The organism is Rhizobium sp. NLR8a (assembly GCF_019685235.1).
In the GTDB taxonomy this organism is placed as follows: Bacteria; Pseudomonadota; Alphaproteobacteria; order Rhizobiales; family Rhizobiaceae; genus Rhizobium.
Map to the genome: position 1 here is coordinate 1 of NZ_JABDWI010000005.1, position 57,671 is coordinate 57,671.

A 57,671-nucleotide genomic window follows, 5' to 3' on the forward strand; every position below is an offset into this window, starting at 1 on the left:
ATGGCGCGTCGCCCGCGGGAAATTGCCGCGGTGACGCTCGAGATCGGCAAAAACGCGGTAGCGGCCCTCGGCATGAAGCCCGTCCAGCTCGTTTTTGAAAAATGCTTCGAAATCCATCATATGCTCCAGTATCACGCGGCCGTTCTTGCCGATCGGACGTCCGCGCGTCAATGCTTACCCTTTGCTTTAACATCAACTGCGGCAAAAGGCCCAGATTTTTGAATGATTCCAGATAAAAAATATGGGCGCAATCATCCGCCAGTTTGATAGGGCGCAGCGCGATGGAAATCGCAAAACCACAGGCCCCGCGACGACACTCGTCCTGCAAAAAAATCGCGGCACTGGTGGACAACCCTTTCTTCCGACATAGTTTTCGGGCTAGCGTGCCAAAAAAACAATAGGGACGGCCTATGCCCATTGGGCGATAACCCAGGAGAAAGAGATGAAAAAAGCTGTCATACTCGCATTGATCGGCCTGTCAGTCGCAAGCTGCACGCCGACCCAGCAGGGTGCCGGTATTGGTGCTGCATCCGGCGCCGTCATTGGCGGCGCAGTGACCGGGAATGTCCGAGGTGCTGCGGTCGGAGCCGCCATCGGCGGCGTGTCGGGCGCCCTGATCGGCAGCGTCGCGGAACAGCCCGGCCAGTGCTACTATCGCGACCGCTACGGCCGCCGTTACATCGATGCTTGCCCGCGCTGAGGGCGCTGACAAACGGCAACACAGGAAATCCCGGCCACACATCCGGGATTTTTTGTACCGAATTAGCGCGTGGGCAATTTAAAATGGTACACCCTGCGCGATTTTGCCGCTAAGCTGTTCACGGCTGGGCAACGAAGCTTCATGTAGGCGTAACCAAAAGCAGCGGATGCGGATTAGAGGGACAAGTCCGAAAATAGGTTTTGCGTATCGGCGAACAGGCACCATGATGGTGGTCGCAGCGGCAGCTGCTTTCTCACCGGTCCTGATCGGCGATGCTTACGCCTTCAAGCTTTTCGGCATCACCATCTTCGGCAAGGAGGAGGATGAGAGCGAACAGGTGCCTGATCCGGTGCGCTATCACGTCGACCTCAAGGCCGACACCGCCGATCCGGATCTCAGGGAAGCGCTCGAAAACAGCTCCCGCCTTGTCAGCGACCAGAAACAGCCCGTCTCCGGCGATCTCGGCATCGTCGTCAAGGCGCGTGACGACCGCGAGCGACTGGTCGCTGCGCTCTATGAAAAGGCCCGGTATGGCGGAGTGGTGACGATCACCATCGACGGCAAAAATATCGACGACCTGCCGCCCAATCCGACATTCGACCGCTCCGGGCCGGTCCCCGTCACAGTCGATATAACACCAGGCCCTGTTTTCAAGGTCAGAGAGGTGCAGTTCGGCGGCGACGCCGCGGATCGCAATCCCGCCGACTACGACCTTGCCCCCGGCGCCGAGGCCGGCTCGCTCGCCATCATCAAGGCCGGCGACAGAATAGTCGAGCAGTTGAAAAGCGAAGGCCGGCCCTTCGCCAAATTGACCGAACGCAAGGTCGTAGCCGATCACAGGAGCGACACGGTCGACATCGTGCTTGCTGCCGAAGGCGGGCCTGTCGCCCCGATCGGCGATGTCGGGGTCACCGGCGAAAAAACCGTGCGGCCTGCGTTCATCCAGCGTTATTCCCGGCTGAACAAAGGGGACCCCTATTCGCCGGAAACGCTGAAGAAGGCCGGCGAGCGGCTGCGCGCCCTCGGCGTCTTTTCGAGCGTCACCATTCATGAGGGCGATGCGCTGGCGCCGGACGGCACGCTGCCGATGACGATCGAGGTGTCCGAAGGCAAGAGGCGCTATTTCGGCGTCGGCGCGCAATATTCCACCACCGACGGCCTCGGCATCCAGGGTTATTGGGGTCACCGCAACCTGTTCGGCGAAGCCGAGACGCTGAGGATCGAAGGCTCGGTCTCGCGGCTCGGTGAAACCACCGATGTCGGCAGCCTCGACTATTCGGCCGGCATCCTCTTCACCAAGCCCGGCGCCTTCTTCCCGGCCGCCACGCTGAAGGCCGGCATCATCGCCAAGACCCAGAATCCGGACGCTTATGATGCGACGCTCGTCACCGCCTCGCTCGGCCTTTCCTATGAACTGACCGAGAAGGACACGGTGTCGGCGAGCGGCGAAGTCAGCTGGGAGCGTGATGACGACGCATTCGGCACCAACGATTATCTGACCATCGCTCTGCCGCTTCAATATGATCGTGACGCACGCGACGATAAGTTCAATCCGACCGAAGGTTATCGCGCGACGGTGTCGGCAAAGCCCGGCTACGAGATCTTCAATGCCATCCCCTATGCGGCGTTCGAGGGTTCGATCTCCGGCTATCTTCCGTTCGGCGCCGAAGATCGCCTCGTGCTTGCAGGCAAGGTCGCCGCCGGCGTGCTGATCGGCGGCGGCGGGATCGAGGATATCCCTGCCACGCAACGCTTTTTCGCCGGCGGCGGCGGCTCGGTGCGCGGATACAGCTTTCAGGAAATCTCGCCTTACAACGACAACGGCGATGCCACCGGCGGCCGCTCCTATGTGACCGGGTCGCTGGAGGCCCGCTTCAGGATCACCGATACGATCGGCCTCGTGCCCTTCATCGATGTCGGCACCGTATCGGACAGCACCTTTCCGGGTTTTTCCGATATCCGCGCCGGCGCCGGCGCGGGAATACGATATGCCACACCTTTCGGGCCGCTGCGGCTTGATTTTGCCGTGCCGCTGAACAAGTACGAAGATGGCACAGATTATGGAATTTATGCCGGCATCGGCCAATCCTTCTAGGATTGCCGATTCGGGTTCCTTCCGATCTGTGGGCCGCATGAAAACGGGGTAGTCCGCGCCGATGCAAACGCTGGCAAAAATCATCAACTGGATCGTGCGGGTCACAGGCTTTGCTGTCGGCGCCATTTTGATTCTCGCTGTCGCGGCACTTGCGATCTTCGGCTTCACTTCCTTTGGCGCCCGCATCGTCACCGAAAGGATCGCCTCCACCCTTTCCAACCGCGACATGACGATCGAGGTGCGCGAACCGGAGGGGCTTTTGACCGGCGGGCTTCGCGCCGCCGAAATCTCCCTATCCGACACAAGGGGCGTTTTTGCGGAAATTCACGGCGTGGCGATTGACTGGAACCCGCTGGCGCTGCTGACGGGAACATTCCACGCCAAGCGTTTCCAGATCGAGACGATCAGCGTGCTGCGCAAGCCGGTGCGCACCCTGCCCTCCCGGCCCAACGCAGAAAATTCCGGCGGCTTCGCACTTCCGGTTAAGGTCGATGTCGACCATGTGGCCCTGCCCGATATCAAACTCGCCGAAGCTTTTGCGGGACGCGCCTTCGCGCTCGCCGCCGTAGGCAGCCTTACGGCGGATGGCGACGGCGGCGAAGCGATGGTCAATGTCAGCCGCCACGCAGTTCCGGATGCGCGGCTTAGCGCCGATATCGCCTACGCTCCGGCCGAAAACCGGCTGCGGCTGAAGGCGCAGCTTGCCGAGCCGAAGGGTGGGCTTTTGGCGGGCTTCCTCGGCCTGCCTGGCAATCCTGCCGTCAACATCAACCTCGACGGCCAGGGACCGATATCCGACTGGACAGGCAAAATGCAGGCTGCGCTCGACGGGCAACAGCGCGCTGCAATCGAGGGCCGACATGCGATTGGCGCAGACGGGCTGCACCATCTCGATCTCAAGGGTGGCGGTGACCTGAGCTCGCTTCTTCCCGCGGCATTCCGGCCTCTTTTCGCCGGCCAGACCAATATCGACCTTGCCGCCACCTTCGACGACCATGGCAAGATCGATATCCAGACAGGCAATATCGCCACCGGCAGCGTTGTCATCGCCGCATCGGGCGCGCTTGACCCGACCGGCAACAACAGCCTGAACGCCAATCTGCTCGGCACATCCGGCCCTGTCGATTTCCGCTGGCCGCTCGCCGAAGGCGAAGCGCGCTTCCTGATATCGGGTCTGAACCTTGCTCTAACAGGCGACGCGCAGACCGCCCGATTGAGCCTCAGCGGCTCGCTCGACAGCGCAACCCTGCCGCAGGCCGATATCGGCAACGTCAAGCTGACGGCAAAGAGCGACGCCTTCAATCTTGCCGCTCGTTCCGGCAGCGTTCAGCTGCGCCTCGTGGCCGGCGACGCAACCTTTGCCGAACCGAACCTCAACCGCGCAGTTCAAGGCCCTATCACGATCGCCGCGCCGCTCCAGATTTCGCCGGGAGACATCGGCTTCAATGGCACCACCGTCGAAAGCGCCAATATCAACGGCAGCCTCAACGGTTCCTATCGGCTGGGGGACCGAGCGCTGACCGGCAATGTCAAGCTGAGCGTCGAGCCGGCGGCCCTGCCGGCCGCGGCGGCGAGCAGGTTTGATCAGCCGATCACGCTCGAAAGCCAGGTGACCGGCACTATCCCGTCGAAATTCGCGCTGTCCAACCTCGTCCTGAAATCCGGCACGCTTGAAGCCGCCGGCAACGTCGCGCTCGACGGCTCGATGTTGAACGCCGATCTCTCAGGTCGGCTGCCCGATATCGGCAAGCTGATTGCGGGTGCGAGTGGCGGAGCAGGTTACGCGCTGAGAGTCGGAGGCGAACTGCCGGCGATCTCCATGACGGCCAATCTCAAGGCTCCCAGCCTTGAGATGGCCGATCGCATGCTCGCCAACCTCAATGTCGATCTGTCGGGTATCGCCGATCCCAAGGCGCCGCAGGGGAAATTTGCGGCCACCGGCACGATCGACGGACAGCCGATCGGCATCAGCGGCAACGTCCGTTCTGAAAACGGCAGGACGAGCATTCCCGCACTGACCGCCGATATCGGCGGCAACCGGCTAACCGGCAATCTGGAGCTCTCGCCCTCCTTTGCACCCTCGGGCGCGTTGACCTTCGATTTCCCCAAGATCGGCTTGCTGGCAGCGCTTGGCGGACAGAAAGCCGAAGGAGATCTCAAAGGGTCGCTCGGCATCGAGAGCGACGGCGGCAAGATCGCGCTCAAGCTTGTTGCGTCAGGCGCCTCGATCCGCCGCGATACGCTGGCGATCGTCAAGCCGGATATCGACCTCACGGTCAGCGATCTCAGCGCCCTTGCCGCAAACGGCACGGTCAGGGCCGAGGAACTGGCTGCCGGAGCGAACAAACTTGGCGGACTTTCTCTCAGCTTTACCAAACAGCAAGACCGCACCAAATTCGACCTCGATGCTGCCTATGGCGGCAATCCCGTGATGGCGGACGGTACGATTGAGATGGCCGCCGGCAATATCGGCTTCAACCTCGATCGACTCTCGGCAAGCCCCCGCAACATTCCGATCGAACTCGCTGCGCCGACGCGGGTCACGGTCACCGGCGGTGTCGCCAATCTGGACGGGCTGACGTTGAAGACCGGCGCCGGCTCGGTATCGGTTACCGGTTCGGCCGGCGAGACGCTGAAGCTCGATGCCGTCATCAAGGAGCTGCCGGCGTCACTCGTCGACGGTTTCGTGCCGAATCTTTCGACTGGCGGCACAATCTCGGGAACGATTGCCGTGACGGGAACGCCGGCAGCACCCATCGCCGATTTCAAACTCGACTGGAAGGATGCGACGACAGGGCAGCTTAAGGGCGCGGGCCTGACACCGCTCGGCATCACTGCCAGCGGTAAATTCGTCGACAAGAAGCTCGATTTCGACGCCACAATCGCCGGTGCCGACAGCCTGTTGCTCAAGGCCCGCGGCGACGTCGCGCTCGCTGATCCGACGGCGCCGGCGTTCGATATCAACGCCGATATCCTCAACCTGCCTGCGCAGGTCGCCAATGGTTTCGTTTCCGATCTCGCCGCCGAAGGCGCGATCACGGGAAAGGTGACCGCCTCCGGTTCCCTTAAGGCTCCAACCGCCAATTTCGACATCGCCTGGAAAAGCGCCGCGACGCGCCACACGAAGCGCGCCGGCCTCGCGGCTCTTGATGTGACCGCATCTGGCAAATTCGTGGACAACAAGCTCGATTTCGGCGCCGCAGCCATCGGCGCCGACAGGCTCTCGCTCAAGGCAAACGGCAACGTGGATATCGCCGGGACGACGATCGGTGACGTCAAGGTCGACGCAACACTGGACAATATCCCGGCAGCTATTGCCAACGGCTTCGTTCCCGATCTCGCAGCAGAAGGCACGCTCTCCGGAACGGTCGCGGCCAGCGGGCTGCTTGCAGCCCCGACCGCCGATTTCGATCTCCATTGGCTAAACGCCGCGACGAGCCACACGAAACGGGCCGGCCTCGCCGGTCTTGGCGTCACCGCGTCCGGAAAATTCACCGACAACAAGCTTGATTTCGACGCCGCGATTGCCGGCGCCAACAACCTCTCGCTGAAGGCGAACGGCAATGCCGCCGTTACCGGCACGACGATCAGCGCGGTCGCGGCCGATGCGACACTGTCAAATGTCCCGGCAAGCCTGGCAAACAGCTTCGTCGCCGATCTCGCTGCCGAAGGCACGGTCTCGGGGAGGCTCTCGGCTGCGGGCTCGCTTTCCGCCCCGACCGCCAATTTCGACCTCGATTGGAAAGACGCCGCGACGAGCCACACGAAGCGTGCCGGCCTTGCCGCTCTCGACATTACCGCATCGGGGAAATTTGCCGATAACAAGCTGGATTTCAACGCGGCCGCCGGTGGCGATCAAGGTCTCGCATTGAAGGCCATGGGCAACGTCGCTCTTGCTGGTACGACGATCGACAGTATGAAAGTCGATGCCGAAATCGTCAAACTCCCCGCCGCTCTCGCCAATGCCTTCGTCCCCGATCTTGCGGCCGGCGGCATGATATCCGGCACGCTCTCGGCAGCAGGAACACCCGCTGCACCCAAGGCCGATTTCAAGCTCGACTGGGCGGATGCCGCAACCAGCCACACCAGAAGCGCGCATCTTTCCGGCCTGGCGCTTGCCGCATCGGGACACCTCGTCGACAACAAGCTCGCCTTTAACGCCAATCTTGGCGGCAAGGACGGCCTCTCGCTGAATGCCGCGGGCAATGTGGCGATATCGGGCGCCTCGGTCCGCAACCTCGACGTCAAGGCCGATCTCGTCAATCTGCCAGCAGCCCTTGCCAACGGCTTTGTTCCGGGTCTTGCCGCGGAGGGCATGGTGTCGGGAACGGCATCCGCCTCAGGCGCGCTGCCAAGACCCGCCGTCGATTTCAAGCTCGACTGGAAGAACGCCGCCACCGCGCAGACCAGGAGCAGCGGCTTGTCGGGTTTGAGCGCCGTGGCCTCCGGCAAGTTCGCCAATGACAGGGTCGATTTCGATGCCAGCCTTGCCGGCAAGGAGGGCATGTTGGCCAAGGCGGCGGGTGGCTTGACGATCGCGGGAACGGCCATCCGCGACCTTTCGATCAATGCCGACATTCCGGCGCTGCCGGCAAATATCGCCAATGCCTTTGTTCCCGGCCTTGGTGCTGAAGGCACACTGTCGGCGAGCGCCCAGACATCGGGAACGCCGGCAGACCCGATCGTCGATTTCAAGCTCAACTGGAAAGATGCCGCGACCAGCCACACCAAGGCCGCCGGCCTCTCCCGGCTTGCCTTGGCGGCGACGGGAAAATATGCCGGCGACCGACTGGATTTCGATGCCGACCTCAGCGGCGGCGGCGGCATTTCGCTGAAGGCCGCCGGTAATTTGTCCATTGCAGGCACAACGATCCGATCGATCGACGTCACCGCGAACGCTGCCAATGTTCCGGCCGCCATCGCCAACGGCTTTGTTCCGGGCATCGGAGCCGAGGGTACCATCTCGGCGACGGCCAAAGCGACGGGCACGCTGTCCTCACCCGCCGTCGATTTCAAGGTCGACTGGAAGAATGCCGCGACGAGCCAGACGAAAGGCGCCGGTCTTTCGCCGTTCAGCATCGGGGCATCCGGCAAGCTTGCCGACAACAGGCTGACGGTCGACACCAGCCTGGCCGGCGACGCCGGCATGTCGCTGAAGGGCGGCGGCAGCGTGGTGATATCGGGCAACCGCGCCATCGACATGCGCTTCAACGGCAATGTTCCTTTCGCCGTGCTTGGCGCGCCGCTCGCACAGCAGGGCTTTGTCGCCGACGGCGTCGCCAACGTCGATCTTAAGATTGGCGGAACGGCCGCAGCACCCATCATCAACGGCACTGTCTCGACATCAGGGGCCAAGCTCGTCGACGTCAGGCGCAATCTTGCCATCAACAATGTCGCAGCCATCGTCACCTTCAATGGCAACCAGGCCGTCATCTCGCGCCTCAGCGGCAATCTTGGCGGCGGCGGCACGATTTCGGCAAGCGGCACCATCGGCATCCAGCCCGCCGGCGGCTTTCCCGCCGACATTTCGATCAAGCTCGACAAGGCCGTCTATGTCGACGGAACGCTCGTCGTCTCCACCGTCAACGGGGCAGTCGGCCTGCGCGGGCCGATCATGAGCGCGACGCTGAGCGGTAAGCTGCGGCTGGACAAGACCTCGATCACCGTCCCGGAGAGATTGCCGACCTCGCTGCGTGAAATCGACATCCGGCATAAGAATGCACCGCGAGCAGTGCTGGCGCAGCTGCGCGATGAAGGCAAGCAAAAGCCGGGCGAAAAGTCCTCCGTTATCACGCTCGACCTCGAAATCGATGCGCCCTCGCAGATCTTCGTGCGCGGCCGCGGCATCGATGCCGAGCTTGGAGGCCGCGTGACGATCCGCGGAACGGCGGCAGCACCCATCGTCACCGGCGGCTTTACGATGCGCCGCGGACGGCTGACCATTCTCAATCGCCGCCTCAATTTCTCCGACAAGAGCAAAATCACCTTTGCCGGCGACCTGACGCCAGCGCTCGACATGGAAGCGACCTCCACCTCCGGCACGACGACCCTGACGGTCGATGTCTCAGGCCTTGCCACCGATCCTTCGATCACCTTTTCCTCTTCGCCCCAGCTGCCGCAGGACGAGGTGCTGGCGCAGCTGATCTTCGGCCAGTCGATGTCGAAGCTGTCGCCGGTGCAGATCGCCCAGCTCGCCGACGCGGTCAGCCAGCTGGCCGGCAACCGCTCCACTTCGCTTTTCGAGGGTCTGCGCAACCAGCTCGGCGTTGACGATTTCGACGTCAGCACCGACGAGAAGGGCCAGACGAGTGTCAGCGTCGGCCGCTATCTCAACGACCGTACCTATTTCGAATTGCAGCAGGGCGGCTCGGCCGGCGCCAAGGCCATCATCAATCTCGATGTCGGCCGCGGTGTCAAATTGCGGGGAGCCGCCGGCGGCAATGGCGCCGGCGAAGCAGGCATCGTCTATGAACGGGAATATTGAAGCGGCTTAGAAACCCGTCTTGCTCGTTTTGAGAAGAATGTTGGTCTCGGTCGAATTGATGCCGTTGATCAACCTGATTCGACGCAGCGTCTCGTCAAAGGCGGCAAGATCGCGGTCCTCCAGCTCGGCGACGAAATCCCATTTGCCGTTGGTGCTGTGAAGCGCGCGCACCTGCGGCAGGCCCCTGAGCTGATCGGCCACCCTGTCGGCGAGCTTGCCGAGCACCTCGATCATGACGATAGCGCGCACGCCGGCGGATCGCGTCTCGTGACTGGTGCGGATGGTGAAGCCGACGATGGTGCCGCTGACGACCAGCCGGTCGATACGGGCGGCGACCGTTGCCCGCGATGCACCGGTCATCGCCGCCAGCGACGAGACGGACATGCGGGCATTGTGGCGAAGGGCACTCAGAAGTTCGGTATCGAGATCGTCCACGTCGAACACTTTGTCAAAATAGCTTTACCAATCTGCGCAATCATAATCCATTTCTGGCACTTTTCCATCTTTTTGCCGCCAGCCCTTTATCCCACTATCGGCCGAAACAGGCCTCAACACGGAGCCATCGAATGAATGCGCAATCGCGATCTGTCACCCTCATCGGCGCACCCTTGGAAGAAGGTTCGGGTCGCAGAGGCGCCGCCATGGGGCCGGCGGCGCTGCGGATTGCCGGCGTCGACCAGACCCTAATTGATCTCGGCCACGACGTCGCCGATATCGGCGATCTCTCCATCGTGCCCGCGATGGATCTGCCGAATCATCCGAAAGCCCACAATCTGAGGATCGTCGGTGCCTTCACCCGCGCATTGGAAAGCAGCGTCTATGACGTCGCCGCCGCCGGCCGCTTTCCGCTGATTCTCGGCGGCGATCACAGCCTGTCGATGGGCAGCGTCTCCGGCATGGCGCGTTATGCCGCCAGCAAGGAGCGCCCGCTCTTCGTGCTCTGGCTCGATGCCCATGCCGATTTCAACTCTCCGGCCACGTCGCCCTCCGGCAATATGCACGGCATGCCCGTTGCCTTCTTCTGCGGCGAGGCGGAGTTCGCCGAAATCCTCCCGAAGAACCGGCCCTTCGTCGACCCGAAGAATGTCTTCCAGGTCGGTATCCGTTCGGTCGATGCGCGCGAGCGCGAGGAAATCCATGAACACGGCGTCAACGTTTTCGATATGCGCGCCATCGACGAGCAGGGCATCGGCGCTATCATGCGGGAGATTCTCGCTGTTGTCGCCAAGGCCAACGGCCTGCTGCATGTCAGCCTCGATCTCGATTTCCTCGATCCCGACATCGCCCCCGGCGTCGGTACGACGGTGCCCGGCGGTGCGACCTTCCGCGAGGCGCATCTTGTCATGGAAATGCTTTCGGACAGCGGCCTCGTCTCGTCGCTCGATCTCGTCGAGCTCAATCCGTTTCTCGATGATCGCGGCAAAAGCGCCCGCATCCTGGTGGAACTGACGGCAAGCCTATTCGGCCGCCGCATCTTCGATCGTCCGACACGTGCCGCATAGACAAGGCTGAGGGAGAAGCGCCATGAACACTTCGGAAAAACTGATCGCCACGGAACAGCGGCTCGGCGCTCACAACTATAAGCCGCTCGACGTGGTGCTCACGCGCGGCGAAGGCGTGTATGTCTGGGATACCGACGGCAACCGTTATCTCGATTGCCTCTCGGCCTATTCTGCCGTCAATCAGGGCCATTGCCACCCGAAAATCCTAGCCGCCATGATCGAGCAGGCCGGCAGATTGACGCTCACCTCCCGCGCCTTCCGCAACGACCAACTCGCCCATCTCTACGAGGAGCTTGCCGCACTTACGGGCTCGCACAAGATCCTGCCGATGAATTCAGGCGCTGAAGCGGTGGAGACCGCCATCAAGGCGGTGCGCAAGTGGGGTTATGAGGTCAAGGGCGTACCTGAAGGCAAGGCGGAGATCATCGTCTGCGCCGACAATTTCCATGGTCGCACGCTGAGCATCATCAGTTTCTCCACAGATCCCGACGCCCGCACTGGCTTCGGCCCCTACACGCCTGGCTTCCGCATCATTCCCTTCGGCGATGCCGAGGCATTCAAGGCCGCGATCAACGGCAATACCGTGGCAGCCCTGATCGAGCCGATTCAGGGCGAAGCCGGCGTTATCATCCCGCCGGCCGGTTACTTTACCCGTATCCGGGAACTCTGCACTGATAACAACGTGACTCTGATCCTCGATGAGATCCAGACCGGTCTCGGCCGCACCGGCAAGCTGCTGGCCGAGGAGCACGAAAGCATAGAGGCCGATGTCACGCTGATCGGCAAGGCGCTTTCCGGCGGCTTCTATCCCGTATCCGCCGTCCTTTCCAATTCCGAGGTGCTGGGCGTGCTGAAGCCCGGCCAGCACGGCTCGACCTTCGGCGGCAATCCGCTCGCCTGCGCGGTGGCGCGCACGGCCCTCAAGGTGCTCGTGGAGGAAGGCATGATCGACAATGCCGCCGCGATGGGTGATTATTTCATCGAAGGCTTGAGGTCGATCCGCTCCAACATTGTCAGGGAGGTGCGCGGTCGTGGCCTGATGATGGCGATCGAGCTGGAGCCCGAAGCCGGCGGCGCGCGGCAATATTGCCATGCGCTGAAGGAGCGCGGCCTTCTCGCCAAGGACACCCATGACCACACGATCCGCCTCGCTCCGCCACTTGTTATAACGAGGGAGCAGGTCGATTGGGCCGTCTCGCGGATCGAAAAAACGATCGGCTGAAATAGATCGGGGCGGAAAAGCTTCACGCTTCCATTCCCGATTTAGATTTGGGCAACACTCTTCCGTTAATGTCGTTGCTAACCGTAACGATGCTTTGCCAAGTGCAAAGTCATCGCGTGGTGTGAAGGCAAAGCTCGTTGGCGCCAATGGTGGCGCACCCGCTTCTGCTTTGGCTTACGACAGTTGGGAAGAATTCTAATGGCCACGATCAATTCCACTAGCTTCAGCGGCGATACGCTCGAGATCATTGCCTTCCGCCTGCATGATCAGGAATTTTGCGTCAAGACTACGACCATTCGCGAAATCCGCGGCTGGGCGCCTTCGACGCCGATCCCGCATTCGCCGGCCGATGTCATCGGAGTCATGAACCTGCGCGGTTCGGTGATCCCGATCATTGATCTCGCCTATAAGCTCGGCATGAAGAGCACCGTTGCCAACGAACGCAGCGCCATCGTGGTCGCGGAAGTTCACAGCATGGTCATCGGCATGCTCGTCGACCGCGTCTCGGACATTCTCACCATCTCGTCGAGCCAGGTCCAGCCGGTGCCCGAGGTGACCGCCTCCTTCGACCGCGCTTTCTGCGAAGGCATCATCGCTTCGGAAAACGGCATGATCTGCTTCCTGAACCTCGCGAAGATGTTCAAGGAAAACGAGACGGATGAACTGGCCGCCTGATCTGCCAGAACAATGGGATATCGGAAAACCGCCGCTCTTGGCGGTTTTTTATTGCTTGCCATCGGAAATCTAGACTTGCTTGTCTGGTCGTGATCATCGTGCTCTTGGCGGCGGGCGGCGTTATTTTCCGGCGCGCAAAGGACGCTGTAACACTTCGAACTTCGTATATTTTAAATCGATTAGATTTCATGACGTATGCAGTGGCGCATGACCAGGCAGCTTGCTGCTGCCTCCCCTCCGGCAGATGCCACTTTGGATTACCGGACCTGGTTTGCCTCCGCCTCCGGCTTGCGGATCATGGGAGCGGCCTGAAGCACGAGTGCATCCAGACCGTTCTCCTCTTTCTCGAGAATTTCAAACAATTGCCGCCGCATGCGCGGCTCCCAGAATTTGTTGATGTGCGTGGCGACCCCTTGCGCGGCCTCGTTTTGCGGCTGGCTCTTGAAAAAGGTGGCGATCTGATTTGCCATATAGACAAGCTTGGTTTTGGTATCATGCGACATCGGCGATGCTTCCGGGCAAGATGCGGTGCGGGTGTGTGAAAATCTCGAAATCCTCGCCGCGCACCAGCGCGACCAGCGTCATGCCGGCCTCTTCGGCCGTGCGGATGGCAAGGGCTGTCGGCGCTGAAATGGCGATGAGCGCGGGGCTGCCGAGGATCGCCGCCTTCTGCACCATCTCGACCGACAGCCGGCTGGTGACGACGACCGCGCCGTTTCCGCCGCTTTCGTCGGCGCGGATGACGGCGCCGCAGAGTTTGTCCAGCGCGTTGTGGCGGCCAACATCTTCACGGACCGCAATGAGCCCGCCGCCGGGAAGATAGAATCCAGCGCCATGTACGGCCCGCGTCTGCCGATGCAGCGGCTGCGCCTCGTTCAGAAGCGAAACGGCCCGAACGATATCCGCGTGAGACAGCGTCAACGGCGATGTTGAGACGTTGGGCACCGGCCGCACTGCCTGTTCGATCGATTCGATGCCGCAGAGCCCGCAGCCGACCGGGCCGGCCATGCTGCGGCGGCGCGCCCGCAGCCGATCGGCGACGTCGTCGGCAAGGCTGACCTGCACGTCAACGCCCTGCTCGCCCTCGACGATCTCGATGGCGGATATCTCCGCCGGCTTGGCGATAATTCCTTCCGTCAGGCTGAAACCGACGGCGAAATCCTCAAGATCCGCGGGTGTCGCCATCATCACCGCATGCGAACTGCCGCCATAGGAAAAGGCGATCGGCACTTCCTCGGGCACCATGCGCGAACCGCTGTGCATGACGCCGTTGCGGCGGGCGGTTTCGGGAGCACGGGCGGTGGTGGCGAAAGTCATCACGGACGCCTCCTCTTCTCCCCTAGGAGAGGAAGGAGGATCTTGCCGACAACACCAAATCGCCCCTGCATCGTCACTCCGCCGCTTCGAGCTTGCCGGCGATGCGGCGCGATTGCCGCGCCTGCTCGTCATATTCGAGCTGCCAGTCGCTCGGCCCGTTCGACGGCGAGACCTGCACCGCCGTCACCTTGTATTCCGGGCAGTTGGTCGCCCAGTCGGAAAAGTCGGTGGTGACGACGTTGGCCTGCGTATTGGGGTGATGGAAGGTCGTATAGACGACGCCCGGCGCGACACGATCGGTGATCAGCGCCCGGAGCGTGGTGTCGCCGGAGCGGCTGGCGAGCTTCACCCAGTCGCCATCGCGGACGCCGCGCTGTTCGGCATCGTGCGGGTGGATCTCCAGCCGGTCTTCCGCGTGCCAGACGACATTCTCCGTCCGCCGGGTCTGCGCTCCCACATTATACTGGCTGAGAATGCGGCCAGTGGTGAGCAGCAGCGGGAAGCGCGGGCCGGTGCGTTCGTCGGTCGCCACATATTCAGTGCGGATGAACTTGCCCTTGCCGCGCACGAAACCGTTGACATGCATGATCGGCGACCCGAGCGGGTTCTTCTCGTCGCAGGGCCACTGCACCGAACCCATCTTGTCGAGGTAATCGTAGGAAACAAGCGCGAAACTCGGCGTCGTCGCGGCAATTTCATCCATGATCTCCGACGGATGGGCATAATTCCAGTCGAGTCCCATGGTATGGGCAAGCTTCTGCGTCACCTCCCAGTCGCCATAGCCATTGCGCGGCGTCATCACTTTGCGAACGCGGTTGATGCGCCGCTCGGCATTGGTGAAGGTGCCGTCTTTCTCGAGGAAGGTCGAGCCCGGCAGGAAGACATGGGCGTAGTTGGCAGTCTCGTTGAGGAACAGGTCCTGCACGACGACGCATTCCATCGCCGCCAGCCCGGCGGCGACATGTTTCGTATCGGGATCGGACTGGAGAATGTCCTCGCCCTGGACGTACAGGCCCTTGAACGAGCCGTCGACCGCCGCATCCAGCATGTTCGGAATGCGCAGACCCGGCTCGTCGCTGAGCTTCACACCCCATAGCTTCTCGAAGATATCGCGCGTCGCATCGTCGGAAATATGCCGGTAGCCGGGCAACTCGTGCGGGAAAGAGCCCATGTCGCAGGAGCCCTGCACATTGTTCTGGCCGCGCAGCGGATTTACGCCCACGCCCGGGCGGCCGATATTGCCGGTCGCCATCGCCAGGTTGGCGATCGCAATCACCGTGGTCGAACCCTGGCTGTGTTCGGTGACACCGAGGCCGTAATAGATCGCACCATTGCCGCCCTTGGCATAGAGCCTTGCCGCACCGCGCAGGTCCGCCGCCGGAACGCCGGTGAAAGCCTCCGTCTGTTCGGGACTATGCTGCGGCTCAGCGACGAAAGCCGCCCAGTCCTCGAATTCCGACCAGTCGCAGCGCTCGCGGATGAATGCCTCGTCGTAGAGCCCTTCGGTGACGATCACATGTGCCAGCGCCGTCATCACTGCGACATTGGTGCCCGGCTTCAGCGGCAGGTGGTAGGAAGCCTCGACATGTGGCGACCGGACGATATCGGTGCGGCGCGGATCGATGACGATGAGCTTCGCCCCCTGGCGCAGCCGCTTCTTCAGCCGCGACCCGAACACCGGATGGCCGTCCGTCGGGTTGGCGCCGATGATGACGACGACATCGGATTGTTCGACACTGTCGAAATTCTGCGTGCCGGCCGAGGTCCCGAATGTCTGGCCGAGACCGTAGCCGGTCGGCGAGTGGCAGACGCGGGCGCAGGTATCGACATTGTTGTTGCCGAAACCGGCGCGGACCAGCTTCTGCACCAGATAGGTTTCCTCATTGGTGCAGCGCGAGGAGGTGATGCCGCCGATCGCGTCGCGGCCATACTGATATTGGATGCGGCGGAACTCCGACGCCACATGCGCGAAGGCCTCGTCCCAGCTCACCTCCCGCCAGGGATCGCTGACCTTTTCGCGGATCATCGGGTTGAGGATGCGGTCTTTGTGAGTGGAATAACCGTAGGCGAAGCGGCCCTTGACGCACGAATGCCCGCGATTGGCCTGTCCGTCCTTCCACGGCACCATCCGCACCAGTTCCTCGCCGCGCATCTCCGCCTTGAAGGAGCAGCCGACGCCGCAATAGGCGCAGGTGGTGACGGCCGAATGCTCCGGCTGGCCGATCTCTATCACCGATTTCTCCGTCAGCGTCGCCGTCGGACAGGCCTGGACGCAGGCGCCGCAGGAAACGCATTCGGAATCCATGAAATTCTCATGCATGCCGGGTGACACGCGGGAACCGAAACCGCGCCCCTCGATCGTCAGCGCGAAAGTGCCCTGCACTTCCTCGCAGGCGCGTACGCAGAGCGAACAGACGATGCATTTCGAGGGATCATAGGTGAAATAGGGATTGGACTCGTCCTTCGGCATCCATTTCAGATTGATGTCGCCGTTGCTGCGCGCCTTGACGTGATTGTCGCCCTCATAGCCGTAGCGCACGTCGCGCAGGCCGACAGCGCCGGCCATATCCTGCAACTGGCAATCGCCATTGGCAGCGCAGGTGAGACAGTCGAGCGGATGATCGGAAATATAAAGCTCCATCACGCCGCGGCGGATATCCTTCAATCGTCCCGTCTGCGTGTGCACCACCATGTTTGCCGCCACCGGCGTCGTGCAGGAGGCTGGCGTGCCGGCGCGGCCCTCGATCTCGACGAGACAGAGCCGGCAGGAGCCGAAGGCATCGACCATGTCAGTAGCGCAGAGCTTCGGCACCTCGATACCGGCTTCCATCGATGCGCGCATGATGGAGGTGCCCTCCGGCACGCTGATCTGCTGCCCATCAATGGTGAGCCTCACCATGGTTTCGGATTTCGAAGCGGGAGTGCCGTAGTCGATTTCATGGATGAGAGACATGGTCGGCCTCCTGTACGGAAATGGAATTGAGCAAGTCACGGCATGCGACTGTAGCTTGGAAGATCATCACTCAGCCGCCTCCACGACCGGCGCCGGCGCGAAATCTTCCGGGAAATGCGTCATGGCGCTCACCACGGGATAGGGCGTGAAACCGCCGAGCGCACAGAGCGACCCGAATTTCATGGTATTGCAGAGATCGCCAAGCAGCACCCGGTTCTTCTCCGGCTCGATGCCGCGCGCGATTTTGTCGACCGTCTCGACGCCGCGGGTCGAACCGATGCGGCAGGGCGTGCATTTGCCGCAGCTTTCGACGGCACAGAATTCCATGGCGAAACGCGCCTGCTTCAGCATATCGGCCGTGTCGTCGAAGACAACGACGCCGGCGTGGCCGATGAGCCCGTCCTTGGCGGCGAAGGTTTCGTAGTCGAAAGGCGTATCGAACAGAGCCCGCGGGAAATAGGCGCCCAATGGTCCGCCGACCTGCACGGCCTTGACCGGTCGGCCGGTCCTCGTGCCGCCGCCGATCCTGTCGACGATCTCGCCGAGCGAAAGACCGAAGGCGGTCTCATAGAGGCCGCCATATCTGACATTGCCGGCGATCTGCAGCGGAATGGTGCCGCGCGAGCGGCCCATACCGAAATCGCGGTAGAAGGCGGCCCCCTTCTCCAGGATGACAGGCACCGAGGCAAGTGAGATCACATTGTTGATGACGGTCGGACAGTCGAACAAGCCCTTATGCGCCGGCAGCGGCGGCTTGGCGCGCACGATGCCGCGCTTGCCTTCCAGACTGTTCAAGAGAGCCGTTTCCTCACCGCAGACATAGGCGCCGGCGCCGGTGCGCACCTCGATATCGAAGGCGCGACCCGAACCAAGCACTGACGGCCCGAGAATGCCGGCCTGCCGGGCAATGCCGATGGCCTCGCTCATCACGGCGATCGCATGCGGATATTCCGAACGGGTATAGACGAACCCCTTCGTGGCGCCGGTCGCAAGCCCTGCAATCGCCATGCCCTCGATCAGCACGAAGGGATCGCCCTCCATGATCATCCTGTCGGCGAAGGTGCCGCTATCACCTTCGTCGGCGTTGCAGACGATATATTTGCGTTCGCCGCTGGCATCGAGAACCGTCTTCCACTTGATGCCCGTGGGAAAACCGGCACCGCCGCGTCCGCGCAGGCCGGAATCCGTGACTTCCTTGACGATTTCGACAGGCGTCATCAAAACGGCGCGGCGAAGGCCGGCAAGGCCGCCATGCGCCTCATAATCGCCAAGCGAAAGCGGGTCGGTGATGCCACAGCGGGCGAAGGTCAGGCGGGTCTGTTCCTTCAGGAAGGGGAGGTCTTCAACCCCCCCGAGACAGAGCGGGTGGCCGCCGCCGTTCATCATTCCGGCGTCAAACAGAGCAGGCACATCCCTTGCCTTCACCGGCCCGTAGCCGATGCGCCTGCCGGCGGCCTCGACCTCGACCAGCGGTTCCAGCCAGAACATTCCGCGCGAGCCGTTGCGCACGATCTCTGCATCGAAGCCGCGGGCGGCGATCTCCTGGGCAATCGCCTTTGCCACCTTTTCGGCCCCGAGCGCCAGCGCAGCGGCATCGCGCGGAACATAGATCTTGACTGTCATCGACGTGCCTCCGCAACGAGTTCCGCCACCAGCTGATCGTCGAGCCGGCCATAAACCTCGCCGTCGAGCATCGCCGACGGGGCGCAGGCACAAAGGCCGAGACAGTAGACCGGCTCCAGCGTCACGGCGCCGTCGAGCGTCGTCTGATGAAAATCGATGCCCAGCAGCGCCTTGACGCGTTCAGCCAACGCATCGCCGCCCGTCGACTGACAGGCCTCGGCGCGACAGAGCTTCAGCACGTGGCGGCCGGCGGGATGGTCGCGATAATCGTGATAGAATGTCATCACCCCGTGCACTTCGGCGCGCGAGAGGTTCAATTCCTCCGCAATCACAGGCAGGGCTTCCTGCGGCACATAACCGAATTCTCGCTGAACCTCGTGCAGAATGGGAAGCAGCGGTCCCTCAAGGAAGCGCAGGTCGGCGACGATGGTCCGTGTACGCGCTGCGATATCGCCTCCGGCGATATGAATGGTCATCAGGCAGCCCTCCCGGCGGCTTGCTCGTTTCGGGATGGCAGGCCTCCCCAGCCGAGCGCCATCGTGCAGACAACATCTCAGGGAAGCCGATGACGATCAATAAAGCTATCTCGTGGAATGATAGGTTTTTTCTATCAAAGCTCCTCATCCCGCACGAGCACTCTCGCTTCGTGCAATAGGGCCGAAACGAGCGGGGTGAAGGGCTCGCGATAAGGCGCGACAAGACCGACCAGATGATGCGCCTCAGGCTCGACGATCGGAATCATCCGGATTTCCACGGGAAAACCAAAGGATTTCGCGACGTTGCGCGGCATGATGCTCGCCCAGCGACCGGTCCTGACATGCGAGAACAGCACGATCATCGAATTGGATTCGAGCGTCGGATGCACCGTGGCGCCGGCTTCCGTCAGATGCCGGTTGATGATGCGGCGGTTCTGCATGTCAGCTGTCAATAGACAAAGCCGAAGATCGCCGACTTCCCGCCAAGTCACGTTGTCGCGATCGGAAAGCGGGCTGCCTGCGGCCGTGATCAGATTGTAGCGCTCGGCATAGAGGGGCACGGTCGTAACGCGGCCAAGCGGTTCATTTTCGAGGTAGGTGATGCCGGCCTCGATTTCGAGATTTTCCAGCATGCTCAGCACCTGCAGCGAGTTCCGCGAGACGATCGAGAAGGTCACTCCGGGATGTCGTTCCTGAAAGGGCGTAGTGATGCGCGAAAGCATGGCGAGCGCGGTCGGAATGGCAGCGAGGCGGATGTGGCCGGAAAGACCACGGCGGGCGGCGCGCATTTCCTCGCGCATGGTGCGGGCGTCGCCGACGATGCGCCGCGCCCATTCAAGCACCCGCTGCCCCTCCGGCGTCAGCCCTTGAAAACGCGAGCCGCGCTGCACCAGCATGACACCAAGCTGGTCTTCAAGCTGCCGGATGGCGGCCGAAAGTGTCGGTTGCGAGATCCCGCACTCCTCGGCGGCGCGGCCGAAATGCTTTTCGTTGGCAAGGGCGATGAAAAATTCCAGCTTGTCGATCATCCGGTCTCCCGATCCGGCGCGAAATCATCCGGATCAGCCTATCTTCGACGCAGCAACCGTGCTCCGCAAGGGCGGGTGCTAATTGTTTTCTGCAGGAAAAAGATCGAACAGCGATTCGAGGAAGGCAAGCACGCTCGTATTGCCGATACGGTAATAGACGAGCCTGCCCTGACGGCGCGTATTGACAAGGCCTTCGAGCCTCAAACGCGCGAGCTGCTGCGAGACCATCGCCTGCTGAATGCCGAGGATATTTTCGATTTCACCCACCGTCCGCTCCTCGGTCGCGAGTATGCAAAGAATTAGAAGTCGGGTCTGGTGCGCCAGCGCCTTCAGCAGATCGCTCGCCTCACGAGCGTTTCCAGCGAGTTTGTGCAATTCCTGACCGGACATTCCCGGCTCGGGCTTGGGCAATGGCATTCGACATCTCGGAAGGGAAGCGAAAAGGCAGATCAGCCCAATAGCATATTCGCACACGCGAATTTGCCAAAAGTGATCAAATGTCAAAAAAGGTCTAACTAAATCAGCAGATAAGCTGGCCGCCATTGATCTCGAGGACCTGGCCGGTAATGTATCCGGAGAGGGAGGGTGCCGCCAGGAACAGATAGGCCGGAGCGCAATCCTCCGCTGTGCCCAGCCGCTGCAAGGGAATAGACTTTCTCGTCTGCTCCAGCTTTTCGCGGGAAGAATAGCGCTCATGGAAATCCGTCTCGATCGTTCCGGGCGAGACACAATTGACGCGGATGCCATCCGGCGCAAGCTCGCGGGCAAGCGCCTTGGAATAGGTTGAAATGAAGGCTTTCGAGGCGGAATAGATCGAAGAACCGGGGCTGCCGCCGGTCAGCGCGGAAATTGAAACGGTGTTGACGATGGCAGCGCCTTCCGCCGCCTTCAATGCCGGTAGCAACGCACGCGTCAGCGCCACCACCGACGTCTGGTTCAAACGCACGATCGCCTCATAATCTGCGTCGGTCAGTGTGGCAGCCGGAAAACGGCCGAGCATGGTGCCGGCGTTATTGACGAGCACATGCACCTTGTCGAAGAAGGCGAGCGCATTTTCGGCAAATTGCGCAGCGCCGCCAACGGCGGTGAAATCGGCGTGCAGCAACAGCGCCCGTCTTTCGGATTCAGCCGTCAGCAGAAAATCCGGCAGCTCGCGTCCCGGTTTGCGCCCGATATGGACGATCACCTTTGCGCCGCAGTCCAAGAACTGCCGGGCCACTTCGAGGCCGATGCCCCGCCCGGCGCCGGTCACGATGACATTGCGATTCTCGAATAGTCTCGGATGGAACACGAAGCCGTCCTCCTCGCGGACAATGCCGCCTGTTGCGCCATTCGCCCTTAACATATGAGCGCGCCGGCCGAAAGAAAGGCGGCATCATCTTTCCGCCAGAGGCTAGAGCTTTTCCCTGAAAGCTCATATGTCGATTTCGGTCTCCAGCAGCCGTGCGCCTGGCCCCTCCTCGCCGAGCCGATCGAAGGGATTGCGCAACGGACAGCTTTCGATCGACAGGCAGCCGCAGCCGATGCAGCCGGTCAGGCGGTCTCGCAGCAGGCTCAGCCGCCTGATTCGCGCGTCGAGTTCATCCTTCCAGCGCGCCGACAGCGTCTGCCAGTCGGCAACCGTCGGCGTGCGTCCCTGCGGCAGGGAGGCAAATGCCGTCTGGATTTCCGAAAGCGGTATGCCAACACGTTGCGCCACCTTGATGATGCCGAGCCGGCGAAGCACATCGCGTCCGTATCGCCGCTGATTGCCGCGCGTGCGGATACTCGAAATCAGCCCCTTGGCTTCGTAGAAATGCAGTGCCGAGACGGCAAGACCACTGCGTTGCGCCACTTCGCCGACTGTCAGAAGCCTGCCGAGCGGCGTCGCAGAAATCCTATTCATCGCCCATTGACCTCAATATTAGTTGAGGTTTTATAACCCCTGCTCCCCCGGCCGTAAAGCGCGAGGGCGCAGGAAGGAGCGACAGCGAGATCATCCGGTCGATACGAAGCTGAAATGATGGCATCGGCGCTTGTCCGCCCTGGTACCGATCGCCCCTGCCGATATAGCCGCCCGAGAGGCGAGCGCTCGGGTTCCGTTCCCGGCAGGTACGGAACCTCGGAAAACACCCGGACAGGACCTCGTCCGGGTGTTTTTTCATCTGCGCCCCGTCCCGGCCGGCCGGACGGGTTTGTAATTTTGCGGTTGCGGCAACAAAACCCCGATGATAGTTTTCGCCGAATGACAGGGGAGCTCTGTATCGCCGGGGCTGAGATGCGAGGCGCAAGCCTCCGGACCCTTCTAAGCTGATCTGGGTAATGCCAGCGGAGCGAGGTCCAAATGTGTTCCGGCGCGCAAGTGTCACTCTACCCGACGTCCGGCAATTCCGCCGGCATCCCTCTCGATGCCGTCAAGGCAACCGCCCCCAATCGCGGTAGGCTGCGCATCGAGACCGATGTCCTCGACAGGTTTGCGCTAACGGCCAGACGAAAGCCTGAAATCGAACGCCGATGACATCGCCACGACCATCGGATTCGCGCCTTGCGACGCTCTGTCTCGCCGTGTACCGGGCAATGCCCGCCTTGCTCGCAGGCTTTGCCTTTCTGGCGGCATGGGAACTCTATGTGGATCTTTCCGGCATCAAACCGTCCATTCTGCCGGCGCCTTCGCGTATTCTTATCCAGGGCTGGCTGAACCGAGAGGGGCTGATATCAAACACCTGGCCGACGCTCGGCGCGACACTCGGCGGCTTCGCCCTGTCGCTCGCCTTCGCCTTCGCCTCTTCGATCCTGATGGATTTCATGCCCTTCATGCGTCGGGCACTGCTGCCGATCTTCATCGCCAGCCAGACTCTGCCGCTGGTGGCGATCGCACCCCTCGTCGTTCTCTGGTTCGGTTTCGGCCTTTTGCCGAAGATATTGCTGGTGGCGCTCGTCACTTTCTTTCCGCTGCTCGTTGCCCTGCTTCAGGGTTATGAGGCGACCGATCGCGACATCGCCGAGCTCTTGAATTCGATGAAGGCGAGTCGCTGGCGCATTTTCCGCCTGGCGCGGCTTCCCTCGTCGCTGCCCTATTTCTTCGCCGGCCTTCGAATTTCGATCACCTATGCCGTCGTCGGCGCGATCTTTGCCGAATATGCCGGCGCTGCAAGCGGCCTCGGCATTTATATCCTCAACGCCAAGAACAATTTCCGTCCCGATCTCGTGCTCGCCGCCGTGATCGTCAGCGCTGTGTTGACGCTCTGCCTCTTCGCGCTGACGGTGGTTATCCAGCGTTTCGTCATGCCCTGGCAGCCATCCAAGGAACGGCGCCGATGACCGGTCAGATGCTTGAGCTGCGCAACATCTCGAAGTCCTTCGACGGCATGAAGGTCCTGGACGACATTTCGCTCGCGGTCGCAAACGGCGAGTTCGTCTCGATCGTTGGCCCATCCGGCTCGGGAAAATCGACCGTGCTGAGACTGCTGACTCAGGCGCTGCGGCCGGATTCCGGCAACATGCTTTTCAACGGTGCGGCGCTGGAACAGACGCCGCATTCCTTTGCCTTCATGCCGCAACGCGATGCGCTGATGCCCTGGCGCCGGATCATCGACAATGCCGTGCTCGGCCTGGAAGTGAGGGGCATGAATCGGCGGGCCGCCCGCGCCGCTGTCGCGCCCCTCTTCGAGCGGTTTGGCCTGGCCGGCTTCGAGCATCACTACCCCGCCTCTCTTTCCGGCGGCATGCGCCAGCGTGCTGCACTGCTGCGCACCGTCATCCAGAAGCAGGACATGCTGCTGCTCGACGAGCCCTTCGGCGCGCTCGATGCGCTGACTCGCATCCAGATCCAGGAGTGGCTGCAAGACATGTGGACCGAACATCGCTGGACGGCGCTGCTGATCACCCACGATGTTCGCGAGGCCGTTTTCCTCTCCGACCGGATCTACGTGCTGTCTGCCCGCCCGGCCCGCGTCATCCGCGAATTCCGCGTTTCCCTGCCCCGCCCGAGAAGCATCGCTGATCTCGGTTCGCCCGCGGCCCAGGCAATCGAGACTGAAATCCTGCAAACCCTGCTTCATCCGCAAGAACAGGATGATTTCAGGCCGGTCGGCCTGCAATCTGAATCCTGTTCCAATTTAAAGAGTTAGAGCACGATGTCGTCCGAAAACCGCTCACACTTTTCGGGATCCTGCTCTAATAGACCTGAGGAGGTCACCATGCTGCTTCTCACCCGTCGACAGACGATCCTCGCCGCTATCGCAACAAGCCTCGCCGGCCGCGCCGCCTTCGCTCAATCGGCGCCCGCAAAGGTTCGTATCGCGCTCGACTGGACGCCCAACACCAACCACATCGGCATCTATGTCGCCAAGGCGAAAGGCTTCTACACGGCCGCCGGCCTCGATGTTGAGATTCTGCCCTTTACCGACACCAGCGCCGGCACGCTGGTGTCGAACGGGGTCGCCGACTTCGGCATCAGCAGCGAGATCGAGGCTCTCACGCAGCGCGCTGGCGGCGGTGACGTGAAGATGGTCTACGGCGTCGTCCAGACGGAAACCGCACGCCTGATCTTCAAGGGCGGGCGCGACGACATCAAGAGTCCCAGAGATCTCGACGGCAAGACCTATGGCGGCTTCGGCGGCACCTGGGAAAGCGCGCTGGTCTCAGCGATGATCCGCAATGACGGCGGCAAGGGCGACGTCAAGACCGTCACCCTTGGCACCTCCGCCTATGAGGCGCTGGACAATGGCTCGATTGACTTCACGCTGGAGATCTACACCTGGGAAGGCATCGCCGCCGAGCTGGAGAAGCGGAAGATCAGCCGCTTCCACTATTCCGATTACGGCATTCCCGACGAGCAGACGACGGTCATCGTTTCCAGCGACGCCTATCTCTCGGCCAGTCGAGAACACGCCCGCGCCTTCATCCAGGCCACACGTCAAGGCTATGTCTACTCCATCGACCATCCCGACGAAGCCTGCGAACTGCTGATATCGGGAAGCAACGGCGCACTGATGAACACGGAACTGGTAAAGGCTTCCCAGAAGGCATTGATCGAAGGCCATTTCCTGAGATCCGAGGCCGGCGTGATCGGCACCCTTGACCCGGCAAAGGCCGATGCCATCGGCGGCTTCCTGCTTGAGAACGGCATCCTGGTTGATGCGAATGGCGTCGTGCTCAGGGAGAAGCCGGACTTTTCCACCTATTACACCAACGAACTCCTCGGCTGATCCCGACCCGCCCTTGCCGACGCGGCCTTCCGCGGCAATGCTTTGAGCTTGGGCGGTTTGAGCCGAATCGAGCGGGGCGGGAACGACATGCGAGCACAGGACAGACTGGTCGGAGCCGACTTTCTGCGCGCGATGGCGTGCTTGTTGGTGCTCGCGCATCATCTCGCGCTCCGGCTGGATATGCGCAGAATTCCGGATGAATTGGCGCCGACGGCCAACGTCCTCCGCTTCGGCAATTTCGGCGTCGCCATCTTCTTCGTGCTCAGCGGCTTTCTGCTTGCCCGCCCTTTCTGGCACGCTCTCGACGCCGGCGGCGCCATGCCGAGCCTCGGGCACTACGCCATCCGCAGGTTGGCGCGCATCACTCCGGGCTTCTGGTTCGCCGCCAGCGTCGGCTTTATCCTCAGCCTGACGCTGCTTGCCCTGCCGCTGACGCCGGAGCTCGTCGTCCGCTATGTCTCGGGACTGCTGTTCATGAGCCAGTGGCATTGGCGCACGTTCTTTCCCGTCGAAGCCGATGGGCCGCTCTGGTCCATTCCCTTCGAGGTCACCAGCTATGTGCTCCTGCCGGCCGCCTTTTTCCTGCTGTTTCGCTTGCCCCTGCTGCGGCGACGTCCGTTCTTCGCCCGCGCCGTATGGCTCTGCGTCATTGCCGTCGTCCTTCTTGCCCATCTGGTAATCCTGAGGCTCTTTGCGCTCGACGATATTGGGCGCGGCTGGGCATATGGCCTGCAGGGCGGGGCGAAGGAATGGATGCCCAACTATAATCCGATCGGTTTCTTTGCCGTCTTCGCGCTCGGTGCCTTTGCCGCCGGCATCGAAGTGATGTTGTCCGCAAGGCGCTCTTCCTGGTTCGACGCCGCGGCACTCCTGGCCCTTTCGGTTGCCGCTTACCGCCTCCTCATATCACCTGGCGGCTCGGCCGAAGGTTACGGCTGGCTTGACATCCCCTATGGATTTCCAGTCTTTCCACTGGCGGTCGCAACAGCGCTCGTTTCGCTCAGCCGTGCCCAGGGCCTGGGCAGGCTGCTTGATAACGCTCCTGTCCGCTACGTCGCCAATATCTCCTTCGGCATTTACATCTGGCAGGAGATCATCCTGACATTGATCCAGAGACTCGACCCCGGCTCGTTCGGGGCCTCCTCGGAGAACGTGGTCACCGGTTGGCTGCAATCCTGCACACTGACGGCGGCGCTCGTTTTTCTGGTGGCAAGCCTCAGTTATTATCTGTTGGAACGACCGGTAATCGATTTCGGCAATCACCTCACATCGCGCCGCCTGATCGGGCTACTCCTTTAGAAGTATAATTTCGAACGCCACTCAACTAGAGGCATTAAGGTTAACGCGAAATACTCCCATTTTTGGCGTCTTTATGCTTACCGATTTCTTCTTTATAACGATGACAAACCATACGTAAGCATGTATCTGTCTCCCCGCAGTTCAGTATCGCATCTAAACTTCTGGGCTTTGAGTAATGAATGCTTTTACTTCGAAGATAAGTTCACGCTTCGATTCGTCTCAGCGTCAGAACAAAATCCGGACTCTGGTTGTAGCGAACTCCAACATTCGCCAGCCGGACAGCTTTTCTGGTGTCGAAGGCAAGGCGGCTCTGCGATTGGCCGTAAAGCGGCTGATCGACATCGTCATCGCGGCCAGCGCTCTCCTCGTGCTGGCGCCGCTTTTCCTGGCAATCGCTATTTTCATCAAACTCGACGATGGCGGCCCCGTATTCTTCCGTCAGATCCGTTGGGGCCTGAACGGCCGAAAGATCACCGTCTTCAAGTTCCGCTCGATGCACACCGACGCTTGCGATCCCAGCGGCATCCAGCAGACCGTCAAGGGCGACAGGCGGGTGACCGGCATCGGCGCTCTGCTCCGCAGGACAAACATTGACGAGCTGCCGCAACTTCTGAACGTCCTCAGGGGCGACATGTCCCTGGTCGGTCCGCGCTGCCATGCCATCAACATGCGCGCAGCCGGCAGGCTTTACGAAGAATTGGTGCCGAACTACCACCATCGCCACGTCATGCGCCCCGGCATCACCGGCCTCGCGCAGACACGGGGCTGGCGCGGACCGACGGCACGGCCGCTGCAAGCCCGGGCCCGGATCGCCTGCGATATCTATTACGTCAGGAATTTCAGCCTGCTGCTCGACCTGAAAATCCTGTTCAAGACGCTGGTCATCGAGCTACGCGGCGGTACCGGCTTCTAATGAGAGTCTGCCCGGTTCCAAGCCTCGCGCGCACAATGTGCGGCCACGAAGATGCAGTCGTAAAACAAGGAAAGCACGATAGGCGTATCAAGGGCCGCAGCGCTTTTGCGCGCGCTTTGAAGTCGCGCGGCACTGCAAGTGTCGCCTCACCGTCGTAAACCGGCAAAAGCGGCTTTGATCGCCTGCTCTCTCTTCACTTTCGTTGATGCGCTTCCATCGTCGCGCTCAAAGACGGCAGAAACAAGAAAAGCGGCCTCGCGGCCGCCTTTCATTGATGCTGTCGCTGTGATCAATCCTGCTGGACGATGCCGCTAAGATGCGTCAGTTCCAGGATGAAGTGCTCAAGCTTGGACTTGTGCTCATGATGCACGGCATCCTCGAGTTCCTTCTTGGCAGCTTCGATGCGGCGGGTCAGCTCATCCTTGTTGAGCTCTTCAACCGGAACGGCGGACTCGGCAAGCAATGTGCAGCCTGTCGGCAGGATATCGGCAAAACCACCGAACACCACATAGTCCTGCTTTCTGCCGGAGCCGGAGCGGACGCTCACGATACCCGGCTTGATCGTTGTCATGGTCGGCGCATGATGCGCCATAACCGTCATCTCGCCTTCGGTTGCGGGAATGACGACTTCGGTCACCATCTCCGACAGCAGCAGGCGCTCCGGCGAAACGAGCTCAAAGTTGAAATTGTCAGCCATCAGTGACTTACCTTCTCGGCTATGGCTTTTGCAGCTTGCAATTTGGTCCCGCAGAACGGGCAGTGCAGTATCGCCTGATCGAGATATCCGAGGCCTTCCTCGGTCTGAACCAGCCCGACAACCATCATCGTCACGCCGTTATCGGCGCGGTAGACGGTCGGCGCGGCCGGCTCTGGCAGCTCCGCCACGACTCGCTTGAGGGAGTCGCAGCAGAATATCTCGTCCTGAGCGTCGCTCATCAAGCGGCGGCGAGCTTCTTGGCCTTCTCGACGGCTTCATCGATCGAGCCGACCATATAGAAGGCGGCTTCCGGCAGATTGTCGTATTCGCCGTTAACGAGGCCCTTGAAGCCCTTGATCGTGTCTTCGAGAGCAACGAGCTTGCCCGGCGAGCCGGTGAAGACTTCGGCAACAAAGAACGGCTGCGACAGGAAGCGCTCGATCTTGCGGGCACGGGCGACGGCAACCTTGTCCTCTTCGGACAGTTCATCCATGCCCAGAATGGCGATGATGTCCTGCAGGGCCTTGTATCGCTGCAGCGTCGACTGGACCTTACGGGCGACTTCGTAATGCTCTTCGCCGACGACCAACGGGTCGAGCATGCGCGAGGTGGAGTCGAGCGGGTCGACGGCCGGGTAGATGCCCTTTTCAGCAATCGAACGCGACAGAACCGTCGTTGCGTCAAGGTGGGCGAACGAGGTCGCCGGCGCCGGGTCGGTCAAGTCGTCGGCCGGAACGTAGATGGCCTGGACCGAGGTGATCGAGCCCGTGGTCGTGGTGGTGATGCGTTCCTGCATCTGACCCATGTCGGTTGCGAGCGTCGGCTGATAACCCACGGCCGAAGGAATACGGCCGAGCAGAGCCGACACTTCGGAACCCGCCTGCGTGAAACGGAAGATGTTGTCGACGAAGAACAGAACGTCCTGGCCCTGGTCGCGGAAATGTTCTGCGACGGTCAGACCGGTCAGAGCGACGCGAGCACGCGCGCCCGGCGGTTCGTTCATCTGGCCGTAAACGAGCGCAGCCTTCGAGCCCTCGCCACCGCCATGCTTGTTGACGCCTGATTCGATCATTTCGTGGTAGAGGTCGTTGCCTTCGCGGGTACGCTCACCCACGCCTGCGAAGACCGAGTAACCACCGTGCGCCTTGGCGACGTTGTTGATCAGTTCCATGATGAGAACCGTCTTGCCGACGCCGGCGCCGCCGAACAGGCCGATCTTGCCGCCCTTTGCGTAAGGGGCGAGAAGGTCGACGACCTTGATGCCGGTAACGAGGATCTGCGCTTCCGTCGACTGCTCGACGTAAGCCGGCGCGTCCTGGTGGATGGCGCGCTTGTGGGCGGTGTTGAGCGGGCCTGCTTCGTCGACCGGTTCGCCGATGACGTTCATAATGCGGCCAAGCGTCTCATCGCCGACAGGAACCGAGATCGGGGCACCGGTATCGACGACCTGCTGGCCGCGGACGAGACCCTCGCTCGAGTCCATGGCGATGGTACGGACTTCGTTTTCGCCCAGATGCTGAGCGACTTCGAGAACAAGGCGGTTGCCGTTGTTATCGGTTTCGAGCGCGTTCAGGATCGCCGGCAGTTCGCCTTCGAAAGCGACGTCGACGACGGCGCCGATAACCTGGGTGACTTTGCCGACAGAACGGGTAGCTGCCTCAGCCATTTTCTTACCCTCTTTTCCTAACTCAGAGCGCTTCCGCGCCCGAAATGATTTCAATCAGTTCCTTGGTGATCTGCGCCTGACGCTGGCGGTTGTAGCTCAGCGTCAGCTTGTTGATCATCTCACCAGCATTGCGCGTCGCATTGTCCATGGCGCTCATCTTGGCGCCCATTTCGCCCGCGACATTCTCGAGGAGAGCGCGGAAGATCTGGACCGAGATGTTGCGCGGGATCAGATCGTCGAGGATCGACGCCGGATCCGGCTCGTATTCGTAGACGGCGCCAGCATGCTCCTCATCCTCGACGACGGCTTCCGGGGCCTTGGCGGGGATGAGCTGCTGCGCGGTCGGAACCTGGCTTATCACCGACTTGAACTCGGAATAGAACAGCGTGCAGACGTCGAATTCGCCGGCCTCGAACATCTCGATGATGCGCTTGCCGATCTGGTCGGCATTCTCGAAACCGATCTTCTTGACCTCGCGCAATTCCTTGCGCTCGACAATCAGTGACGCGAATTCGCGGCGCAGAATGTCATAACCCTTCTTGCCGATCGTGAAGATCTTCACCGTCTTGCCTTCGGCGACCAATTTGCGGACATGGTCGCGGGCGAAGCGGGCAATCTGCGAGTTGAAACCGCCGCACAGGCCGCGTTCGGCCGTGCAGACCACGAGCAGGTGCACCTGGTCCTCGCCGGTGCCGGTCATCAAGACCGGCGCCCCGTCCGCATCGGTAACGGCCTTGGCGATATTCGCAAGGACCGCGTTCATACGCTGCGAGTAAGGCCGGGCGGCCTCGGCCGCCTCCTGCGCACGCCGAAGCTTCGCCGCGGCGACCATCTTCATCGCCTTGGTGATCTTCTGCGTCGCCTTGACGGAGGCGATCCGATTTTTCAGATCCTTAAGTGAAGGCATCCGTTATCCGTCCTAACCTGGCCCGATTACTGGAAAGACTTGGCGAAGCTGTCGAGAGCAGCGGTGAGCTTGCCCCTGGTGTCGTCGCTGATAGCCTTTTCCGTGCGGATTGCGTCGAGGATGGCGGAGCCTTCCGAACGCAGATAGGACAACAGGCCCTGTTCGAACTTGCCGACCGATGCGACCGGCAGCTTGTCGAGGTAACCATTGACGCCTGCGAAGATCACGGCGACCTGCTCTTCCGTCTTCAGCGGCGAGAACTGCGGCTGCTTCAGGAGCTCGGTCAGGCGAGCGCCACGGTTCAGCAGGCGCTGCGTCGCAGCGTCAAGATCCGAACCGAACTGGGCGAAGGCGGCCATTTCGCGGTACTGGGCGAGCTCGCCCTTGATCGAGCCTGCGACCTGCTTCATCGCCTTGATCTGAGCCGAGGAACCGACGCGGGAAACCGACAGGCCGACGTTCACGGCAGGACGGATACCCTGGTAGAACAGGTCGGTTTCAAGGAAGATCTGGCCGTCGGTGATCGAGATCACGTTGGTCGGAATGAAGGCCGAAACGTCGTTGCCCTGCGTTTCGATGACCGGAAGAGCGGTCAGCGAACCGGCACCCATGTCGTCGTTCATCTTCGCAGCGCGCTCGAGCAGGCGAGAGTGCAGATAGAAAACATCGCCCGGATAGGCTTCGCGGCCCGGCGGGCGACGCAGCAACAGCGACATCTGGCGGTAGGACACGGCCTGCTTCGACAGGTCGTCGTAACCAATCAGCGCATGCATGCCGTTGTCGCGGAAATATTCGCCCATGGCGCAGCCGGCAAACGGGGCCAGGTACTGCATCGGCGCCGGGTCGGAAGCGGTGGCGGCGACGATGATCGAGTATTTCAGCGCGCCGCGCTCTTCGAGCACCTTGACGAACTGGGCGACGGTCGAACGCTTCTGGCCGATAGCGACGTAAACGCAGTAAAGCTTTTCGCCCTCCGGACCATTGTCGTGAATGGCCTTCTGGTTGAGGAAGGCATCGAGAAGGATGGCGGTCTTGCCGGTCTGGCGGTCGCCGATGACGAGTTCGCGCTGGCCGCGGCCGACCGGAATCAGCGCATCGATGGCCTTGAGGCCGGTCGACATCGGCTCATGGACCGACTTGCGCGGGATGATGCCGGGAGCCTTGATGTCGACGCGCGAACGGCGCGTCGCATTGATCGGGCCTTTACCGTCGATCGGGTTGCCGAGCGCGTCGACGACACGGCCGAGCAGTTCGGGACCAACGGGAACGTCGACGATGGCACCGGTCCGCTTGACAGTGTCGCCTTCCTTGATGTCGCGGTCGTTACCGAAAATAACGACGCCGACATTGTCGGATTCAAGGTTCAGGGCCATGCCGCGGATGCCGCCGGGGAACTCGACCATTTCACCAGCCTGGACATTGTCCAGCCCGTAAACGCGAGCGATACCGTCACCGACGGAGAGAACCTGGCCGACTTCCGAGACTTCCGCCTCTTTGCCGAAATTTTTGATCTGGTCTTTGAGAATTGCGGAAATTTCCGCGGCGCGGATATCCATCAGCCAACCTCTTTCAATGCGAGCTTAAGGGTAGAGAGTTTGGTACGAAGAGACGTATCAATCTGACGGGACCCGACCTTCACGATCAGACCACCAAGAATTGACGGATCAACCGTGACGGCCATCGTCACGTCTTTGCCGGTGACGCTCTTGAGTGCCGCCTTCAATTCGGTTTCCTGCGCTTGGGAGAGCGCATGCGCCGAGGTGACCTCGGCGGAGATTTCACCGCGATTATTCGCCGCGATGAGGCGGAAGGCCCTGATCATCCCCGGCAGGGCAAACAGGCGGCGGTTGCGCGCCACGACCTTCAGAAAATTGGCGAAGAAGCCGCTGATGCCGGCTCTCTCGCTGATGGCGACAATCGCCTTCAGCTGATCTTCAGCGGAGAAAACCGGGCTTGCGACGAAGCGCTTCAGTTCGGCGCTCTCATCCAGCATCGCCTGGAAACGGTCAAGATCGGCGGCTACGCTGTCGACGGCGCCGTGTTCGAGCGCCAGCTCGAAAAGCGACGAGGCATAGCGCTCGGCAACACCAGAAGTAAGCTGGGACGTGTCTGCCACTGGCACAAATTTCCCTGATTTCAATCCAAAATCCGGCTCTCGGCGGGCGCCGAACCTATGATCTTGAATTCGTTTTGATTTCCCCCAGAAATCACAAGAGAAGCCTCTTGCTTCTTCCGAAATTCGGGGTCCGTCTAACATAGGATGTTCGGACTCGCAACACGCGTAATGCCCGAATACGCCTTTCGCATGAATTTCTGTTCGCAAAATTGCGCAATGGCCTGAAAGCGGGCCGCGCAAGCCGCCGCCGGCGGCGAAAATCATGTTTGGAAGAAGCCGAAAACATACAGCAGCGGCAGTGCCGCGATAACTGTTTGCACAACCAGAAGTAAATAGTTGAGATAAGTACTCCCCTTATCTGACAGGATGGAGACGATGCGGGCGAACGCGGCCATGGCGAACGCTGCGCCGAATGCCGTATAAATCAGCGGCTGCGCCAGCACGACGGAACCGAGACCAAAACCGAGATAGAAGCCGCCTGTCGATCGGACCTCGCTGAAACCTTCACGCCGCTCGCCGCGCGGCGCCAGGCCGAAGATCCTCATCGCAAGACCGGGCGCAAACATGATGACGAAGCCGGCGATGGCCGTGAAGGCGGCTGCGCCGAAGGCAAGCTGCTCGCCAAATTCCGTGGGAAACTCAAATTCCATGCCTCGACCCCAAATCATCCGCTGATTCTGCGTTTATGCCATGATCGGCCGCATCCGGAAACGCAGCGTGCGGAACGATCTACAGAAAGCTCTGGGGATCGATGTCGAGCTGCACCTGCACTGATCCGCGCTCCTTCGGCGACTGCGACAGCATCGCCCGCAAAAACGCCTGGATGTCGGAGTTGCGCCGTCCGTGGACCAAAAGGCGGAAGCGGTGGCGGCCGCGCACCAAGGCGAGGGGCGCTTCCGCCGGGCCGAGCACTGAGATGCCGGAGACCTGGGGCGCTGCGTTGCGCATGCCGCGCGCATGGTTCTCGGCGTCGTGGCGCGTTTCTGCCGATACGATGATCGAAGCCAGCCGGCCGAAAGGCGGTAGTGCGGCGCGTTCGCGCTCGGTGATCTCGCGCTCGTAAAAGGCATCGGAATCGCCTGATACAATCGCCTGCATCACGGGATGCTGCGGCTGGTAGGTCTGCAGCAACCCGTGGCTTTTGAGACCGGTGCGTCCGGCGCGGCCCGTCACCTGCGACAGAAGTTGAAACGTGCGCTCGGCCGCGCGCGGGTCGCCATTGGCAAGGCCGAGATCGGCATCGACGATGCCGACCAGCGTCATCAGCGGAAAATTATGCCCCTTGGCGACGAGCTGTGTGCCGATGACGATATCGGCCTCGCCCTTGGCGATTGCATCAAGCTCCAGCCGCAGCCGCTTCACACCGCCCATGATATCCGAGGACAGAACGATTGTCCGCGCCTCTGGGAAATGTCGCTCCACCTCTTCGGCGATGCGTTCGACGCCAGGCCCGCAGGCGACGAGATGGTCGAGCGTGCCGCACTCCGGACAGGCCTCCGGGGTGCGCTCGGCATGGCCGCATTGATGGCACTGCAGCTGCTTGCGGAAGCGATGCTCGACCAGCCAGCTCGAACATTGCGGGCATTGGAAGCGGTGACCGCAGACCCGGCAGAGCGTCAGCGGTGCATAACCGCGCCGATTGAGAAAAAGCAGCGCCTGTTCGCGCCTCTCCACGGTCTTGCCGATCGCCCGGATCAGCACCGGCGACAGGAAGCCACCGCGCTCCGGCGCGTGCCTGCGCATATCGATGAGATGCAGATCGGGCAGCGCCGCGTCGCCGAAACGCGTGGGCAGGTGGACGGTGCTGTAGCGGCCGTTCTGCCCGTTGACCTGGCTTTCGACCGACGGCGTCGCCGACACCAGGATGACGGGAAAATCACCGATGCGGCCGCGCACCACGGCCATGTCGCGGGCATTATAGAAGACCCGATCTTCCTGCTTGTAGGCAGGATCATGCTCCTCGTCGACGATGATGAGACCAAGGTCTTCGAAAGGCAGGAAGAGCGCCGATCGGGCGCCGGCCACGACCCGCACTTCCCCGGTCACCGCCTGGCGCCAGACCTTTTCGCGCATGCGCGGGGCGAGGTCGGAATGCCATTCGGCCGGCTTTGCCCCGAAGCGATCCTGAAAACGCTCGAGGAAACTCGCCGTCAGCGCGATCTCCGGCAGCAAGATCAGCACTTGCCTGCCGCGCTTCAGCGTCTCGGCGATCGCCTCGAAATAGACTTCGGTCTTGCCGGAGCCGGTCACCCCGTCGATCAGCGACACCGAAAATTCGCCCCTGCGGACGTCGGAGACGATCTCCGCCGCCGCCTCTTTCTGCGGCCCTTCGAGGCGTGCGGCGGCAAAGCCGGGATCCGGCATCGCCACAACGGGCGGCGGCGGCAGGAACACCGTCTCGAAAATGCCGAGCGTGATCAGCCCATCGACGACGCTCGTCGAAACGCCGGCCGCATGCGCCAGACCGCTGCGCGTCCATGACAGGCCGTCGAAAGCGGCCGCAAGCACGCGAGCACGCGCCGGTGTCATCCGCTCAGGTTCGCCGCCGACGAATTTCAGCCCCTCCACCATCGGCTCAGGCTCGAAGGCATTCGGCGCCCTGAGCGCCATGCGTGCCACGAGGCCGGGCGGGGAGAGCGTGTAGCTCGCCACCCAATCGATGAAATCCCGCATCTCCTTGGAAAGCGGCGGGCAATCGAAGACATGGCTGATCGGCCGCAGCTTCTTCGGATCGACGCCATCTTCGCCGCCGTCCCAGACGACGCCGATCACCTGCCGCGGCCCGAGCGGTACCTGCACGACCGAGCCGGGCTCGACCGCCATGCCCTCCGGCACCGAGTAGGAATAGGGTTTCGGCGCCGGCATCGGCACCAGCACCGGAACCGTTCGGTTCACGGGCGGTGCTTCGAAAAGCGTGCCAAAGAGATCGGACGAATCTATGCTCATCGCGCGAGACCATGCCCGCAAATCGATGGAATTGGAACCGCAAAGAAGAGATGGCTCGACTGGCGACAATGTGGATAACGAAGGCTCGCCAAGATGAACCGCGCCTTGACGAAAAGGTTGCCGGGCAAGCAATTGGCCGCCTAGTTTGCCGGAAGATTGTTCGACAGCTGAATCGGAGAGCATGAATGGCCAGACTGAGCGAGAATGCCAAAGGCGTCTACGTTATCGCTGTAACTCCCTTTGCCGACGACGGCACGCTTGATCTCCAAAGCATCGACAGCATGGTCGAGTTTTATGAAGGCGCCGGCGTCACCGGCCTGACGGTGCTCGGCCAGCTCGGCGAGGCTCCGAAGCTGACCGCCGAGGAATCGCGGATCGTGGTCGAGCGTGTACTGAAGCGCCTTGACGGACGCCTGCCGGTGGTCGTCGGCGTGTCGGCGCCCGGGCTTGCCCCGATGAGCGAGCTCGCCAAGGTCGTCATGGGCGAAGGTGCCGCCGGCGTCATGGTTGCGCCGCCCTGGACCATCAGGACCGACGATCAGGTCTTCGCCTTCTACCAGTCGGTTGGTGAAACCCTGGGTGATACGCCTTTCGCGCTGCAGGACTATCCGCTTACCACCAATGTGACGATCGCACCCGCGGTCATCGAGCGCATCGTCAGAGAGGTGCCGAATTGCGTCATGCTTAAACACGAGGATTGGCCGGGCCTGTCGAAAATCACCGCGCTTCGCGCAGCCAGCGACAAGGGCGGCATGCGGCGCATCTCCATCCTCTGCGGCAATGGCGGGCTTTTCCTGCCGGAGGAGATGGGCCGCGGCGCCGACGGCGCCATGACCGGCTTCTGTTATCCCGAGATGATGGTCGGCGTCGTCGAAGCCTATAGCGCCGGCAATCCCGAGCGCGCCCACGAAATCTTCGATGCCTATCTGCCGCTCGCTCGCTATGAACAGCAGCAGGGCGTCGGTCTTGCCTGCCGCAAATACGTGCTTGCCAAGCGCGGCGTGATCAAATCCGCCGCCTTGCGCAAGCCGGGGCCCAGGCTTTCGGCGCTCGACATTGCCGATGTCGAGCGGCTCTTGGCCCGCCAGGCCGTCCGCCTCCAGGAGATCGGCGCATAATGGTGTGCGGTCTCGCCTCAACCGCGCAGGTCTAGGACAAGGGTATAGCCATCCTGGTCAAGGGGACGAAACTCGAGCGACTCCCAAAACCTCATCGCACCATCATTTCCCGCATGGACAGTGACACAGCGGCAGAAGCGCCGCGCGTGATCCAGAAGCGCCAGAGCAAGCATCCGCCCGACGCCGCGACCGCGCATTGCGGGGCGAACGTAGAAACGCCGCATCCGCAGCGGTTCCGGCCGGGCGGGTTCGATGGTCACGCCTCCGACAGCAACGAGTGTTTCGCCCTCAAAAGCGCCGAGCAGCCTTTCGCCGTCACGCGTGAAGCGGATGTCGCCAGCTGCCCAGTCATCGATAAGCCGGCCGATATGGAGATGGCCTTCCTGTTGGGCTTGGTGCGCAAGCCCCGCCATTGCCTCCGGCAACCCATCATGGAAGATGCGAATATCGATCGTCACGATTCTAGACGGCCAGAACCGACATCTCGCACGGCATCGCCGCAGCCGGCCCGCCGACCGGCACGAAGGTCGCGTCCCCATCGCGGGCCATGTCGTGGACCGTATGTTTCTCCAGCGCCTTCGTCACCTCGTTGACATCGCCGTCGAGATGTTCGGCGGGAATGAGATTGCCGATCACGAAATCGAAACGGTCGCCGCGTTTGTTCAAGAGTTCGTGGAAAACCGTCATGTCGCGAAGCTCCGTCGACCACTTTGCCAGCCAGTAGAACAGGCCGGAATTGCGCGCCGTCATGTGGACGGGGAGAATCGGCAGATTGTATTTGCGCGCCAGCCCGACCGCCGACGTCTTCCAGGGGCGTTCATTGAGCCGGCCATTGGCCCAATAGGCGATGCGGCCCGATGGAAAGAGCACCGTCGCCTTGCCTTCCCGTACTGCGTGGTTCGTCAATTGTAGCGTCTCGCGCGCCTTGAGCTTGCTCTTGTGCTCCTCCCGCCATTCGACGGGGATGACCATCTCGGCAAAACGCGGGTTGACGCGGATCGCATCGCGATTGGCAAAGAACATCATATCGGGCCGGCGCGTTTTCAGGAGGTCGAAAACGGCTACGCCGTCGGCAATGCCTGTGGGGTGATTGCTGACGAGGATGAAGCCGCCGCTATCAGGAATGCGTTCGCCATTGGCGACGCCGATGTCGAGCTTCAGCACGTCGCTCAGATATTCGAACGACTGGAACCCCGGCATCTTGGCCACCGCGTTGGCGAATTCGATCGCCTTGTTGTAGCGCAGAAGCGTGTATACGAACGGTCGCATGACCGGCCAGAGCGGATGTTTCACGATCCTCTGGCCGCGTTCGGCAATCAGCGTGTCGACGATGTGACCGGGCTTTCCCTGTGAAACGAGAGCGATCGCTTCCGCGAGTTGTCCGAAAGCCGTCATGGAATCGCGCCGTGCCATGAAAGATCCTGTCTATGGGCTGTAAGCTATCGCAGTACAATATGATCGAAGGATGACAAAGGCTTGGCCGGCATTAGCAATTCCATAACCGTTCCTGCTTCAAATTGGCGGACTTGAAGGCAAATTCAAGGCCAGCGACGTGAATGAACTGCTTGTAATCGCCGACCCGCGCCTGATGGCGGAACGTGCTGCGTGGCTCGAAAACCTCGCTCGCGAACGCCGTCTTTCCGAGCATACGCTCGACGCCTACGAGCGCGACACCCGCCAGTTTCTGACCTTCCTGACCGGTCATCTTGCCGGCCCGGCGACCCTCGCCGACATCAGGGAATTGCGTCCCGCCGATTTCCGCGCCTTCCTGGCTGCCCGGCGCAGGCAAGGCTCTGGCGCCCGTTCGCTCGGCCGCAATCTCGCCGGCCTACGTTCGCTGTTGCGCCACCTCGAAAAGAAGGGCCTGGTCAATGCCGCCGGCGCCGGCGCGATCCGTTCGCCGAAACAGCCGAAGTCGCTGCCCAAACCCCTGTCGGACACGCAGGCGATCGCCATCGTCAGCGATGAAGCCCAACTGCATGACGAACCGTGGATCGCCGCGCGCGATGCGGCTGTCATGACCCTGCTCTACGGCTGCGGCCTGCGCATCTCCGAGGCACTGAATCTCGTTCCCGCCGACCTGCCGAAGGGCGCCACAGCGTTGCGCATTACCGGCAAAGGCAACAAGACACGGCTGGTGCCGCTTCTGCCCGTCGTTTTCGACGCGGTCGAGAAATATCGCGCGCTCTGCCCATATGATCTCGACAGCGGAGAGCCGCTGTTTCGCGGCGCCCGCGGCGGCAAGCTGCAGGCGGCGATCATCCAGCGGGCCATGCAGAAGCTGCGCGGCGCCTTCGGCCTGCCGGAGACGGCAACGCCGCATGCGCTCCGCCACTCCTTCGCCACCCATCTGCTTGCTGGCGGCGGCGACCTGCGCACCATCCAGGAACTGCTCGGCCACGCCAGCCTTTCGACAACGCAGGTCTACACCGGCGTGGATGCATCGCGGCTGCTTGAGGTGTATGATCGAGCCCATCCGCGCGCTTGATGCATCTCGTCCAGAATGCGCAGCGCTTCTGACGACAGCATCCCATATTGTCGACAAGCTCAGCGCCCATGAATCCGGCCTGAATCGACGCGCTAATTTTTCGTTAACGCATTCTCTTAAAGGATTATGCGCAAGCCGAGCGTAGAGCAGAAGCGATAGGGCATGTGGGGAATACCATGATGACGACTTCAATCAGCCGCCGGGCTTTTTTCCTCTTAGCACCCGGCAATCTGCTGCTCTGGCTGATTGCGGGCTTCCACATGCTGCTTGTTGCGGCTCTGTTCGTCGCCCTCCTCGCCGCAAGGCCGGCGGCGGCCGAAGACACTGCCTGCACCGGCCGCAATCTGATGGTCGACTTGCAGCAGAGCGACCCCGCCCGATACGCCGAGGCGGTCAAGGAAGCCGAAGCAACGCCGAACGGCAAGGGCATCTTCTGGAAGATCGAAAAGCCCGGACTTGCCCCTTCATGGCTGCTCGGCAGCATGCATGTGACCGATCCCCGTGTGCTTGCCCTGCCGCCGCGCGCCCAGGCGGCCCACGACGCAGCCAACACGATCATCATCGAATCCGACGAGATCCTCGATGAACGAAAGGCAACCGCCGCCCTGCTCGCGCGGCCGGAACTGACGATGTTCACCGACGGCACGACGATCGACAAGCTGCTCTCTGCCGAGGACTACAAGCGCCTGGAGGCCGGCCTCAAGCAGCGCGGCATCCCGCTCAGCGCCGTCTCCCGCATGCGGCCATGGATGATCTCCAGCGCCGTTGCCCTTCCGGCCTGCGAACTCGCCCGCAAGGCCAGGGGCGTGCAGTTTCTCGACCAGAAAATCGCCACCGACGCCGTTGCCGAGGGCAAGGAGGTCAAGGGGCTGGAAACCCTTGCCGAGCAGATCCAGGCCATGGCTGATCTGCCGGTCGAATTCCATATGAAGTCGCTGATCGAGACGCTGGAACTCGGAGCCAAGATGAATGATGTGGTCGAAACGATGACCGATCTCTACCTCTCCGGCGATATCGGCCTGACCATGCCGATGCTGAAGACCGTGACACCGGAGACCGAAGGCGAAAGCAGCGACTATGCCGCCTTCGAACAGCGGGTCATCCTCGATCGAAACAAGGTCATGGCAGAACGCGCCGCACCCATTCTCGACGACGGAAACGTCTTCATGGCCGTCGGTGCCCTGCATCTGCCCGGCGAGGGCGGCGTCATCGAATTGCTGCGCAAGCAAGGCTTCACCGTTACCGCCGTGAACTGAACTCGTTGTCGGTCATCCGAGCGTCATGCGGCACAGCACATTGCTTTTATAATAGAACTGATGGACGAGCCCGCCTGCGACGTGGGCCGCGATCAGCCCCCAAAGAATGACCTTCAAGACATCCGCGTGAACGAAGCCGGCGGGATTGATGCCGAAATAGTAAGCGGCGATGCCCGAAAGCGGCATCGCGAAGAGCAGGATATAAAGCCCGGCATGGGCGAGTTTTGCCCCGAGACGAACGATCGCCGGCTCCTGCGAAGCCTCAGGCGGCGCACCCTGCATAAAGCGCAGACAGAGCCTGAGGACGGCAAGCAGCAGAATGGCGATGCCGACATAGGCATGGATATTGGCCGAGGCAATCTGCTCGGGCGTCGGCACCTCGCCCCTGCGAACGAGCCGGTGCCATATATTCATCCCGTCGGGAAACAGCAGATTGAAGAAGATCAGCAGCGCCACCGCCCAGTGGAGGAAACGCTGGCTGAGACTGTAACTCGGGATGGACGGCTGCTGCATTGCTGATCTCCCCCGGATGGTCGAACTCTGCGATCAACTAAAACAGCCGCTTGCCTCTCGGCAAGCGGCTGCGCGCTTCATTACGAAGATGTAAGATTACATATGGATCGGCTTGAAGAAGGTCGCGAGTGCAGCCTCCTTGACGGCTTCAGACATCGTCGGATGTGCATGGCAGCTGCGGCCGAGATCTTCCGACGAGCCGCCGAATTCCATCAGCACGGCGATCTCGTGGATCATCTCGCCGGCGCCGAAGCCGACGATATGACCGCCGAGCACGCGGTCGGTCTCCTTGTCGGCGAGGATCTTGACGAAGCCGTCGGTCGCCAGCATCGCACGGGCGCGGCCGTTTGCGGTGAACGGGAACTTGCCGACCTTGTAGGCGATGCCTGCCGCCTTCAGTTCCTCCTCAGTCTTGCCGACCGAAGCGATCTCCGGCTGGGTATAAACGACGCTCGGGATGACCTCATAATTGACGTGGCCATGCTGACCGGCAAGGATTTCGGCAAGCGCCACGCCCTCGTCTTCGGCCTTGTGCGCCAGCATCGGCCCCTTCACCACGTCGCCGATCGCATAGATGCCGGCAACATTGGTCTTGAAGTGGCCGTCGATCTCGACGCGGCCGCGATTGTCGAGCACAACACCTGCCTCTTCCAGGCCGAGACCTGCGGTATAGGGCTTGCGGCCGGTGGCGATCAGCACGACTTCAGCGTCGAGCGTCACCGTGTCGCCGCCCTTGACCGGCTCGAACGTGACCTTGGCGCCCTTATCGCCCTTTTCGACGCCGGTGACCTTGGCGCTGAGGTTGAAATCGATGCCCTGCTTGGCGAGCATGCGCTGGAACTGCTTGGAGACCTCGCCGTCCATGCCGCCGAGAATGGTGTCGAGATATTCGACGACGGTGACCTTGGCGCCGAGACGCGACCAGACCGAGCCGAGTTCGAGGCCGATGACGCCACCGCCGACGACGATCAACGTTTCCGGCACCTTTTCCAACGCAATGCCGCCTGTCGACGAGATGATGGTCTTTTCATCGATTTCGACCTGCACGCCCGGAATGCCGGCGACATCCGAACCGGTCGCGATGACGATGTTCTTGCCTTCGATTTCCTGCGCGGTCCCGTCCTCGGCGGTGATGGAAACCTTGCCGGCCGAAACGATCTTGCCGGTACCCTTGAAAGCGTCGATCTTGTTCTTTTTGAACAGGAAGGCGACGCCGTCGACATTCGACTTCACCGTCGCATCCTTGTGCGCCATCATATTGGCGAGGTTGAGCGTCGGCGCCGACACGTCGATGCCAAGCGCGGTTAATCCATGGCCGGCCTGATGGAACATTTCGGAAGCATGCAGCAGCGCCTTCGACGGAATGCAGCCGACGTTCAGACAGGTGCCGCCATAGGTCGCGCGCTTTTCGATGACGGCGACCTTGAGGCCGAGCTGGGCTGCCTTGACGGCGCAGACATAGCCGCCCGGACCGGTTCCGATAATGATCACATCGTAGGACATTGCTTCTTTCCCTTTGGATTTTTCGTTTAGTCGGCTGCGCGCGACAGCGCGAGGCGGAAGCCGAAGGCGACGAGTGCCGCTCCGGTGATGCGGTTGAACCATTTGCCGCTGGCGATGAAGCGGTCTCGGATCGTCTTGACCGTGAAGAAATAGGAGACGCCGGCAAACCAGGCGACCAGCGCCGTCGCCATGCCGATACCATAGGAGAACTGGATCAGTGCTGGCGTGTCGTGGTGGACGAGCGTCGAAAACAAGGACAGGAAGAACAGCACCGGCTTCGGGTTCAGCGCATTGGTGATGAACCCCATGCCGAGGCATGACAGCATCGAGGCCGACTTGCGCTCGTCGGCCGTGACGGCGATCTCCTGCACATTGAATCCCGGTTCGCGGAACGACTTGATGCCGAGATAGACGAGATAGCCGACACCCGCCCATTTAATCATCGCAAACAGCATCAGCGACTTGGAGACGATCAGGCCGAGGCCAAGGATCGTGTAGCTGATATGAAAGAGCAGCGAGAAGCCCATGCCGAGCCCGGTCATGATGGCGGCGCGGCGCCCATGCATGATGCTTTGGCGCAGGATGACAGCGAAATCGGCGCCCGGCACGACGATGAAAATAGAGAAGACGGCCATCAGGCCGAGGAATTCGAAGATGTAGCTCATATTGATTCCGCCCTGTCTTTCTAACGGCCGCCGCTCACATTGAGGATCGATCCGGTGACATAGGACGCTGAAGGTGAAAGCAGATAGAGAATTGCATCCGCCACCTCCTCCGGCAGGCCGGCCCGCTGCATCGGGACCGATGGCGCCATTTCGCGCGCCCGGTCCGGCAAGCCACCCGATGCATGGAGATCGGTTTCGATGATGCCGGGCCTGACGGCATTGACGCGAATCCCTTCCCCGGCAACTTCGCGCGCAAGCCCGATGGTGAAGGTGTCGATCGCCGCTTTCGATGCCGCATAATCGACATACTGCGTCGCCGAACCGAGGACTGCCGCCATCGAGGAGACGTTGACGATCGCCCCACCCTGCCCACCATGTCGGCGCGACATGCGGCGCACGGCCTCGGCGGCGCAGAGGATCGAGCCGGTCACATTGACGCGGAGCATGCGCTCGATCCGCTCGACCGACATCTCGTCGACTCGTTGCGGATAATCGACGATGCCGGCATTGTTGACCAGCCCGTCGAGCCGCCCGAACTGACGATCAACCGCCGAAAACATCGCGGCGATATCCGCGGCCTTGCCGACATCGCCCTTAATTGCCACAGCCTCGCCGCCGCTTTCGATGATCGCGGTAACGACGGCATCCGCCGCTTCATGGCTCGTGGCGTAATTCACCGCGACGCGCCAACCCCCGCGCGCAGCAAGCCGGCAGACCGCCGCGCCGATGCCCCGGCTTCCGCCGGTGACGAGAACAACAGGTGTATCGCTCATGTCGCACACTCCTTGAATGTCAGCACGTCCCAAGGCGCCACCGAGGCCTTGCCCTCGCCCCAGGCGCTGGATTCGCGAATGGCGGGACCAAGACCGGGAAGCACCAGCTTTTCGGCGGCAGCAGCGCCCTCCGGCAGCAGGTTGTCGATCTCGCCCTTGGCGTCCATGCCATAGACGGCGCCCTGCCAGACCGTGCAGGCATCGAGATCGGCGCCGGTCACATCGCCTTCCGGACAGTTGAACATCAGGATGCCGATGGCGCGCACCGGATCCTCCGACGGCATGATATAGCCTTCCATCACCACGGCCGTCTTGAGGGCGCTGACCTTGAACTGGTTGCTGGCGGCCGCCGACGCCGAGTTCAGCGGCGCGAAGCGCAGTTCATAGGCGCCGTCACGGTCGACGTAGACGGCCTGCTCCTGTTTGCAGTCGACGGCGAACCCGGCAACCGGGACGGCGAAAACCGCCACGGCCGCAATTGCAGCCGCACCTCGCCGCCCTGCCATGATCCCGATCGTCCCGCTCATTGCACCTTCGGCTCTCTCCGCCCGTCGGCATTCTGGATTATGCCAAAATCCGTCAACAGCACCAGCGGGCAACCGTCCTTGTCGAGGCCCCAGAAGACAGGATAGACACCATCACCCCAGCCGCTCCAAAACACCGCAACATTGCCCTTCTTGCCGGCAACCGGCCGGTGCAATGCATAGTGGCGCTTGTTGGCGTCAAGCTCCGACGCCAGCACGTCATCGTAATAATTGATATCGGCGTCCGGCTTCTGCGCCTGGACCTGCGTTTCCCGCTCATCGATCAGCGCCAGCGTATCGGCGTCCATATAACAGCCGACGCCGGCATCGACGGGATAGCCGAAGATCTCGTCGTCCTTCAGTGTCGCCGGGTCTTGGCCGGGCACGACGGCCAGTTCCCAGTGATCGGGCCTGCCCTCGGCAAACCGCATGCTGGCCGCCGCGATGCGCCCGAAGGCATGGTAGAGCGTCACCGGATAGTCGCCCGGCGCCACCGTTCTTGCAAGCGCCGCACGATCCGGCTGGGCAAGCGGATCAGCGGCGACGATGCGACCCGAGGTCAGCTCGACATCGCCCATATGGACCACATCGATCGACCGGCTGGAGAGTTCGGCAGCATCAAGCGCCACGAGTCCGAAATTGCTGCTGGCCTTGCTGACATCCCAGCCGGCGGCCGATGCGGGGACCGGGGCATGCGCGGCGGCAGCGCAAAGAAGAAGCCGCGCCGCTCGCAATATCCGGTTCCGCATCGAAAGCGCTCCTTAGAGATCGAGAACCAGGCGTTCCGGATCTTCGAGGCTCTCCTTGACGCGGACGAGGAAGGTGACAGCCTCCTTGCCGTCGACGATGCGATGATCGTAGGACAGCGCCAGATACATCATCGGACGGATGACCACCTGGCCGCCGATCGCAACCGGCCGCTCCTGGATCTTGTGCATGCCGAGAATGCCGGACTGCGGCGCGTTGAGGATCGGTGAAGACATCAGCGAGCCGTAGACGCCGCCGTTGGTGATGGTGAAGGTGCCTCCCTGCATGTCGGCCATAGCAAGCGATCCGTCACGGGCTGCCTTGGCAAGACGGCCGAGTTCCTTCTCGACTTCGGCGATCGACATCTGGTCGGCGTCGCGGATAACAGGAACCACGAGGCCCTTGTCGGTGCCGACCGCCATGCCGACATGGCAGTAGTTCTTGTAGATGACGTCGGTCCCGTCGATTTCGGCATTGACTGCCGGCAGCTCCTTCAGCGCATGCGTCACCGCCTTGGTGAAGAAGCCCATGAAGCCGAGCTTGACGCCGTGTTTCTTCTCGAAAATGTCCTTGTACTTGTTGCGCAGGTCCATGACTGCCTTCATGTCCACCTCGTTATAGGTGGTCAGCATGGCGGCAGTGTTCTGGGCGTCCTTGAGGCGCTTGGCGATCGTCTGGCGCAGGCGCGTCATCTTCACGCGCTCTTCGCGCGAGGCATCCTCGACCGTCGACGGGCCACGTGCAGCCGCAGGCGCTGCAGCCGGTGCCGCGGCGGGAGCGGAAATGCCCTTGGCAACGGCGGCAATGACGTCGCCCTTCAGCACCTGACCACGTTTGCCGCTGCCGTCGACCTGATCGGCGGAAAGATTGCTTTCGGCAAGCATCTTCGCAGCTGCCGGTGCCGGCGGCATGGTGGAGACGGAAGCGCTCGACGAGGATGCGGCGGTGGCAACCGGTGCGGCAGCAGCAGCAGGGGCCGGCTGAGCGGGAGCGGCGACCGGTGCGGCGGCAGCCTGCGCGGCGGCGGCAGCACCGGCGCCTTCGGCGATCTGGCCGAGCAGTGCACCGAGACCGACGGTCTCGCCGGCGGCGGCGACGATTTCCGACAGCGTACCGGAGGCGGGCGCGGGAACTTCGATGGTCACCTTGTCGGTTTCAAGCTCCAGAATCGGCTCGTCGGCCTTGATGGCGTCGCCGACCTTCTTGAACCAGGTGCCGACGGTTGCCTCGCTGACGGATTCACCGAGAGTTGGAACGCGGATTTCTGTGGCCATTGTTCAAATCCTGATTTCGTGTGTTTTCGTTTATGCGTTTCAGACGGCGGGCGGCCGCAAAATGATCGAGGGCATCGGCAAGACATCGAAACGGAAACCGAAACCGGAAGCGATGATCGGATCGCCGTCGACAAGAGCTTGCGCCGCCGGCTGATCCTCCACTTCGACGACTGCCATGCCGAAGGCGCCTTGACCCTCGAACACCGGACCGACGACAATTGCCGATCCCGCAAGGGCCTGCCGATGCCAATATTCGACATGGCGTTTCATCGCCGCCATTTCTTCCCCCGTCCCGTCATGCGGAAAAGTGGGGCGCGGCGGCAGCAGTCTCAAAAAGAAGTAAGCCATTGCGCCCCCCTTGATTTAGCCGCCCAATGCATCCTCGAGGAATGCGGCAAGCTGCGATAGATGCTTGGACATCAGGCCCGTCGCCGGCGAGGCGGCGGCCGGACGGCCGGTATAGCGGACGCGCTGATATTTGGCGTCGATATGGGCAAGCACCCACTCGAGGAACGGGTCGATGAACGACCATGCGCCCATGTTCTTCGGCTCTTCCTGGCACCAGACCATCTCGGCATTGCGGAAGCGCGACAGCTCGTTGATCAGCGCCTTTGCCGGGAACGGATAGAGCTGCTCGACGCGCAGCAGATAGATGTCGTCGATACCGCGCTTTTCACGCTCTTCCAGAAGGTCGTAATAGACCTTGCCGGAGCACATGACGACACGGCGGATCTTGTTGTCCTTCTGCAGCTTGATCGGGCCGTCCTTGATAACCTCGGCATCATCCCACAGCAGGCGGTGGAAGGCGGATTCGCCGGCCAGTTCGGCAAGCGTCGAAACGGCCCGCTTGTGACGCAGCAGCGACTTCGGCGTCATCAGGATCAGCGGCTTACGGAAGTCGCGCTTCAGCTGCCGGCGCAGGATATGGAAGTAGTTCGCCGGCGTCGTGACGTTGGCGACCTGCATGTTGTCTTCCGCGCAGAGCTGCAGGAAGCGCTCCAGGCGAGCCGAGGAGTGCTCCGGACCCTGGCCTTCATAGCCGTGCGGCAGCAGGCAGACGAGTCCGGACATGCGCAGCCACTTGCGTTCGCCCGACGAGATGAACTGGTCGAAGACGACCTGCGCGCCGTTGGCGAAATCGCCGAACTGCGCTTCCCAGAGCGTCAGCGCATTCGGGCGGGCGAGCGAGTAGCCATATTCGAAACCGAGCACGGCCTCTTCCGAAAGCATCGAGTTGATGACTTCGTAGCGGGCCTGTGTCGGCGAAAGATTGGCGAGCGGAATGTAGCGTTCCTCGGTCTCCTGATCGTAGAGAACCGAATGACGCTGCGAGAAGGTGCCGCGTTCGCAATCCTGGCCCGACAGGCGGATCTTGTGGCCTTCCAAGCAGAGCGCGCCAAAGGCGAGCGCTTCGGCCATCGCCCAGTCGAGGCCTTCGCCGGTGGCGATCATGTTGGCCCGGTTTTCCATGAAACGCTGGATCGTGCGGTGCGCATTGAAGCCCGCCGGGATTTCCGAGAGCTTGCGGCCGATCTCCTTCAGCGTCTTCATCGGCACCGCGGTCTTGCCGCGGCGCTGTTCGTCGGCGTTGTCGGCCGTGCGCAGGCCCGACCACTCCCCATCCAGCCAGTCGGCCTTATTAGGCTTGTAGTGCTGGCCGGCGTCGAACTCCTGCTCGAGATGCGCGCGCCAGTCGGCCTTCATCTTCTCGACTTCGCCTTCGGTGAGCAGGCCCTCGGCGACAAGGCGCGCCGCATAGAGCTGCAGCACGGTCTTATGGGCGCGAATGACCTTGTACATCTTCGGCTGCGTGAAGGACGGCTCGTCGCCTTCATTGTGGCCGTAGCGGCGATAGCAGAACATGTCGAGCACCACAGGCTTGTGGAACTTCATGCGGAATTCGGTCGCGATCTTGGCTGCGTAGACGACCGCTTCCGGATCGTCGCCGTTGACGTGCAGGATCGGTGCTTCGATCATCTTGGCGACGTCGGACGGATAGGGCGACGAGCGCGAAAAGGCCGGGTTCGTCGTGAAACCGATCTGATTGTTGATGATCACGTGCATGGTGCCGGCAACACGGTGGCCGCGCAGACCGGAAAGACCGAGGATTTCGGCAATGACGCCCTGGCCGGCGAAGGCCGCATCGCCGTGGATCAGCAGCGGCAGAACCTTGGAGCGTTCGGAAAGCGGAATGATGTCGCCTTCCCACACCGTGGCGCTCATGTCCTGCTTGGCGCGAGCCTTGCCCATGACGACGGGATCGACGATTTCGAGATGCGACGGGTTTGCCGTCAGCGACACGTGTACCTTGTTGCCGTCGAATTCGCGGTCCGAGGATGCACCGAGATGGTACTTGACGTCGCCGGAGCCTTCGACTTCATCGGGTGCGTAGGAACCGCCTTTGAATTCGTGGAAGATGGCGCGGTGCGGCTTGCCCATGACCTGGGAGAGCACGTTGAGGCGGCCGCGATGGGCCATGCCGAACACGGCTTCCTTGAGGCCGAGATGACCGCCGCGCTTCAGGATCTGTTCCAGCGCCGGGATCAGCGATTCGCCGCCGTCGAGGCCGAAGCGCTTGGTGCCCTTGAACTTGACGTCGAGGAACTGTTCGTAGCCTTCGGCTTCGACGAGTTTGGAAAGGATCGCCTTCTTGCCCTCAGGCGTGAAGGCCACACCCTTGTCGGGGCCTTCGATGCGTTCCTGGATCCAGGCCTTCTCTTCCGGGTTGGAGATATGCATGAATTCGACGCCGAGCGTCGAGCAGTAGGTGCGCTCGAGGATCTCGATCATCTCGCGGATGGTGGCGTACTCCAGGCCGAGCACGTTGTCGATGAAGATCTTGCGATCGTAATCGGCTGATGTGAAGCCGTAATTTTCCGGCGACAGCTCGCGAAAATCGTCGACGGCGGCGGCGATTCCGAGCGGGTCGAGCTTGGCATGCAGGTGGCCGCGCATGCGGTAGGCGCGGATCATCATGATGGCGCGGACGGAATCGCGCGTCGCCTGCAACACGTCGGTGCCGTCGGCGGGCTTGCCCTCGGCTACGGCCTTGGCCTTCACCTTCGTCTCGATCACCTTCTCGACGATGCCCCAGTCGCCGTCGAGCGCCGATACCAGATCGCCGCCGGCTGCCAGAGGCCAGTTCTTCCTGCGCCAGGAGGCTCCCTTGGCCGCCTTTTTCACATCGGCAGGATCGTCTTCCAGCGCCTTGAAGAAAGCGCGCCATTGATCGTCGACCGACGCCGGATCCTCTTCGTAGCGCGCATAGAGCTGCTCGATATAGGCCGCGTTGGCGCCATCCAGAAACGAGGTGATCTGAAATTGCTCGTTGGCTTCTTGCCGTGCCATGGTGATATGCGGACGCTTCGGTCCGCCTCCTGACTTGATGAATTTGCCGGATCGATCGCCGGCTGCCGCATTCCGATCGCCGCCTGTCCGCGGCGCATCTGCTGCTCTCGCATGCGAGCCGGGCGGAAGGCGCAGATGCCGTTCCTCCGCCCGGTCTACAGGTGGCTTCAGCCCTTCAGGACTTCCACCAGCGTCTTGCCGAGGCGGGCCGGAGACGGAGACACCTTGATGCCAGCCGATTCCATCGCCGCGATCTTCGATTCAGCGTCGCCCTTGCCGCCGGATACCACGGCGCCGGCATGGCCCATGGTGCGGCCCTTCGGTGCCGTACGGCCTGCGATGAAGCCGGCCATCGGTTTCTTGCGGCCCTTCTTGGCCTCATCCTTCAGGAACTGGGCTGCGTCTTCTTCGGCGGAGCCGCCGATTTCGCCGATCATGATGATCGAAGTCGTGGCTTCGTCGGCGAGGAACATCTCCAGCACATCGATGAACTCGGTGCCCTTGACCGGGTCGCCGCCGATGCCGACGGCCGTCGTCTGGCCGAGGCCTTCATTGGAGGTCTGGAAGACGGCCTCATAGGTCAGCGTGCCCGAGCGGGACACGATGCCGACCGAACCCTTGCGGAAGATCGAGCCCGGCATGATGCCGATCTTGCATTCTTCCGGCGTCAGGATGCCCGGGCAGTTCGGCCCAAGCAGGCGCGACTTGGAGCGGTCGAGGCGAGCCTTCACGCGCACCATGTCCATGACCGGAATGCCTTCGGTGATGCAGGTGATGAACGGGATCTCGGCGTCGATCGCTTCGATGATCGCATCGGCAGCGCCCGCCGGCGGAACGTAGATGACGGTGGCGTCGGCGCCGGTCTTTTCCTTGCCCTCGGCAACGGTTGCAAAGATCGGCAGGCTTTCGCCCTTCGCGCCGGTCCAGGTTTCGCCGCCCTTCTTCGGGTGGATGCCGCCGACCATCTGGGTGCCGTAATAAGCGAGCGCCTGTTCGGTGTGGAACGTGCCGGTCTTGCCGGTCAGACCCTGAACGAGGACCTTGGTGTCTTTATTGACGAGAATAGACATTCTTTCCGATCCCTCAAAATTAGCCGTTGATCGCCGCGACGATCTTCTTGGCCGCATCGTCCAAGTCGTCAGCCGCCGTGATCGCGAGACCCGACTCGTTCAGGATCTTCTTGCCGAGCTCGACATTGGTGCCTTCAAGGCGCACGACGAGCGGAACCTTGAGACCGACTTCCTTGACCGCGGCAATGACGCCTTCAGCGATGACGTCGCACTTCATGATGCCGCCGAAGATGTTGACGAGAATGCCCTCGACCTTCGGGTCTGCGGTGATGATCTTGAACGCCGCAGCGACCTTCTCCTTGCCGGCGCCGCCGCCGACGTCGCAGAAGTTGGCCGGCTCCTTGCCGTATAGCTTGATGATGTCCATCGTCGCCATGGCGAGGCCCGCGCCGTTGACCATGCAGCCGATATTGCCGTCGAGCGCGACGTAAGCGAGGTCCCACTTGGAGGCCTCGATTTCCTTGGCATCTTCTTCGGTCTCGTCGCGCAGCGCCCGGACGTCGTCGTGACGGAAGAGCGCATTGCCGTCGAAGGACATCTTGGCGTCGAGAACGCGCAGATGGCCATTCTTCATGACGATCAGCGGATTGATTTCGAGAAGCGACATGTCCTTCTCGTTGAAGGCCTTGTAGAGCAGCGGGAAGAGCGACTTGGCGTCTTCTGCGGCAGCACCTTCGAGCTTGAGAGCGGCGGAGATCTTGGCGACGTCGGCAGCCGTCACGCCGGCTTCCGGATCGATGGCGATCGTCTGGATCTTCTCGGGCGTATCGTGGGCGACGGCCTCGATGTCCATGCCGCCTTCAGTGGAGACGACGAAGGCGACCTTGCCGACCGAGCGGTCGACCAGCAGCGAGCAGTAGAGTTCGCGCTCGATGTCGGCGCCGTCCTCGATATAGAGGCGATTGACCTGCTTGCCGGCTTCGCCGGTCTGCGCGGTCACCAGCGTGTTGCCGAGCATCTCCTTGACGTTGGCAACGACGTCTTCGATCGACTTGGCGAGACGTACGCCGCCCTTGGCTTCCGGCGACAGTTCCTTGAACTTGCCCTTGCCGCGGCCGCCCGCATGGATCTGGCTCTTGACCACGTAAAGCGGGCCGGGAAGCGACTTGGCAGCCGCCTCGGCTTCTTCAACCTTGAGAATTGCCACACCCTCGGCAACCGGCGCGCCATAGCCCTTCAGCAGAGCCTTGGCCTGATATTCATGAATGTTCATGGGTCTATCCCTGTTTCGATTACTTCAGCGCCGATTACTTCAGGGCAGGCGCGATGTTGATGCAGGCCTCGCAAAGACCGGCGACGGCGCCGACAGACTTGTCGAAGGCTTCCTTCTCGGTCTTGTTGAGGTCGATCTCGATGACGCGCTCGACGCCGCCGGCGCCGATGACGGTGGGTACACCGACATACATGTCCTTGACACCGTACTGGCCGGTCAGATGGGCGGCGCAAGGCAGGACGCGCTTCTTGTCCTTGAGGTAGGATTCGGCCATTTCGATTGCCGAGGCAGCCGGCGCATAATAAGCGGAACCTGTCTTCAGCAGGCCGACGATCTCGGCGCCGCCATCACGGGTGCGCTGGATGATCTCTTCGAGGCGCTCCTTGGTGACCCAGCCCATGGTGACGAGGTCGGTGAGCGGAATGCCGCCGACCGTGGAGTAGCGGGCGAGCGGCACCATCGTATCGCCGTGGCCGCCGAGAACGAAGGCGGTCACATCCTGAACGGAGACGTTGAATTCTCTGGCGAGGAAGAGACGGAAGCGCGAGGAGTCGAGAACACCGGCCATGCCGACGACCTTGTTGGCGGGAAGACCCGAAAACTTCTGCAGCGCCCAGACCATGGCGTCGAGCGGGTTGGTGATGCAGATGACGAAGGCGTTCGGCGCGTATTTCTTGATGCCGGCGCCGACCTGCTCCATGACCTTGAGGTTGATGCCGAGAAGATCGTCGCGGCTCATGCCCGGCTTGCGCGGAACGCCGGCAGTGACGATGCAGACGTCGGCACCCTCGATCGCCGAATAATCGCTGCCGCCGGTCAGATTGGCGTCGAAGCCTTCGACCGGAGAGGACTGTGCGATGTCGAGACCCTTGCCCTGGGGAATGCCATCGGCAATGTCGAAGAGGACGATATCGCCCAGTTCCTTCAGGCCGGCCAGATGCGCCAACGTGCCACCAATCATGCCAGAACCAATGAGTGCGATCTTATTACGCGCCATTTCGCTGTTTCCTTTGCGATCAAATTCGTCGAACGACGCTGCAAGGCCGCTCAATGACGCAATCGCATAGACCTAAAGGCTAAAAATGGCAATCCATTAATTTTGATGCAGCGTTTTCAATCGTTTAGATACAAAAATTCTTACGTAAACGTAAGATGTTTTGTCACTGGATTGTTACTCCGCGGCCCGCTTTTCATGGTGCAGCGCAAGATATTCGGCGCTCCGCATCTCGAACAGTCGCGACGCCGTGCGATCGAATTCAAAGCCTTCGGTGCCCCGGCGATGGACGAGCAGGTTCTCCGGCAACGCCGCCGCGGATATGTAAAGCCGCACGGCATGATCATAGAGCGTATCGACCAGAATGATGAAACGCTTGATCTGGTTCCGCTTCTCCGGCCCGAGCAAGGGAACGTGATCGAGAAAGATCGTATCGAAGTGTTCGGCGATGGCCAGGAAGTCGGCGGCCCCGAACGGCTTGTCGCAGAGATCCGCGAAAGAGAAGCGCGCCATGCGGTCGGCGGCAAGCGGCACATGGATGGAGCGGCCCTTCATCGGAATATCGAGCGGCTTCGCCTTGCGCCCATGCAGCGCCTGCGTCCAGGACGCCTCCATCGCCATGTCGTTATGTTCGCTGATCGGCACGAGATAGACCGGTTGGCTATTCTGCTTCTCCATCCGGTAGTCGGTCGGCGAATCCAGCGTGACGACATCGACATGCTGCTTGAGCAGAGCGACGAAGGGCAGGAACAGGCCGCGATTGAGCCCATCCTTGTAGAGATTGTCCGGCTCGACATTCGAGGTCGCGACCAGCACGCATCCCCGCGCGAAGAGTTCGGAAAACAACCGCGACAGGATCATCGCGTCGGCAATGTCGGTGACGGTGAATTCATCGAAGCAGAGCAGTTCCGCTTCCTCGTAGAGGGCTGCGGCGACCGGCGGCATCGGATCGGCCTGCTTCGTCTCGCCGTTCTTGAGCTTCAGCCGGTGTGCCGCGATACGGTTGTGCACATCCGCCATGAATTCGTGGAAATGCGCCCTGCGCTTCTTCCTGCACGGCGCCATGGCAAAGAACATGTCCATCAGCATGGTCTTGCCGCGTCCGACGCTGCCGTGAATGTAAAGCCCCTTGATGCCGTCGGCGGCTTTCTTCTTCTTGGCAAACAGCCAGCCGAGCGCGCTCGCTTTGGCCGCCGGCCGCAACTGCTTCAGCCCGGCAAGCACCCGATCCAGGCTTTTGGCCACGTCCATCTGGGCGGAATCGACCTGCAACGCACCGGCAAGCGTCAGCGATTTAAGCTGTTCGCAAACGCTGAGCGTATAATCTGGCATTGGCTGCATGAGGGCACGTCCGCCTGTCAGTCATCAGCGGCGCGCCGCCGGATCGTTTACCGCGCGGTTGGTTTACCGGCTGAGGCTGATCTGCTGACCGGTATTTGTCTGGCCCTGGAAGCGATTGTCGGCTGTCTTGTAGACGCTGCCGATCTGGTTGCCCGAACGATCCTTGAGCAGCACCTGCTTGCCCGCGACCTCCCAGGAGCCCATCGCCGTCAGCTCGCCGACGCAACCGCGCGTGCCGCCACGCGACCCGCTGCCGAGATTGGTGAGCGTCAGGAACATATCGCAGCTGCCATTGACGCGCCAGCTTCCGACCATTGATTCCTTGGTGACGTCGAGCGCATTCGCAGCCATGGCGCCGGACTGTGCCCCAGGCATCGGTGCCGTCGCCGTCGGCGCGGCCGGGAACTGCGAGCTGCCGGTCGGCGGCGGAAGCTGACCGCCCTGGACGGACGGGACAGGCTGTGCCGTCAACGGCGCCGGTCCGGCGTTCGAGTTGGAGCTGTAATCATATGCCGTACGCTGACAACCGGCTAGCGCGAGAGCCACCACCAGACCTGTCATCGCATATCGCAACTGCATCATCATACTCCTGAATTCGGCTATCGCCGCAAAGAACGGGCGTGAGACAAGTTCGATTATCGTAATTCGCTTTGGTTAATCAAGTCGGGTTGCAGAAATTGCCCGTGACAACACCTAACCGAAAAACGATACAGTTCAACTGCCCTGCTGCAAAACTTCCTGCACATAGAATTTGTCAGCAAGGTGTTGCGCACGCTCATCTCTGTCAGGATTTCTGCCAAACTCCCGCAATGTCTCGGAATAGTGCTCGAACGAGCTGCGCACGAATAACCGCACCGGCTCCGGCGGCAGACCTTCACCCATCTCACGGGTCCGCTTCTTAACATGCACGAGATCGAGAATCGCCGCCCGAAATATAGATAAAGCGGCAATCATAATCGCTGTCGGGAGACGGAAAGCCCCAGGCGCGGCTGCCGCTTTCGATCGCCAGACCGATGCGGATGCCCTGCTCGCGAACCGAGGCGAGCCGCGACTTGATCTCCGCGACGGCTGCGGGATCGAAGCCGTCCAATCCGCCGGTGGCATGCATGCCGATCAGACCCGGCGCTCGACCATCATCTTCTTGATTTCGGCGATCGCCTTGGCCGGGTTGAGGCCCTTCGGGCAGGTCTGCGCGCAGTTCATGATCGTATGGCAGCGGTAGAGGCGGAACGGGTCCTCGAGATTGTCGAGACGTTCGCCGGTCGCCTCGTCTCTGGAGTCGATCAGCCAGCGATAGGCCTGCAGCAGAACGGCCGGACCGAGATAACGGTCGCCGTTCCACCAATAGCTCGGACAGGAGGTCGAGCAACAGGCGCAGAGGATGCATTCATAAAGGCCGTCGAGCTTCTGCCGGTCCTCATGGCTCTGCTTCCATTCCTTGGCCGGAGACGGCGACACCGTCTTCAGCCAGGGCTCGATTGAGCGATGCTGGGCGTAGAAGTTACTGAGATCGGGCACCAGATCCTTGACGACGGGCAGATGCGGTAGCGGATAGATCTTCACCGCGCCGGTAATATCGTCGAGGCCCTTGGTGCAGGCAAGCGTGTTGGTGCCGTCGATGTTCATCGCGCAGGAACCGCAGATGCCCTCGCGACAGGAGCGGCGCAAGGTCAGCGTCGGGTCGATCTTGTTCTTGATGTAGAGCAGACCGTCGAGCACCATCGGGCCGCAATCGTCGACATCGATGTAGAAGGTGTCGATCGACGGGTTCTGGCCATCGTCCGGGCTCCAGCGGTAGACGCGGAACTCGCGGGTGTTGGTCGCACCCGCCGGCTTCGGCCAGACCTTGCCTTCGCGCATCTGAGAATTCTTGGGGAGAGCGAGTTCAACCATATCCGGTTCCTCTTGAAATCAGTACACGCGAGCTTTTGGCTCGATCTTATGCGGATCGATGCCTTCGGCGATGAGCTCGGTGTGAACAGGGCGATAGTCGAGCTTGACGTCGCCTGCCTCGTTCACCCAGGCAAGCGTATGCTTACGCCAGTTGACGTCGTCGCGGCCGGCGAATGCACCCTCGGTATAATCCTCGCGAGCGTGCGAACCGCGGCTCTCCTTGCGGGCCTCGGCGCCGTAGATCGTCGTGATGGCGTTGGCCATCAGGTTCTGCAGTTCGAGCGTTTCCACCAGGTCGGAGTTCCAGACCATCGAACGGTCGGTGACCTTGATGTCCTGCATCTCGCCCCAGATCGCCGAAATGCGCCGGCAACCGGATTCCAGCGATTCCTGCGTGCGGAACACGGCCGCATCTTCCTGCATGGCGCGCTGCATCTTCTCGCGCAGCACAGCCGTCGGCGTGCCGCCGCTGGCGTGACGCAGGCCGTCGAAGCGGTCCATGATCTTGTCGCAGGCCGCGACGTTGAGATGCGGGATGGGCGCCGCGCGGTCGATGACTTCGCCGGCGCGGATCGCGGCGGCGCGGCCGAAGACCACGAGGTCGATCAGCGAGTTGGAGCCGAGGCGGTTGGCGCCGTGCACCGAGGCGCAGCCGGCTTCACCGACCGCCATCAGGCCGGGAATGATCCGCTCCGGATTGGCGCCATCGGCGTTCAGCACTTCGCCCCAGTAATTGGTGGGAATGCCGCCCATATTGTAGTGAACGGTCGGCAGAACCGGGATGGGCTCGCGCGTGACGTCGACGCCGGCGAAGATCTTGGCGCTCTCGGAAATCCCCGGCAGGCGCTCATGCAGAACGGCCGGATCGAGGTGGTCGAGATGCAGGAAGATGTGATCCTTGTTCTTGCCGACGCCGCGGCCTTCGCGGATCTCCAGCGTCATGCAGCGCGAAACGACATCGCGCGAGGCAAGATCCTTGGCCGAAGGCGCATAACGCTCCATGAAGCGTTCACCCTCGGAGTTGACGAGGTAACCACCTTCGCCGCGCGCGCCTTCCGTGATCAGACAGCCCGAACCGTAGATTCCGGTCGGGTGGAACTGCACGAATTCCATGTCCTGCAGCGGCAGGCCGGCGCGTGCCAC

Annotated in this window: 51 protein-coding genes, 3 pseudogenes and 1 riboswitch (1 of these 55 running past the window's edge); of the genes and pseudogenes, 16 read left to right on the forward strand and 38 right to left on the reverse strand. The window is 61.8% G+C overall.

What is annotated here, in order from left to right; all coding sequences use genetic code 11:
• From HJC04_RS10480 to HJC04_RS10495, 4 genes are all read left to right on the forward strand, one after another.
• A partial coding sequence (locus HJC04_RS10480) for a hypothetical protein (RefSeq protein ID WP_221102547.1) occupies window positions 1-222 on the forward strand: 222 nt, incomplete at its 5' end.
• Window positions 223-442: 220 nt separating this feature from the next.
• Window positions 443-700, forward strand: coding sequence for a YMGG-like glycine zipper-containing protein (locus tag HJC04_RS10485; RefSeq protein ID WP_011427043.1), 258 nt, complete (start codon window positions 443-445; stop codon window positions 698-700).
• A gap of 166 nt (window positions 701-866) precedes the next feature.
• Window positions 867-2,795, forward strand: a complete 1,929-nt coding sequence (locus HJC04_RS10490) for an autotransporter assembly complex family protein (protein ID WP_221146045.1) — start codon at window positions 867-869, stop codon at window positions 2,793-2,795.
• 61 nt (window positions 2,796-2,856) lie between these two features.
• Complete coding sequence (locus HJC04_RS10495) at window positions 2,857-9,279, forward strand: translocation/assembly module TamB domain-containing protein (RefSeq protein WP_221146047.1); 6,423 nt, start codon at window positions 2,857-2,859, stop codon at window positions 9,277-9,279.
• Between the two features lie 6 nt (window positions 9,280-9,285).
• Here HJC04_RS10495 and HJC04_RS10500 read toward each other — a convergent pair whose 3' ends face one another.
• Complete coding sequence (locus HJC04_RS10500) at window positions 9,286-9,723, reverse strand: Lrp/AsnC family transcriptional regulator (protein ID WP_210633041.1); 438 nt, start codon at window positions 9,721-9,723, stop codon at window positions 9,286-9,288.
• A gap of 122 nt (window positions 9,724-9,845) precedes the next feature.
• Here HJC04_RS10500 and rocF point away from each other — a divergent pair, with 122 nt between their 5' ends.
• The 3 genes from rocF to HJC04_RS10515 all read left to right on the forward strand — a co-directional run bounded on the left by rocF (window position 9,846) and on the right by HJC04_RS10515 (window position 12,678).
• Window positions 9,846-10,781 (forward strand): arginase, encoded by a 936-nt coding sequence (gene rocF, locus HJC04_RS10505; RefSeq protein WP_221146049.1) that lies wholly within the window; start codon window positions 9,846-9,848, stop codon window positions 10,779-10,781.
• A gap of 22 nt (window positions 10,782-10,803) precedes the next feature.
• Entirely contained in the window at window positions 10,804-12,003 is a 1,200-nt protein-coding gene (gene rocD / locus HJC04_RS10510) for an ornithine--oxo-acid transaminase (RefSeq protein WP_210632926.1), read from the forward strand.
• Window positions 12,004-12,201: 198 nt separating this feature from the next.
• Complete coding sequence (locus tag HJC04_RS10515) at window positions 12,202-12,678, forward strand: chemotaxis protein CheW (protein WP_064707940.1); 477 nt, start codon at window positions 12,202-12,204, stop codon at window positions 12,676-12,678.
• Between the two features lie 257 nt (window positions 12,679-12,935).
• Here HJC04_RS10515 and HJC04_RS10520 read toward each other — a convergent pair whose 3' ends face one another.
• From HJC04_RS10520 to soxR, 9 genes are all read right to left on the reverse strand, one after another.
• Window positions 12,936-13,181: a formate dehydrogenase subunit delta gene (locus tag HJC04_RS10520; RefSeq protein WP_184454821.1), complete on the reverse strand. Its 246-nt coding sequence runs from the start codon at window positions 13,179-13,181 to the stop codon at window positions 12,936-12,938.
• Window positions 13,171-13,995 carry a formate dehydrogenase accessory sulfurtransferase FdhD gene (gene fdhD, locus HJC04_RS10525; protein ID WP_210632927.1) on the reverse strand — a complete coding sequence of 275 codons (825 nt, stop codon included), beginning with the start codon at window positions 13,993-13,995 and terminating at the stop codon, window positions 13,171-13,173. Before fdhD ends, HJC04_RS10520 begins: the two co-directional genes overlap by 11 nt.
• 73 nt (window positions 13,996-14,068) lie before the next feature.
• Window positions 14,069-16,948 (reverse strand): formate dehydrogenase subunit alpha, encoded by a 2,880-nt coding sequence (gene fdhF, locus HJC04_RS10530; RefSeq protein ID WP_221146051.1) that lies wholly within the window; start codon window positions 16,946-16,948, stop codon window positions 14,069-14,071.
• A 66-nt stretch (window positions 16,949-17,014) separates the two neighbouring features.
• A complete protein-coding gene (locus HJC04_RS10535) occupies window positions 17,015-18,571 on the reverse strand; it encodes an NADH-quinone oxidoreductase subunit NuoF (RefSeq protein ID WP_221146053.1) in 1,557 nt (518 codons plus the stop codon).
• The gene (locus tag HJC04_RS10540) at window positions 18,568-19,047 is read right to left on the reverse strand and encodes a formate dehydrogenase subunit gamma (RefSeq protein WP_210632930.1); all 480 of its coding nucleotides are present in this window, start codon (window positions 19,045-19,047) and stop codon (window positions 18,568-18,570) included. The genes HJC04_RS10535 and HJC04_RS10540 overlap by 4 nt, the downstream gene beginning before the upstream one ends.
• Window positions 19,048-19,181: 134 nt before the next feature.
• Window positions 19,182-20,075, reverse strand: a complete 894-nt coding sequence (locus HJC04_RS10545) for a LysR family transcriptional regulator (protein ID WP_210632931.1) — start codon at window positions 20,073-20,075, stop codon at window positions 19,182-19,184.
• 78 nt (window positions 20,076-20,153) lie between these two features.
• The gene (locus HJC04_RS10550; RefSeq protein WP_221146055.1) at window positions 20,154-20,492 is read right to left on the reverse strand and encodes a helix-turn-helix transcriptional regulator; all 339 of its coding nucleotides are present in this window, start codon (window positions 20,490-20,492) and stop codon (window positions 20,154-20,156) included.
• 103 nt (window positions 20,493-20,595) lie between these two features.
• A complete protein-coding gene (locus HJC04_RS10555; protein WP_210633042.1) occupies window positions 20,596-21,366 on the reverse strand; it encodes an SDR family NAD(P)-dependent oxidoreductase in 771 nt (256 codons plus the stop codon).
• 123 nt (window positions 21,367-21,489) lie between these two features.
• Entirely contained in the window at window positions 21,490-21,960 is a 471-nt protein-coding gene (gene soxR, locus HJC04_RS10560; RefSeq protein WP_210632933.1) for a redox-sensitive transcriptional activator SoxR, read from the reverse strand.
• Between the two features lie 335 nt (window positions 21,961-22,295).
• Window positions 22,296-22,408, forward strand: a riboswitch (TPP riboswitch).
• Here soxR and HJC04_RS32085 point away from each other — a divergent pair.
• From HJC04_RS32085 to HJC04_RS10585, 6 genes and pseudogenes are all read left to right on the forward strand, one after another.
• Window positions 22,399-22,515 (forward strand): annotated as a pseudogene (locus tag HJC04_RS32085) (HMP/thiamine-binding protein); the annotation flags it as partial. (Overlaps the previous riboswitch by 10 nt.)
• Before the next feature lie 53 nt (window positions 22,516-22,568).
• A complete protein-coding gene (locus HJC04_RS10565) occupies window positions 22,569-23,375 on the forward strand; it encodes an ABC transporter permease (protein WP_221146057.1) in 807 nt (268 codons plus the stop codon).
• The gene (locus tag HJC04_RS10570; RefSeq protein WP_210632935.1) at window positions 23,372-24,184 is read left to right on the forward strand and encodes an ABC transporter ATP-binding protein; all 813 of its coding nucleotides are present in this window, start codon (window positions 23,372-23,374) and stop codon (window positions 24,182-24,184) included. The genes HJC04_RS10565 and HJC04_RS10570 overlap by 4 nt, the downstream gene beginning before the upstream one ends.
• Window positions 24,185-24,253: 69 nt before the next feature.
• The gene (locus HJC04_RS10575; RefSeq protein WP_210632936.1) at window positions 24,254-25,264 is read left to right on the forward strand and encodes an ABC transporter substrate-binding protein; all 1,011 of its coding nucleotides are present in this window, start codon (window positions 24,254-24,256) and stop codon (window positions 25,262-25,264) included.
• 87 nt (window positions 25,265-25,351) lie between these two features.
• Window positions 25,352-26,571, forward strand: a pseudogene (locus HJC04_RS10580) (acyltransferase family protein).
• Between the two features lie 167 nt (window positions 26,572-26,738).
• Complete coding sequence (locus tag HJC04_RS10585) at window positions 26,739-27,476, forward strand: sugar transferase (protein WP_221146061.1); 738 nt, start codon at window positions 26,739-26,741, stop codon at window positions 27,474-27,476.
• 289 nt (window positions 27,477-27,765) lie between these two features.
• Here the strand turns inward: HJC04_RS10585 and HJC04_RS10590 are convergent, their stop codons facing one another.
• The 8 genes from HJC04_RS10590 to HJC04_RS10625 form a co-directional block, all read right to left on the reverse strand.
• Window positions 27,766-28,173: a F0F1 ATP synthase subunit epsilon gene (locus HJC04_RS10590; RefSeq protein WP_210632939.1), complete on the reverse strand. Its 408-nt coding sequence runs from the start codon at window positions 28,171-28,173 to the stop codon at window positions 27,766-27,768.
• Entirely contained in the window at window positions 28,173-28,412 is a 240-nt protein-coding gene (locus HJC04_RS10595; protein WP_210632940.1) for a hypothetical protein, read from the reverse strand. Before HJC04_RS10595 ends, HJC04_RS10590 begins: the two co-directional genes overlap by 1 nt.
• Window positions 28,412-29,839, reverse strand: coding sequence for a F0F1 ATP synthase subunit beta (atpD, locus tag HJC04_RS10600; RefSeq protein ID WP_168296614.1), 1,428 nt, complete (start codon window positions 29,837-29,839; stop codon window positions 28,412-28,414). Before atpD ends, HJC04_RS10595 begins: the two co-directional genes overlap by 1 nt.
• 22 nt (window positions 29,840-29,861) lie before the next feature.
• Window positions 29,862-30,746, reverse strand: coding sequence for a F0F1 ATP synthase subunit gamma (locus tag HJC04_RS10605; RefSeq protein ID WP_168296613.1), 885 nt, complete (start codon window positions 30,744-30,746; stop codon window positions 29,862-29,864).
• A 26-nt stretch (window positions 30,747-30,772) separates the two neighbouring features.
• Window positions 30,773-32,302 carry a F0F1 ATP synthase subunit alpha gene (atpA, locus tag HJC04_RS10610; RefSeq protein ID WP_210632941.1) on the reverse strand — a complete coding sequence of 510 codons (1,530 nt, stop codon included), beginning with the start codon at window positions 32,300-32,302 and terminating at the stop codon, window positions 30,773-30,775.
• Window positions 32,302-32,868, reverse strand: a complete 567-nt coding sequence (locus HJC04_RS10615) for a F0F1 ATP synthase subunit delta (protein WP_210633043.1) — start codon at window positions 32,866-32,868, stop codon at window positions 32,302-32,304. The genes atpA and HJC04_RS10615 overlap by 1 nt, the downstream gene beginning before the upstream one ends.
• Before the next feature lie 254 nt (window positions 32,869-33,122).
• Window positions 33,123-33,512 carry a DUF4345 domain-containing protein gene (locus HJC04_RS10620; protein ID WP_210632942.1) on the reverse strand — a complete coding sequence of 130 codons (390 nt, stop codon included), beginning with the start codon at window positions 33,510-33,512 and terminating at the stop codon, window positions 33,123-33,125.
• 79 nt (window positions 33,513-33,591) lie between these two features.
• Window positions 33,592-35,808 (reverse strand): primosomal protein N', encoded by a 2,217-nt coding sequence (locus tag HJC04_RS10625; protein ID WP_210632943.1) that lies wholly within the window; start codon window positions 35,806-35,808, stop codon window positions 33,592-33,594.
• 185 nt (window positions 35,809-35,993) lie between these two features.
• On the opposite strand from HJC04_RS10625, the gene HJC04_RS10630 reads away from it, so the two are divergent.
• On the forward strand, window positions 35,994-36,926 hold the full coding sequence (locus HJC04_RS10630) for a dihydrodipicolinate synthase family protein (RefSeq protein WP_210632944.1): 933 nt from the start codon (window positions 35,994-35,996) through the stop codon (window positions 36,924-36,926).
• Between the two features lie 17 nt (window positions 36,927-36,943).
• Here HJC04_RS10630 and HJC04_RS10635 read toward each other — a convergent pair whose 3' ends face one another.
• Both HJC04_RS10635 and HJC04_RS10640 read right to left on the reverse strand, forming a co-directional pair.
• Window positions 36,944-37,384: a GNAT family N-acetyltransferase gene (locus tag HJC04_RS10635; RefSeq protein WP_221146062.1), complete on the reverse strand. Its 441-nt coding sequence runs from the start codon at window positions 37,382-37,384 to the stop codon at window positions 36,944-36,946.
• A gap of 4 nt (window positions 37,385-37,388) precedes the next feature.
• On the reverse strand, window positions 37,389-38,339 hold the full coding sequence (locus tag HJC04_RS10640) for a GNAT family N-acetyltransferase (protein ID WP_210632946.1): 951 nt from the start codon (window positions 38,337-38,339) through the stop codon (window positions 37,389-37,391).
• 139 nt (window positions 38,340-38,478) lie between these two features.
• Here HJC04_RS10640 and HJC04_RS10645 point away from each other — a divergent pair, with 139 nt between their 5' ends.
• Both HJC04_RS10645 and HJC04_RS10650 read left to right on the forward strand, forming a co-directional pair.
• Complete coding sequence (locus tag HJC04_RS10645; RefSeq protein ID WP_221146063.1) at window positions 38,479-39,414, forward strand: tyrosine recombinase XerC; 936 nt, start codon at window positions 38,479-38,481, stop codon at window positions 39,412-39,414.
• A gap of 179 nt (window positions 39,415-39,593) precedes the next feature.
• Window positions 39,594-40,670 carry a TraB/GumN family protein gene (locus tag HJC04_RS10650; RefSeq protein WP_221146318.1) on the forward strand — a complete coding sequence of 359 codons (1,077 nt, stop codon included), beginning with the start codon at window positions 39,594-39,596 and terminating at the stop codon, window positions 40,668-40,670.
• A 12-nt stretch (window positions 40,671-40,682) separates the two neighbouring features.
• Here HJC04_RS10650 and HJC04_RS10655 read toward each other — a convergent pair whose 3' ends face one another.
• The 18 genes and pseudogenes from HJC04_RS10655 to sdhA form a co-directional block, all read right to left on the reverse strand.
• A complete protein-coding gene (locus HJC04_RS10655) occupies window positions 40,683-41,183 on the reverse strand; it encodes a cytochrome b (RefSeq protein WP_221146064.1) in 501 nt (166 codons plus the stop codon).
• A gap of 96 nt (window positions 41,184-41,279) precedes the next feature.
• Window positions 41,280-42,686 (reverse strand): dihydrolipoyl dehydrogenase, encoded by a 1,407-nt coding sequence (lpdA, locus tag HJC04_RS10660; protein ID WP_221122942.1) that lies wholly within the window; start codon window positions 42,684-42,686, stop codon window positions 41,280-41,282.
• Between the two features lie 26 nt (window positions 42,687-42,712).
• On the reverse strand, window positions 42,713-43,351 hold the full coding sequence (locus HJC04_RS10665; RefSeq protein WP_210632950.1) for a LysE family translocator: 639 nt from the start codon (window positions 43,349-43,351) through the stop codon (window positions 42,713-42,715).
• Between the two features lie 20 nt (window positions 43,352-43,371).
• The gene (locus tag HJC04_RS10670) at window positions 43,372-44,124 is read right to left on the reverse strand and encodes an SDR family oxidoreductase (protein ID WP_210632951.1); all 753 of its coding nucleotides are present in this window, start codon (window positions 44,122-44,124) and stop codon (window positions 43,372-43,374) included.
• Window positions 44,121-44,651 (reverse strand): hypothetical protein, encoded by a 531-nt coding sequence (locus HJC04_RS10675; protein ID WP_221122941.1) that lies wholly within the window; start codon window positions 44,649-44,651, stop codon window positions 44,121-44,123. Before HJC04_RS10675 ends, HJC04_RS10670 begins: the two co-directional genes overlap by 4 nt.
• Window positions 44,648-45,397, reverse strand: a complete 750-nt coding sequence (locus HJC04_RS10680) for a DUF4241 domain-containing protein (protein ID WP_221122940.1) — start codon at window positions 45,395-45,397, stop codon at window positions 44,648-44,650. The genes HJC04_RS10675 and HJC04_RS10680 overlap by 4 nt, the downstream gene beginning before the upstream one ends.
• 12 nt (window positions 45,398-45,409) lie before the next feature.
• A complete protein-coding gene (odhB, locus tag HJC04_RS10685) occupies window positions 45,410-46,669 on the reverse strand; it encodes a 2-oxoglutarate dehydrogenase complex dihydrolipoyllysine-residue succinyltransferase (protein WP_210632954.1) in 1,260 nt (419 codons plus the stop codon).
• A gap of 39 nt (window positions 46,670-46,708) precedes the next feature.
• Complete coding sequence (locus HJC04_RS10690; RefSeq protein WP_210632955.1) at window positions 46,709-47,017, reverse strand: YciI family protein; 309 nt, start codon at window positions 47,015-47,017, stop codon at window positions 46,709-46,711.
• A 15-nt stretch (window positions 47,018-47,032) separates the two neighbouring features.
• Complete coding sequence (locus HJC04_RS10695) at window positions 47,033-50,017, reverse strand: 2-oxoglutarate dehydrogenase E1 component (protein ID WP_210632956.1); 2,985 nt, start codon at window positions 50,015-50,017, stop codon at window positions 47,033-47,035.
• Window positions 50,018-50,184: 167 nt separating this feature from the next.
• Entirely contained in the window at window positions 50,185-51,087 is a 903-nt protein-coding gene (gene sucD / locus HJC04_RS10700; RefSeq protein WP_008528022.1) for a succinate--CoA ligase subunit alpha, read from the reverse strand.
• 19 nt (window positions 51,088-51,106) lie between these two features.
• Entirely contained in the window at window positions 51,107-52,300 is a 1,194-nt protein-coding gene (gene sucC / locus HJC04_RS10705; RefSeq protein ID WP_097598164.1) for an ADP-forming succinate--CoA ligase subunit beta, read from the reverse strand.
• 34 nt (window positions 52,301-52,334) lie between these two features.
• Window positions 52,335-53,297: a malate dehydrogenase gene (mdh, locus tag HJC04_RS10710; protein ID WP_221146066.1), complete on the reverse strand. Its 963-nt coding sequence runs from the start codon at window positions 53,295-53,297 to the stop codon at window positions 52,335-52,337.
• Between the two features lie 174 nt (window positions 53,298-53,471).
• Window positions 53,472-54,635: a cell division protein ZapE gene (zapE, locus tag HJC04_RS10715; RefSeq protein WP_221146068.1), complete on the reverse strand. Its 1,164-nt coding sequence runs from the start codon at window positions 54,633-54,635 to the stop codon at window positions 53,472-53,474.
• Between the two features lie 63 nt (window positions 54,636-54,698).
• Entirely contained in the window at window positions 54,699-55,214 is a 516-nt protein-coding gene (locus tag HJC04_RS10720; protein WP_088391343.1) for a protease inhibitor Inh/omp19 family protein, read from the reverse strand.
• A gap of 135 nt (window positions 55,215-55,349) precedes the next feature.
• Window positions 55,350-55,517, reverse strand: coding sequence for a hypothetical protein (locus HJC04_RS31665; RefSeq protein ID WP_259668845.1), 168 nt, complete (start codon window positions 55,515-55,517; stop codon window positions 55,350-55,352).
• Window positions 55,518-55,566: 49 nt separating this feature from the next.
• A pseudogene (locus HJC04_RS31670) lies at window positions 55,567-55,743 on the reverse strand (DNA polymerase beta superfamily protein); the annotation flags it as partial.
• A 5-nt stretch (window positions 55,744-55,748) separates the two neighbouring features.
• Window positions 55,749-56,528 (reverse strand): succinate dehydrogenase iron-sulfur subunit, encoded by a 780-nt coding sequence (locus HJC04_RS10730; RefSeq protein ID WP_210632959.1) that lies wholly within the window; start codon window positions 56,526-56,528, stop codon window positions 55,749-55,751.
• A gap of 18 nt (window positions 56,529-56,546) precedes the next feature.
• Window positions 56,547-57,671, reverse strand: partial view of a succinate dehydrogenase flavoprotein subunit gene (gene sdhA / locus HJC04_RS10735; RefSeq protein WP_221146070.1) — the 3' portion only. 717 nt of this gene lie beyond the right edge of the window; only the last 1,125 of its 1,842 coding nucleotides appear in the window; the start codon falls outside the window, past its right edge; it ends in the stop codon at window positions 56,547-56,549.

Coding starts and splice junctions, on each gene's coding strand:
- HJC04_RS10650 (WP_221146318.1), top strand. CDS start 39,594: ATGACGACTTCAATCAGCCGCCGGGCTTTTTTCCTCTTAGCACCCGGC.
- HJC04_RS10670 (WP_210632951.1), bottom strand. CDS start 44,124: ATGAGCGATACACCTGTTGTTCTCGTCACCGGCGGAAGCCGGGGCATC.
- HJC04_RS10655 (WP_221146064.1), bottom strand. CDS start 41,183: ATGCAGCAGCCGTCCATCCCGAGTTACAGTCTCAGCCAGCGTTTCCTC.
- lpdA (WP_221122942.1), bottom strand. CDS start 42,686: ATGTCCTACGATGTGATCATTATCGGAACCGGTCCGGGCGGCTATGTC.
- HJC04_RS10695 (WP_210632956.1), bottom strand. CDS start 50,017: ATGGCACGGCAAGAAGCCAACGAGCAATTTCAGATCACCTCGTTTCTG.
- HJC04_RS10640 (WP_210632946.1), bottom strand. CDS start 38,339: ATGGCACGGCGCGATTCCATGACGGCTTTCGGACAACTCGCGGAAGCG.
- HJC04_RS10545 (WP_210632931.1), bottom strand. CDS start 20,075: ATGATCGACAAGCTGGAATTTTTCATCGCCCTTGCCAACGAAAAGCAT.
- HJC04_RS10585 (WP_221146061.1), top strand. CDS start 26,739: ATGAATGCTTTTACTTCGAAGATAAGTTCACGCTTCGATTCGTCTCAG.
- HJC04_RS10630 (WP_210632944.1), top strand. CDS start 35,994: ATGGCCAGACTGAGCGAGAATGCCAAAGGCGTCTACGTTATCGCTGTA.
- HJC04_RS10485 (WP_011427043.1), top strand. CDS start 443: ATGAAAAAAGCTGTCATACTCGCATTGATCGGCCTGTCAGTCGCAAGC.
- HJC04_RS10665 (WP_210632950.1), bottom strand. CDS start 43,351: ATGAGCTACATCTTCGAATTCCTCGGCCTGATGGCCGTCTTCTCTATT.
- rocD (WP_210632926.1), top strand. CDS start 10,804: ATGAACACTTCGGAAAAACTGATCGCCACGGAACAGCGGCTCGGCGCT.
- HJC04_RS10495 (WP_221146047.1), top strand. CDS start 2,857: ATGCAAACGCTGGCAAAAATCATCAACTGGATCGTGCGGGTCACAGGC.
- HJC04_RS10515 (WP_064707940.1), top strand. CDS start 12,202: ATGGCCACGATCAATTCCACTAGCTTCAGCGGCGATACGCTCGAGATC.
- HJC04_RS10680 (WP_221122940.1), bottom strand. CDS start 45,397: ATGCGGAACCGGATATTGCGAGCGGCGCGGCTTCTTCTTTGCGCTGCC.
- HJC04_RS10620 (WP_210632942.1), bottom strand. CDS start 33,512: ATGGAATTTGAGTTTCCCACGGAATTTGGCGAGCAGCTTGCCTTCGGC.
- HJC04_RS10490 (WP_221146045.1), top strand. CDS start 867: ATGCGGATTAGAGGGACAAGTCCGAAAATAGGTTTTGCGTATCGGCGA.
- zapE (WP_221146068.1), bottom strand. CDS start 54,635: ATGCAGCCAATGCCAGATTATACGCTCAGCGTTTGCGAACAGCTTAAA.
- HJC04_RS10730 (WP_210632959.1), bottom strand. CDS start 56,528: ATGGTTGAACTCGCTCTCCCCAAGAATTCTCAGATGCGCGAAGGCAAG.
- mdh (WP_221146066.1), bottom strand. CDS start 53,297: ATGGCGCGTAATAAGATCGCACTCATTGGTTCTGGCATGATTGGTGGC.
- HJC04_RS10535 (WP_221146053.1), bottom strand. CDS start 18,571: ATGACAGTCAAGATCTATGTTCCGCGCGATGCCGCTGCGCTGGCGCTC.
- sucC (WP_097598164.1), bottom strand. CDS start 52,300: ATGAACATTCATGAATATCAGGCCAAGGCTCTGCTGAAGGGCTATGGC.
- atpD (WP_168296614.1), bottom strand. CDS start 29,839: ATGGCTGAGGCAGCTACCCGTTCTGTCGGCAAAGTCACCCAGGTTATC.
- HJC04_RS10575 (WP_210632936.1), top strand. CDS start 24,254: ATGCTGCTTCTCACCCGTCGACAGACGATCCTCGCCGCTATCGCAACA.
- HJC04_RS10570 (WP_210632935.1), top strand. CDS start 23,372: ATGACCGGTCAGATGCTTGAGCTGCGCAACATCTCGAAGTCCTTCGAC.
- HJC04_RS31665 (WP_259668845.1), bottom strand. CDS start 55,517: ATGGGTGAAGGTCTGCCGCCGGAGCCGGTGCGGTTATTCGTGCGCAGC.
- fdhF (WP_221146051.1), bottom strand. CDS start 16,948: ATGTCTCTCATCCATGAAATCGACTACGGCACTCCCGCTTCGAAATCC.
- HJC04_RS10605 (WP_168296613.1), bottom strand. CDS start 30,746: ATGCCTTCACTTAAGGATCTGAAAAATCGGATCGCCTCCGTCAAGGCG.
- HJC04_RS10595 (WP_210632940.1), bottom strand. CDS start 28,412: ATGAGCGACGCTCAGGACGAGATATTCTGCTGCGACTCCCTCAAGCGA.
- HJC04_RS10590 (WP_210632939.1), bottom strand. CDS start 28,173: ATGGCTGACAATTTCAACTTTGAGCTCGTTTCGCCGGAGCGCCTGCTG.
- HJC04_RS10675 (WP_221122941.1), bottom strand. CDS start 44,651: ATGAGCGGGACGATCGGGATCATGGCAGGGCGGCGAGGTGCGGCTGCA.
- HJC04_RS10565 (WP_221146057.1), top strand. CDS start 22,569: ATGACATCGCCACGACCATCGGATTCGCGCCTTGCGACGCTCTGTCTC.
- HJC04_RS10720 (WP_088391343.1), bottom strand. CDS start 55,214: ATGCAGTTGCGATATGCGATGACAGGTCTGGTGGTGGCTCTCGCGCTA.
- sucD (WP_008528022.1), bottom strand. CDS start 51,087: ATGTCTATTCTCGTCAATAAAGACACCAAGGTCCTCGTTCAGGGTCTG.
- rocF (WP_221146049.1), top strand. CDS start 9,846: ATGAATGCGCAATCGCGATCTGTCACCCTCATCGGCGCACCCTTGGAA.
- HJC04_RS10540 (WP_210632930.1), bottom strand. CDS start 19,047: ATGACCATTCATATCGCCGGAGGCGATATCGCAGCGCGTACACGGACC.
- odhB (WP_210632954.1), bottom strand. CDS start 46,669: ATGGCCACAGAAATCCGCGTTCCAACTCTCGGTGAATCCGTCAGCGAG.
- HJC04_RS10690 (WP_210632955.1), bottom strand. CDS start 47,017: ATGGCTTACTTCTTTTTGAGACTGCTGCCGCCGCGCCCCACTTTTCCG.
- soxR (WP_210632933.1), bottom strand. CDS start 21,960: ATGAATAGGATTTCTGCGACGCCGCTCGGCAGGCTTCTGACAGTCGGC.
- HJC04_RS10625 (WP_210632943.1), bottom strand. CDS start 35,808: ATGAGCATAGATTCGTCCGATCTCTTTGGCACGCTTTTCGAAGCACCG.
- HJC04_RS10520 (WP_184454821.1), bottom strand. CDS start 13,181: ATGTCGCATGATACCAAAACCAAGCTTGTCTATATGGCAAATCAGATC.
- HJC04_RS10550 (WP_221146055.1), bottom strand. CDS start 20,492: ATGCCATTGCCCAAGCCCGAGCCGGGAATGTCCGGTCAGGAATTGCAC.
- atpA (WP_210632941.1), bottom strand. CDS start 32,302: ATGGATATCCGCGCCGCGGAAATTTCCGCAATTCTCAAAGACCAGATC.
- fdhD (WP_210632927.1), bottom strand. CDS start 13,995: ATGACTTTCGCCACCACCGCCCGTGCTCCCGAAACCGCCCGCCGCAAC.